Annotated in this window: 50 protein-coding genes and 6 pseudogenes (1 of these 56 running past the window's edge); 23 read left to right on the top strand and 33 right to left on the bottom strand. The window is 39.2% G+C overall.

Annotated elements, in window-relative coordinates; all coding sequences use genetic code 11:
* The 4 genes from JCM9152_RS04795 to JCM9152_RS04780 all read right to left on the bottom strand — a co-directional run.
* Positions 1-963 carry the 5' portion of a response regulator transcription factor gene (locus JCM9152_RS04795; RefSeq protein ID WP_035341562.1) on the bottom strand. It extends 627 nt beyond the left edge of the window, so the window shows 963 of its 1,590 coding nt (coding positions 1-963); the start codon lies at positions 961-963; the stop codon falls past the left edge of the window.
* Positions 960-2,426, bottom strand: coding sequence for a sensor histidine kinase (locus JCM9152_RS04790; protein WP_052015588.1), 1,467 nt, complete (start codon positions 2,424-2,426; stop codon positions 960-962). The genes JCM9152_RS04795 and JCM9152_RS04790 overlap by 4 nt, the downstream gene beginning before the upstream one ends.
* Complete coding sequence (locus tag JCM9152_RS04785) at positions 2,423-3,397, bottom strand: sugar-binding protein (RefSeq protein ID WP_035341560.1); 975 nt, start codon at positions 3,395-3,397, stop codon at positions 2,423-2,425. The genes JCM9152_RS04790 and JCM9152_RS04785 overlap by 4 nt, the downstream gene beginning before the upstream one ends.
* A 71-nt stretch (positions 3,398-3,468) precedes the next feature.
* A complete protein-coding gene (locus JCM9152_RS04780) occupies positions 3,469-4,107 on the bottom strand; it encodes a hypothetical protein (protein WP_369384520.1) in 639 nt (212 codons plus the stop codon).
* A 42-nt stretch (positions 4,108-4,149) separates the two neighbouring features.
* On the opposite strand from JCM9152_RS04780, the gene JCM9152_RS04775 reads away from it, so the two are divergent.
* The 4 genes and pseudogenes from JCM9152_RS04775 (at position 4,150) to JCM9152_RS04760 (ending at position 8,637) form a co-directional block, all read left to right on the top strand.
* The gene (locus JCM9152_RS04775; RefSeq protein ID WP_035341558.1) at positions 4,150-4,836 is read left to right on the top strand and encodes a response regulator transcription factor; all 687 of its coding nucleotides are present in this window, start codon (positions 4,150-4,152) and stop codon (positions 4,834-4,836) included.
* Positions 4,836-5,840, top strand: a complete 1,005-nt coding sequence (locus JCM9152_RS04770; RefSeq protein ID WP_035341689.1) for a sensor histidine kinase — start codon at positions 4,836-4,838, stop codon at positions 5,838-5,840. Before JCM9152_RS04775 ends, JCM9152_RS04770 begins: the two co-directional genes overlap by 1 nt.
* Before the next feature lie 101 nt (positions 5,841-5,941).
* A pseudogene (locus tag JCM9152_RS04765) lies at positions 5,942-6,702 on the top strand (ABC transporter ATP-binding protein).
* Positions 6,692-8,637, top strand: a pseudogene (locus tag JCM9152_RS04760) (ABC transporter permease). The pseudogenes JCM9152_RS04765 and JCM9152_RS04760 overlap by 11 nt, the downstream one beginning before the upstream one ends.
* A 68-nt stretch (positions 8,638-8,705) precedes the next feature.
* Here the strand turns inward: JCM9152_RS04760 and ku are convergent.
* Positions 8,706-9,551, bottom strand: coding sequence for a non-homologous end joining protein Ku (gene ku, locus JCM9152_RS04755; RefSeq protein ID WP_035341556.1), 846 nt, complete (start codon positions 9,549-9,551; stop codon positions 8,706-8,708).
* Between the two features lie 148 nt (positions 9,552-9,699).
* Here ku and JCM9152_RS04750 point away from each other — a divergent pair, with 148 nt between their 5' ends.
* Positions 9,700-11,532, top strand: a complete 1,833-nt coding sequence (locus JCM9152_RS04750) for a DNA ligase D (protein WP_035341554.1) — start codon at positions 9,700-9,702, stop codon at positions 11,530-11,532.
* A 177-nt stretch (positions 11,533-11,709) separates the two neighbouring features.
* On the opposite strand, the gene JCM9152_RS04745 is transcribed toward JCM9152_RS04750, so the two are convergent.
* The 5 genes from JCM9152_RS04745 to JCM9152_RS04725 form a co-directional block, all read right to left on the bottom strand.
* Positions 11,710-11,982, bottom strand: a complete 273-nt coding sequence (locus tag JCM9152_RS04745) for a DUF3006 domain-containing protein (protein WP_035341552.1) — start codon at positions 11,980-11,982, stop codon at positions 11,710-11,712.
* Between the two features lie 5 nt (positions 11,983-11,987).
* Positions 11,988-13,178 carry an MBL fold metallo-hydrolase gene (locus JCM9152_RS04740; RefSeq protein WP_235715624.1) on the bottom strand — a complete coding sequence of 397 codons (1,191 nt, stop codon included), beginning with the start codon at positions 13,176-13,178 and terminating at the stop codon, positions 11,988-11,990.
* A gap of 229 nt (positions 13,179-13,407) precedes the next feature.
* Positions 13,408-14,451 (bottom strand): PP2C family protein-serine/threonine phosphatase, encoded by a 1,044-nt coding sequence (locus tag JCM9152_RS21235; RefSeq protein WP_052015586.1) that lies wholly within the window; start codon positions 14,449-14,451, stop codon positions 13,408-13,410.
* A gap of 58 nt (positions 14,452-14,509) precedes the next feature.
* Entirely contained in the window at positions 14,510-15,709 is a 1,200-nt protein-coding gene (locus JCM9152_RS04730) for a class I SAM-dependent rRNA methyltransferase (protein WP_035341551.1), read from the bottom strand.
* A 228-nt stretch (positions 15,710-15,937) separates the two neighbouring features.
* Entirely contained in the window at positions 15,938-16,990 is a 1,053-nt protein-coding gene (locus JCM9152_RS04725; protein WP_035341549.1) for an NAD(P)/FAD-dependent oxidoreductase, read from the bottom strand.
* Positions 16,991-17,213: 223 nt separating this feature from the next.
* Between JCM9152_RS04725 and JCM9152_RS04720 the strand changes: the two are divergent.
* Positions 17,214-18,058: pseudogene (locus JCM9152_RS04720) on the top strand (ABC transporter ATP-binding protein).
* Positions 18,009-18,947, top strand: a complete 939-nt coding sequence (locus JCM9152_RS04715; RefSeq protein WP_035341547.1) for an iron-hydroxamate ABC transporter substrate-binding protein — start codon at positions 18,009-18,011, stop codon at positions 18,945-18,947. Before JCM9152_RS04720 ends, JCM9152_RS04715 begins: the two are co-directional and overlap by 50 nt.
* Before the next feature lie 98 nt (positions 18,948-19,045).
* On the opposite strand, the gene JCM9152_RS23135 is transcribed toward JCM9152_RS04715, so the two are convergent.
* The gene (locus JCM9152_RS23135) at positions 19,046-19,255 is read right to left on the bottom strand and encodes a hypothetical protein (RefSeq protein ID WP_235715631.1); all 210 of its coding nucleotides are present in this window, start codon (positions 19,253-19,255) and stop codon (positions 19,046-19,048) included.
* Between JCM9152_RS23135 and JCM9152_RS04710 the strand changes: the two are divergent.
* Both JCM9152_RS04710 and JCM9152_RS04705 read left to right on the top strand, forming a co-directional pair.
* Positions 19,155-20,104, top strand: a pseudogene (locus tag JCM9152_RS04710) (FecCD family ABC transporter permease). The gene JCM9152_RS23135 and the pseudogene JCM9152_RS04710 sit on opposite strands and share 101 nt — an antisense overlap.
* Positions 20,101-21,110 (top strand): annotated as a pseudogene (locus JCM9152_RS04705) (FecCD family ABC transporter permease). The pseudogenes JCM9152_RS04710 and JCM9152_RS04705 overlap by 4 nt, the downstream one beginning before the upstream one ends.
* Positions 21,111-21,547: 437 nt before the next feature.
* Here the strand turns inward: JCM9152_RS04705 and JCM9152_RS21230 are convergent.
* Both JCM9152_RS21230 and JCM9152_RS21225 read right to left on the bottom strand, forming a co-directional pair.
* Entirely contained in the window at positions 21,548-24,589 is a 3,042-nt protein-coding gene (locus JCM9152_RS21230; RefSeq protein ID WP_177318323.1) for a choice-of-anchor I family protein, read from the bottom strand.
* Complete coding sequence (locus tag JCM9152_RS21225) at positions 24,586-25,041, bottom strand: hypothetical protein (protein WP_052015582.1); 456 nt, start codon at positions 25,039-25,041, stop codon at positions 24,586-24,588. Before JCM9152_RS21225 ends, JCM9152_RS21230 begins: the two co-directional genes overlap by 4 nt.
* Positions 25,042-25,246: 205 nt before the next feature.
* Here JCM9152_RS21225 and JCM9152_RS04690 point away from each other — a divergent pair, with 205 nt between their 5' ends.
* The 7 genes from JCM9152_RS04690 to nagE all read left to right on the top strand — a co-directional run bounded on the left by JCM9152_RS04690 (position 25,247) and on the right by nagE (position 31,852).
* Positions 25,247-26,527 carry a phytoene desaturase family protein gene (locus tag JCM9152_RS04690; RefSeq protein WP_035341545.1) on the top strand — a complete coding sequence of 427 codons (1,281 nt, stop codon included), beginning with the start codon at positions 25,247-25,249 and terminating at the stop codon, positions 26,525-26,527.
* Positions 26,524-27,405 carry an RNA polymerase sigma-70 factor gene (locus JCM9152_RS04685; protein ID WP_035341543.1) on the top strand — a complete coding sequence of 294 codons (882 nt, stop codon included), beginning with the start codon at positions 26,524-26,526 and terminating at the stop codon, positions 27,403-27,405. The genes JCM9152_RS04690 and JCM9152_RS04685 overlap by 4 nt, the downstream gene beginning before the upstream one ends.
* Before the next feature lie 4 nt (positions 27,406-27,409).
* Positions 27,410-27,991 (top strand): Crp/Fnr family transcriptional regulator, encoded by a 582-nt coding sequence (locus JCM9152_RS04680; protein WP_035341541.1) that lies wholly within the window; start codon positions 27,410-27,412, stop codon positions 27,989-27,991.
* A 59-nt stretch (positions 27,992-28,050) separates the two neighbouring features.
* A complete protein-coding gene (locus JCM9152_RS04675; protein ID WP_035341539.1) occupies positions 28,051-28,788 on the top strand; it encodes an SDR family oxidoreductase in 738 nt (245 codons plus the stop codon).
* Positions 28,789-28,981: 193 nt separating this feature from the next.
* Positions 28,982-29,473: a PTS sugar transporter subunit IIA gene (locus tag JCM9152_RS04670; protein ID WP_035341537.1), complete on the top strand. Its 492-nt coding sequence runs from the start codon at positions 28,982-28,984 to the stop codon at positions 29,471-29,473.
* Positions 29,474-29,497: 24 nt separating this feature from the next.
* Positions 29,498-30,319, top strand: a complete 822-nt coding sequence (locus JCM9152_RS04665; RefSeq protein ID WP_035341535.1) for a PRD domain-containing protein — start codon at positions 29,498-29,500, stop codon at positions 30,317-30,319.
* A gap of 84 nt (positions 30,320-30,403) precedes the next feature.
* Positions 30,404-31,852: an N-acetylglucosamine-specific PTS transporter subunit IIBC gene (gene nagE, locus JCM9152_RS04660; RefSeq protein ID WP_035341533.1), complete on the top strand. Its 1,449-nt coding sequence runs from the start codon at positions 30,404-30,406 to the stop codon at positions 31,850-31,852.
* 81 nt (positions 31,853-31,933) lie between these two features.
* Here the strand turns inward: nagE and JCM9152_RS04655 are convergent, their stop codons facing one another.
* From JCM9152_RS04655 to JCM9152_RS04640, 5 genes are all read right to left on the bottom strand, one after another.
* On the bottom strand, positions 31,934-32,527 hold the full coding sequence (locus tag JCM9152_RS04655) for a DJ-1/PfpI family protein (RefSeq protein WP_035341531.1): 594 nt from the start codon (positions 32,525-32,527) through the stop codon (positions 31,934-31,936).
* A 103-nt stretch (positions 32,528-32,630) separates the two neighbouring features.
* The gene (locus JCM9152_RS04650) at positions 32,631-33,101 is read right to left on the bottom strand and encodes a hypothetical protein (protein ID WP_035341529.1); all 471 of its coding nucleotides are present in this window, start codon (positions 33,099-33,101) and stop codon (positions 32,631-32,633) included.
* A gap of 43 nt (positions 33,102-33,144) precedes the next feature.
* Complete coding sequence (locus JCM9152_RS21740; RefSeq protein ID WP_081727887.1) at positions 33,145-33,273, bottom strand: cyclic lactone autoinducer peptide; 129 nt, start codon at positions 33,271-33,273, stop codon at positions 33,145-33,147.
* Positions 33,257-33,886, bottom strand: coding sequence for an accessory gene regulator ArgB-like protein (locus JCM9152_RS04645; RefSeq protein ID WP_035341527.1), 630 nt, complete (start codon positions 33,884-33,886; stop codon positions 33,257-33,259). The genes JCM9152_RS21740 and JCM9152_RS04645 overlap by 17 nt, the downstream gene beginning before the upstream one ends.
* Positions 33,886-34,773, bottom strand: coding sequence for a sensor histidine kinase (locus JCM9152_RS04640; RefSeq protein ID WP_035341525.1), 888 nt, complete (start codon positions 34,771-34,773; stop codon positions 33,886-33,888). The genes JCM9152_RS04645 and JCM9152_RS04640 overlap by 1 nt, the downstream gene beginning before the upstream one ends.
* A 137-nt stretch (positions 34,774-34,910) precedes the next feature.
* On the opposite strand from JCM9152_RS04640, the gene JCM9152_RS04635 reads away from it, so the two are divergent.
* From JCM9152_RS04635 to JCM9152_RS04625, 3 genes are read left to right on the top strand one after another with little or no spacing between them, the layout of a single operon-like run.
* A complete protein-coding gene (locus JCM9152_RS04635) occupies positions 34,911-35,243 on the top strand; it encodes an ArsR/SmtB family transcription factor (RefSeq protein WP_035341682.1) in 333 nt (110 codons plus the stop codon).
* A gap of 4 nt (positions 35,244-35,247) precedes the next feature.
* Positions 35,248-35,502: a hypothetical protein gene (locus JCM9152_RS04630; protein ID WP_035341523.1), complete on the top strand. Its 255-nt coding sequence runs from the start codon at positions 35,248-35,250 to the stop codon at positions 35,500-35,502.
* A 15-nt stretch (positions 35,503-35,517) separates the two neighbouring features.
* Positions 35,518-35,742 carry a DUF2651 family protein gene (locus JCM9152_RS04625; protein WP_035341521.1) on the top strand — a complete coding sequence of 75 codons (225 nt, stop codon included), beginning with the start codon at positions 35,518-35,520 and terminating at the stop codon, positions 35,740-35,742.
* A gap of 61 nt (positions 35,743-35,803) precedes the next feature.
* On the opposite strand, the gene JCM9152_RS04620 is transcribed toward JCM9152_RS04625, so the two are convergent.
* Positions 35,804-36,295, bottom strand: a complete 492-nt coding sequence (locus JCM9152_RS04620; RefSeq protein ID WP_035341519.1) for a hypothetical protein — start codon at positions 36,293-36,295, stop codon at positions 35,804-35,806.
* 137 nt (positions 36,296-36,432) lie between these two features.
* Here JCM9152_RS04620 and JCM9152_RS04615 point away from each other — a divergent pair, with 137 nt between their 5' ends.
* The 3 genes from JCM9152_RS04615 (at position 36,433) to JCM9152_RS04605 (ending at position 38,038) form a co-directional block, all read left to right on the top strand.
* A complete protein-coding gene (locus tag JCM9152_RS04615) occupies positions 36,433-37,032 on the top strand; it encodes a TetR/AcrR family transcriptional regulator (RefSeq protein ID WP_052015615.1) in 600 nt (199 codons plus the stop codon).
* A gap of 137 nt (positions 37,033-37,169) precedes the next feature.
* Complete coding sequence (locus JCM9152_RS04610) at positions 37,170-37,604, top strand: DUF6526 family protein (RefSeq protein WP_035341517.1); 435 nt, start codon at positions 37,170-37,172, stop codon at positions 37,602-37,604.
* Between the two features lie 56 nt (positions 37,605-37,660).
* The gene (locus JCM9152_RS04605) at positions 37,661-38,038 is read left to right on the top strand and encodes a DUF6220 domain-containing protein (protein ID WP_052015579.1); all 378 of its coding nucleotides are present in this window, start codon (positions 37,661-37,663) and stop codon (positions 38,036-38,038) included.
* Positions 38,039-38,259: 221 nt separating this feature from the next.
* On the opposite strand, the gene JCM9152_RS04600 is transcribed toward JCM9152_RS04605, so the two are convergent.
* From JCM9152_RS04600 to JCM9152_RS04540, 13 genes and pseudogenes are all read right to left on the bottom strand, one after another.
* Positions 38,260-39,705, bottom strand: coding sequence for a PASTA domain-containing protein (locus tag JCM9152_RS04600; protein ID WP_035341516.1), 1,446 nt, complete (start codon positions 39,703-39,705; stop codon positions 38,260-38,262).
* Positions 39,698-40,369, bottom strand: a complete 672-nt coding sequence (locus JCM9152_RS04595; protein WP_035341514.1) for an ABC transporter ATP-binding protein — start codon at positions 40,367-40,369, stop codon at positions 39,698-39,700. Before JCM9152_RS04595 ends, JCM9152_RS04600 begins: the two co-directional genes overlap by 8 nt.
* Before the next feature lie 17 nt (positions 40,370-40,386).
* Complete coding sequence (locus tag JCM9152_RS04590) at positions 40,387-41,835, bottom strand: ABC transporter permease (RefSeq protein WP_035341512.1); 1,449 nt, start codon at positions 41,833-41,835, stop codon at positions 40,387-40,389.
* Between the two features lie 700 nt (positions 41,836-42,535).
* Positions 42,536-42,826: a hypothetical protein gene (locus JCM9152_RS04580; protein ID WP_148296433.1), complete on the bottom strand. Its 291-nt coding sequence runs from the start codon at positions 42,824-42,826 to the stop codon at positions 42,536-42,538.
* A gap of 365 nt (positions 42,827-43,191) precedes the next feature.
* Positions 43,192-43,884 carry a TetR/AcrR family transcriptional regulator gene (locus tag JCM9152_RS04575; protein ID WP_035341505.1) on the bottom strand — a complete coding sequence of 231 codons (693 nt, stop codon included), beginning with the start codon at positions 43,882-43,884 and terminating at the stop codon, positions 43,192-43,194.
* 55 nt (positions 43,885-43,939) lie between these two features.
* Positions 43,940-44,971: a CocE/NonD family hydrolase C-terminal non-catalytic domain-containing protein gene (locus tag JCM9152_RS23920; RefSeq protein ID WP_369384518.1), complete on the bottom strand. Its 1,032-nt coding sequence runs from the start codon at positions 44,969-44,971 to the stop codon at positions 43,940-43,942.
* Positions 44,935-45,993 carry a CocE/NonD family hydrolase gene (locus JCM9152_RS23915; protein WP_369384517.1) on the bottom strand — a complete coding sequence of 353 codons (1,059 nt, stop codon included), beginning with the start codon at positions 45,991-45,993 and terminating at the stop codon, positions 44,935-44,937. Before JCM9152_RS23915 ends, JCM9152_RS23920 begins: the two co-directional genes overlap by 37 nt.
* Before the next feature lie 66 nt (positions 45,994-46,059).
* Entirely contained in the window at positions 46,060-47,583 is a 1,524-nt protein-coding gene (locus JCM9152_RS04565; RefSeq protein WP_035341503.1) for a BCCT family transporter, read from the bottom strand.
* 229 nt (positions 47,584-47,812) lie between these two features.
* The gene (locus tag JCM9152_RS04560; RefSeq protein ID WP_035341501.1) at positions 47,813-49,864 is read right to left on the bottom strand and encodes a methyl-accepting chemotaxis protein; all 2,052 of its coding nucleotides are present in this window, start codon (positions 49,862-49,864) and stop codon (positions 47,813-47,815) included.
* Between the two features lie 220 nt (positions 49,865-50,084).
* The gene (locus tag JCM9152_RS04555) at positions 50,085-51,536 is read right to left on the bottom strand and encodes a glycoside hydrolase family 32 protein (protein ID WP_035341498.1); all 1,452 of its coding nucleotides are present in this window, start codon (positions 51,534-51,536) and stop codon (positions 50,085-50,087) included.
* 4 nt (positions 51,537-51,540) lie between these two features.
* Entirely contained in the window at positions 51,541-52,488 is a 948-nt protein-coding gene (locus JCM9152_RS04550; protein ID WP_035341496.1) for a carbohydrate kinase family protein, read from the bottom strand.
* A 34-nt stretch (positions 52,489-52,522) separates the two neighbouring features.
* A pseudogene (locus JCM9152_RS04545) lies at positions 52,523-53,893 on the bottom strand (sucrose-specific PTS transporter subunit IIBC).
* Positions 53,894-54,163: 270 nt separating this feature from the next.
* Entirely contained in the window at positions 54,164-54,997 is an 834-nt protein-coding gene (locus JCM9152_RS04540; RefSeq protein WP_035341494.1) for a PRD domain-containing protein, read from the bottom strand.
* 276 nt (positions 54,998-55,273) lie between these two features.
* Between JCM9152_RS04540 and JCM9152_RS04535 the strand changes: the two genes are divergently transcribed.
* Positions 55,274-56,860, top strand: a complete 1,587-nt coding sequence (locus JCM9152_RS04535; protein WP_052015577.1) for a M48 family metallopeptidase — start codon at positions 55,274-55,276, stop codon at positions 56,858-56,860.
* Between the two features lie 66 nt (positions 56,861-56,926).
* Here the strand turns inward: JCM9152_RS04535 and JCM9152_RS04530 are convergent, their stop codons facing one another.
* Positions 56,927-57,547: a DUF3298 and DUF4163 domain-containing protein gene (locus tag JCM9152_RS04530; protein ID WP_081727884.1), complete on the bottom strand. Its 621-nt coding sequence runs from the start codon at positions 57,545-57,547 to the stop codon at positions 56,927-56,929.
* Between the last annotated feature and the right edge of the window lie 124 nt (positions 57,548-57,671).

The following is a 57,671-nucleotide window of genomic DNA, read 5'->3' as shown; positions in this document are numbered from 1 at the left end:
CTTTTCTTTTTCGAGTAACTCTGCCGTATCATACTGTCGTTTTTGTTCTACCTTCCCATATTGATACGGCTTTGCACCATTTTCTTGAACCTGTTTGAGTGAAATAAGTGCATCGTTGTACGATTCTGTAAAGCCCACCTCCTCATAAAAGGGAGATCCCACACCTACAAACAAACCGTTTTTCGTCATAAATTCGCGATCATACTGAACAATCATTTGACGAATGATTTCAATAATTGCTACTTTCGTCTGTTGCTCATTTTCCTGCTTTGAAAAGGAGATATTTAAAATAGGCACTTGCCCTTGAATAAGTGGCCCAAGAAAGAAGTCGCGTTCGACCTTTGTTTGAATATACGTTTTTAACCAACGATACTCCACTTTACCAACTTTTTGAGACATTGTATGAGCAAAAGAACAAACCATCATAATCCCTTTATCAATCGGCTTACCAATTAGTAGACTCCATTCAGCGAAAGAAATGTCCAATACATGATCCATAATAGAAGAAGCAATCCATTCTTTTTGAGAGCGTCTCATCACATGCTCATATTGTGTTTGTAATTGTAATTGTTTCATCTGCACCTCCTTCTCAACACTCAATTCATCCTCTAATCGTTTACATGTAGCAATCACCTCTTTCTTGCTAGCAGGCTTCAACAAATACTCCTTTACACCATCACGTAATGCTTCTCGAGCGAATTCGAATGTATCATAGGCTGTCAGCATAACAAATTTCGTATGACGTAATTGATCCTGCATCACTTTAATTGCTTCAAATCCATTCATACCTGGCATTTTAATATCCATAAATACAATATCAGGTTTGAATTCATTCGCTATTTCAATCGCCACCTGACCGTTATACGCTTCGTTATTGACGAAGGCTGACGGAATCTCTTTTTTAATAATCATCGCAAGCACTTTACGTTCAATCGCCTCGTCATCGACAATCATAACCTTCATGCAACAACACCTCTCTTCTCCTTTTTCGGTAATGATAATCGAATCGTCGTACCATTCTTCTCTTCAGATTCAATTTCAATAATGCCGTCTTCTTTAAAAAAGAGCTGCACCCTCCTCATTACGTTAACGAGGCCAATTCCCGTAGAATGTCCTTGATTTCTTCTTCCAGACGCTCTTTGGCCTAAGTCTTGGTTATTCTTCGCTCTATCATAAATAGATCGAATCGTTTCCGCTGTCATTCCAACTCCATTGTCACTCACTTCTATGATCACATGCGAAGGCAAACTCTTAACAGTTAAGATCAATTTCGCCCCTTCTTCAAGTGATTCAATTCCGTGGATAAATGCATTTTCCATTAATGGCTGCAAGGTCAGACTCGGTAGATCGATATATAGGGCCTCTTCATCAATATTTAAATCAATCGAAACACGATCGCCGAAACGAGTGTTTTGGATAAAGCAATATTCCTTGACAATATCAACTTCATCACTTAATCGTACAGGCTTATCTAGGTTTCCTAAGTTATATCGCAATAACGCAGAAATCGAATCAATCAATTCTACTGATTGCTCCGCTTCTTCTAAATAGGCTGTACGTGAGATTGTATTTAACGTATTAAACAAGAAATGAGGATTGATTTGACTTTGTAATGTTCGAAGCTCTAGTTCCTTTAATAGCTGATCTAACTCCGATTTTTCCTTCATATCATGGATCAAGCCTTGAATACTTTGTCTCATTTGATTAAACACACGAGCCAGCATTTCAATCTCGTCTTTTGTTTTTATCGTTACATTTTCAATATTGAAATTCCCCTTTGCAATCTCTTGTGCCGCTTCAGATAATTGGGAGATCGGCTTCGTCACACTTCTGGAAAACAGCAGAACGAGAATTAAACTTAAAAATAATATTGAAAGCACGGCAAATACAACCATCCACGTATTCGCCTGATTCCGTTCATTCATTTGATCAAAAAAAAGCTGATACTCTGTCAATTCTGAATTAATTAAAGAAAGAGTCGTTTCTTGAATAAATTGAGACACTTTTGATGCTTCACTAAGGTGGTGAGAATAACGATCAATTTGCCCCGCCTTAAACGAAAGAATCGTTAGTTCACATTCTTCTAAGAAACTTTCAATCATATTTGTATAATTAGAGATTAAGATCGCATTCTTATCTGTTTCAATCCGCTCATCCAACTGATCTTGATAGGTGATTAGTTCTGCTTGGTACTCTTCAAATTCACTTAAATACACTGGATCGCGTTCTGTTAAATACGTGTTTAATAGCTCATAGCTTTGGTTCGTTAATTGCGATACTTCATTTAAAATGAGAAACCTTTCAAAGCTAGTGGAATACGTAGTAACCGTTCGATTACTGTTAAACGCAAGAAAGACTGTAACAGACATTAAAAGAAAGACTATCGCCATATTATATAAAAGGAGCTTTGTACGAATTGTTATCATGATTCATCGACCTTTTTTAAATCTTCCTGTCGAATAATTCCTGTATCTGTATAATAAAATTCACTAACTCGCTTACCTTGAACTAATGAGAGCATTACTTCAATGCTACGATACCCCATTTCATAGGGCTCTTGAACAACTGTCGCGTCAATACTACCATCACGTATGAGATCCAACGTATCTGGTAAAATATCAAATCCAATCACAAAAATATTCCGATTTTTATCTAGAGACTGTAAGACACTTGCAACTCCAATCGCATCGAGTGCACTTGTGCCATAGAAGGCGGATATATTTGTATGCTCATTCATAATTTGATAAGTGCGTTCAGCAGCCTGAATTAATGAAATATTTGATTCTTCAATGGCTACAATCTCCATGTCTTCATACTCTTCAATAACATCTTTAAATCCTTGAACTCTTAATTGTTGATTAGCTGAATGGAAGCTTCCAGTAATAATAGCAATACGACCGACTCCATTTAATTCATTGGCAGTTTCCTTACCTGCGAGAACACCCGCATAATAATTATTTGTTCCAATATAAGCCATTCGTTTACTCTTTGGAGCATCTGTATCAATTGTAACAATCGGTGTTCCCTTCTGAATCATCTGATCAAAAAGTGGCGTAAACTCTTCCTCAATTAATGCCTGAGTAATGACCCCATCAGCTTTTCCAGCAACAGCCTTTTCAATCGATTTAATATGCTCACCAACATTAGCTGTAAACGGCCCCGTGTATTCAATTGATACACCATAATGCTGAGCAGCATCACGTGCTCCCTTTTCCACTAAACGCCAATATTCATTATTCACTTCCTCAGGAATCACAACAAAGTGGTAATCTGCTAATTCCTCAGCATTAACAGGCTGTGAAAGCTCCGTAGTAAGCGCTTTCAATAAATAGTAAATAGACGCACTACATGTAAATAAAAAGGCGACAACTATAAAAGCAAACAGGATTTTTTTCATTATATTGCACCCCTCTTTTCTTAATTACAAATGATTCGTGATGTTGTGTGCATTCCAATATTTCAAGTCATTTACAATAACCCCCGCCATTCCTTCCGATACTTCTTTTGATACTTTTCGTCCTCTTCTAATTCTATTAACGTGTTCGCTAAATCTTTGATTTTATTATCACTTTTTACATCGTACCATTTCTTTAAGCTCACAATAATATCATAACGAATTAACGTTGTGTTTTTCTCATGAATACATTCTTCATATCGAGCACGTAGTCCTTCCATTACGATAGATTGTTGCTCCTCTCCAACTAAGCCGATTTTCCATAATGATTGTAAGGAATGCCTCGCTGTCACAAAACGTTTATCTTTTGTGACTTCTAATACATGCTTAAAATCCTGAACTATTCGTTTTTCACGATCACTTTTGGCTAATTGGCATAATAGCTGCGCAGCAATCGCTCTCATATGGTTATCCTTGTGCGAAAGGTAATGGATTAAGGTCTCCCATACGTCATAAGCCCAATCTACTTGCTCCTTCGTTATTTCCATTAATTGTAGAAATGCATCATACCGCCGTTGCTTATCTCCAAATTCCAAGTCTTGAACGAACTGTTGAACGTGTTTCTCCATTTTTTGCACACCCTTTTCATATGCGTTAAAAAAATCATACCATTGAATATGCTCAAATTCATAGCCAATAGCACTTTTTTTCATTAAAATAAGGGACAAACCTAACGAACGAATGAGGAATGCTGTATGTTCAAACTATTACTAATTGAAGATGACCAATCATTGTTTACCGAAATAAGGGAACGCTTAAACCAATGGTCTTATCATGTCTATGGTGTCGATCATTTTGACCAAGTGATGAGTACATTCACGAATGTCAAACCTGATCTTGTCATCATTGATATCCAACTTCCAAAATATGATGGCTTTCATTGGTGCCGAATGATTCGTGAGCACTCCAATGTACCAATTATCTTCCTTTCCTCACGTGACCACCCGACCGATATGGTTATGTCGATGCAGCTTGGAGCCGATGACTTCATTCAGAAACCCTTCCATTTCGAAGTTCTAATCGCAAAAATCCAAGCGATTCTACGACGGGTCTACCATTACACATCAGACCAAGCTGTATTAAAGACTTGGTGCAATGCGACGATCGATATGGAAAGAAGCACAATCACCAATGAGCATGGAACCGTAGACCTATCGAAAAATGAGTTATTTATTTTAAAACAACTAATAGAGCATAAGAACAAAATCGTTTCCCGCGAACAATTAATTTCAAGTCTATGGGAGGATGAACGCTTTATTAGTGATAACACGTTAACGGTCAACGTAAACAGACTTCGTAAACGACTTGATTCCATCGGATTAGGAGACGCGATTGAAACAAAAGTTGGACAAGGCTACATAGCAAAGGATGAGATACAATGATGTTTCTTCAATATGTATTAGAACGACGAAGCTGGGTCATTCTTATTGTAAGCTTACAGCTCATTCATCTGTTTATTGCCTATGTTGATACGGCACTCTCTTTCTCATCAAGCCTATACATCGTTTTTCTCTCAACAATGATTTTCTTGCTCTTTCTCATCATTCGCTACAGGAAGGAAGCGGCTTTTTTTAAGCAGGTCGTAACATTGAGTGATGAGTTAGATTTGTCGCAGCTCAAGAATCCTAGCAGCCCTTTCGAATCGATCATATATGACGCACTTAAGGAACAAGAGAGGTCATATAAGAAGCAGCTTCATGAACACCAAAGGATGCTTGATGACGAAAAGGATCAGCTCTTATCGTGGATTCACGAAATGAAGACACCGTTAACGGCTATGCATTTAATTATCGATCGAGTGAGAGAGCAAACTTTGAAGCAGCAGCTCTCCTATGAATGGCTACGAATTCACCTCCTACTTGATCAACAGCTGCATCACAAACGGTTCATTTCAATTGAAAATGACTTATATATCGAAAAGATCCAGCTAGAAGAGCTTATTCATCAAGAAATTAAAGCTCTTAAATCATGGTGTTTTCAAAAGGGGATTGGCTTCGATTTAAGCCTAGAAGTCACGACTCTACTTAGTGATAGTAAGTGGTTATCCTTTATTATTCGCCAACTACTTTCCAATGCGATTAAATATAGTGAACGCGCAGATATTTCAATTAAGAGCTATATGGAAAACGGACATTGTCAGCTTGAAATTACTGATGCTGGTTATGGAATCGCCGCCAAAGATTTGCCGAGAATTTTTGACAAAGGCTTCACATCAACAACGACTCATAATGAACATGCAGCGACAGGCATGGGACTTTATTTAACAAAGAAGGTGAGCGATTCATTACATATTCAATTGACGATTCACTCAAAGCTCGGAGCAGGTACGACTTGCCACCTTCTATTTCCAAAAAAGAATCAACTCGTTCATCTTATGGGCATGTGACAACATTGTCACATGCCTTGCTCATTTGTTCGTTGAATGAAAGGAAAAATCCTCTCCATTGGATTAAGATGATGATAGATCAGAAAGAGGGAGTGAATCATATGGCAATCTTACAAGCAACAAACATCCGCAAAAGCTATGGAAATAAATTCAATCGTCAAGAAGTGCTTAAAGGAATTGACATACATGTTGAAAAAGGCGAATTCGTGAGCATTATGGGAGCATCCGGCTCTGGAAAAACGACCTTATTAAATGTGTTATCTTCTATTGATACAGCTAGTAATGGTTCGATTATCATAAATGGTCAAGAAATGGTCGGATTGAAAGAAAAGAAGCTTGCTGAATTTCGCAAACAGCATTTAGGTTTTATTTTCCAAGAGTACAATTTACTCGATACGTTAACCGTACAAGAAAATATTATGCTGCCGCTTTCGATTACAAAAATGCCCAAACGGACGGCACAGCAACACTTTAAAGAAATTGCAGATGCTTTAGGCATTTATGAATGCAAAAACAAATACCCAAGCCAAATTTCCGGTGGTCAAAAGCAACGCTCCTCAGCGGCCAGAGCTTTATTCATCAGCCAAGTATCATTTTTGCTGACGAACCGACAGGAGCATTAGATTCGAAATCAGCTTCCGATTTATTGAACAAGCTGCGACAGCTAAATGAAAAGCGCCATGCTACGATTATGATGGTCACGCATGATCCGGTCGCCGCAAGCTATAGTAGTCGTGTGATTTTCATTAAGGACGGCCAAATCTATACACAATTAACAAAGGGAGAGGAGACGCGACAGCAATTCTTCCAAGATATAATGAAAACACAAGGTGTTCTAGGTGGTGTGCATCATGAGCATTAATCATCTGATCACTCAAAATATTAAAAAAAATCTTGGCCATTACTTTCTATATATTTTTGCTCTTATTTTCAGTGTGGCCCTTTACTTCTCCTTTGTGACGTTACAATATGACCCAGCTATGGATCCCGCTAAAGGTTCTATTCGAGGGGGGGCTGCGATTCAAGCAGCGGCCGTACTGCTAGTTGCGATTGTTCTTGTCTTTCTCGTTTATGCTAACACGATTTTCTTGAAACGGCGTAGCTCTGAAATAGCCTTTACCGCTTAATTGGAATGAAAAAGGGCGAGGTTTTCCGAATTATTACGATCGAAAATGCTGTCCTTTATATCGGATCACTGCTGGTCGGGTCATTTCTTGGCTTTGCATCTTCGAAATTAATAGCCATGATTCTTTTTCAAGTAACTGGTGTCGATGATATCGCTAGCTTAACCTTTTCACCCGAAGCTTTCATCCAGACGATCATCGTATTTAGCTGTATTTTTCTACTATTAATGGTTATGAATAACCTTTTTATTAAAAAACAAAGCATTCTAGCTTTATTCCAAGTACGTTCTACTTCTGAGCATAAAATAAAAAAGTATTCTATCATTGAAATCATCATTGGGGTTTTAGGGATTGGACTGATCATAGCTGGCTATTACGTTTCGTCTATCTTATTTGATGGTAGCTTAATTGACATGATCGAATTACTAGTGACAATGCTGTTTATTTTAGCATCCGTCATCATCGGAACCTATTTGTTTTACAAAGGGTCTGTTAGCTTCATCTTTCAATGCATACGTAAACGGAAGAAGGGCTATTTATCTATTCACCATGTCCTTTCCTTATCATCTATCATGTTTCGAATGAAATCCAATGCATTATTGTTAACAATCATCACAACTGTATCAGCACTCGCTATCGGCTTACTATCCCTTAGCTATATTTCTTATTACTCAGCGGAGAGAACAGCCGAGCAATATGTTGCAGCTGACTTTTCCTTTACCGATCAAGAGGTCGCTTTAAGCTTTCAAGAGGCTTTAGAAGAAAATGACGTCAGTTATGAGCGAATAGATCGGAAATCGTATCAAGCTGATTTTAATATTGAGGACATCCTTGATGCGAACTTAGAAGGGTTAAATTTCGACCCTCATACAACGAGGCTTTCCGTCATTAGTGATAACAGCTTACACGGTTATGATCTTGAATCTGACGAGCTCATCTTCTCTGGCTATAGTAGTATTCTACAAAACTTCTTAAGCTTAAAGGAATCTGGTAGCATTTCACTGCAGCTTAACGGTGAAGAACGACCTTTGACTTATTTAGGACTTGATGATGGTCATCACCTTTCTCTTCCCTTTACGAATGGAGGACTACCGATTGCCATCGTCGATGAAGCACTTTTCTCTGAACTTGAAATGAATCATGATGAAGACATTCAGTTGGAGTATAGCGAATTCGTTGGGTTTCTTATAAATAATAATCGTGATTTAGAACAGGCAAACGAATTGTTTTACGAGCTTGAGTTAACTGAAAGCTCCTCTTCACTATCAAAATCAGATACAGCTTCTTCCCAAAAGCAAAATATGGGACTTATCATGTTTATGGTCGGCTTTCTTGGCCTCACCTTCCTCGTGACATCAGGCTGTATTTTATATTTTAAACAAGTCGATGAATGTGAAAGCGAGAAGGGAACCTATACGATTTTACGTAAGCTTGGCTTTACAGAAACGAATTTATTACGTGGTATTCAACTGAAACAGCTTCTTAACTTTGGTATTCCTTTAACTGTCGGCCTTAGTCATAGTTACTTTGCTGTTCAATCAGGCTGGTTCTTTTTCGGTACAGAGCTTTGGACACCTATGTTGCTAGTCATGGCTCTGTATACGATTCTCTATTCTTTATTCGGCATTCTGTCCGTACTGCATTACAAAAAAGTGATTAGAGCCGCACTTTAATCTCTAAACCAAACGAGGGCGCAAAAAAAGTTGGGTTTAACTTTTTGGCGCCCTTTAATGTCTATGTTTTATGCATTTTTACGAGTAGGACCTTCTGATTTTTTTGCTTGTGATTTACGTGATCGTGTCTTTTTCTTTTTCGTTCGGTCGAGAGATGCTTCAAGCGCCGACATGAGGTCGGTCACATTGGATGCTTTTGCAGGCTCAGCTTCAGTTGCACTTACAGTATGCTCGCCAAATTTTTTCTCTTCAATTAAATCGAGTAAGGCTGTGCGGTAATCATCCGTATACTTCTCTGGGTCAAAGGTGGTTGTAAGCTGTTCGACAAGAAGTAATGCCGTATCAAGCTCCTTTTTAGCCACCTTCTGTTCTTCAGGAATATTTGGAACCTCTTCTGCTTTGCGGACTTCATCAGGAAAATGAATCGTCTCCATAAGGAGCATATGTTCATATACACGAACAACCGCAAGCTGTTCTTTCGAACGAATAATGATTTTCGCTACCCCTATTTTTCCTGATTCCTCTAATGCTGTACGCAAAAGGGCGTAGGCTTTCGATCCACCACTATCAGGAGCCATAAAATAACTCCTCTCGAAATAAATCGGATCAATCTCCTCAAGCTTCACAAAATCAATAATTTCAACAGACTTATCTTCATTTTCCTTCTTCAGCTTTTCAAGCTCTTCATCATCTAAAATGACAAATTTGTTCTTCGCGTATTCATAGGCCTTCACAATGTCATCTTGGCCTAATTCCTTTTCACACCCAGGACAGATCTTCTCATATTTAATCGGTGTATGGCATTCCTTATGAATTTGTCTTAACTTAATATCTTTATTTTCAGTTGCTGTATGCAATTTAATTGGAATATTCACGAGTCCAAAGCTAATGCTCCCTTTCCAAACTGTATGCATTGTCTCACCTTCTTTTTTTCTTACTATGTTCCAAACATGATAAATTATGTATCCCTTCAATGAACATACTAACTATGCGAAGGACAAGCAAACACAACAAACGGACCCTTACTCTTTCTTATATAACAACTCAAGAGGTGATCATGACATGAAGCCAATGCGACTAACAACACGTGCATCCATTCCTACAGGGGATAATTGGATATACGAAGCAAAATATGATGGCTTTCGCTGTATGCTACATTGGAAACAAAATGGACCTACTTTACTAAGTAGAACTGGACGCTCATTAAATAAACAATTTCCCGAAATGATTGACTTTTGCCTCCAGCATGAAGAGTTGATTTCTCCATATCTCCCTCTTCTTTTAGACGGAGAAATCGTCTTTTTAACTCATTCGCTTGTGAGTGACTTTACAATTGTGCAAAACCGAGGAAGGCTACGCAATCAAACATCCGTCGACAAACAACAATCGCTTCATCCTTGCCATTTTCTAGCATTTGATTTACTGGTAGAACAAGGGAAAAGCTACGAAAACCAACCCCTTTTCAAGCGAAAAGAGAGATTATACTCATTATTCCAAAAGGCTGCATGGCCTTTAACACCATTGAAGCAAAGTAACAAACGGATTCAGCTCATGACCTACACAAACGATCATCATACGTTATGGTCACAGGTGACTGCTCAAAACGGTGAAGGAATAATCGCAAAGCACCGTATGAGCAAATACGAAGAAGGGGTACGAACCACTCAATGGCTAAAAATCAAACATTGGCGAATTGTAACAGTCGTACTCTCACATTATGACCGTCAAAATGGCTACTTCCGTGGCACTGTTTTAAAAGGGGAGCAATGGATTGAAGTCGTTCATTTTAAACATGGTTTATCGAAAGAAGAAGAAACGAACCTTGCATCTTTTTTTCATAAGCAAGGTCAAAAAGTTTCTACTGAACAATGGAATGTAGAGCCTGCTATTTGTGTCGATATCGCCTGTATCGACTTTGATGGAAAGCATCTACGTGAACCGACGTTTCACCAATTCCAATTTGAATCCGATCCGTTCACATGTACTTGGAAACAGATGCAACGTCAGTTACATCCGTTACCAGAGCCCATTTCCATGACTCATGCAGACAAACCTATTTTCCCTAAGCTCTCCATTGATAAAGATGCGTATATTCTTTACCTACAAAAAATAGCTCCAGTCCTACTTCCATTTTTAGAAAACCGTTGTTTAACACTTATTCGTTATCCTCACGGTGTCGAAGGTGAATCCTTTTACCAAAAGCAATGCCCAGACTATGCACCTGGTTTTATTGAAACAAAGAAGGAGGAAGGTATTGATTATATCGTGTGTAACGATGTTCGTACACTGCTTTGGCTTGGTAATCAGCTAGCACTCGAATTTCATATACCCTTCCAAACAATCGAAACGAATAAGCCAACTGAAATCGTCTTCGATTTAGACCCACCTACTGTACGTCAGTTCCATCTAGCTATTACAGCTGCTCAGCAAATGAAAAAAGTCTTTGACCGATTTGGTCTCTATAGTTATGTCAAAACGTCGGGAGGAAAAGGACTTCAGCTTTATTTACCTATTGCTAATAATCAATTCACTTATGAAGAAACGCGACTCTTTACTAAGTTTATCGCGACCTATCTATGTGAACAAAACCCTTCTCTATATACAACCGAACGCTTAAAAAAGAAACGAGGCAAACGGCTGTACGTTGATTACATTCAGCATGACGTAGGTAAAACGATTATTTCTCCTTTCTCACCAAGGGGAAATGCAGACGGACTTGTTGCCACCCCACTATGGTGGCATGAGGTTAACGAAGATCTTACTCCATACAACTTTGACCTTCATACAGTCATTGAACGTGTCAAAGAAGGTAATCCGTTTGAAAGCTTTTTTGCTCATAAGGACAAGCAGCCATTTCGTGATGTCATCACAGAGTTAAAGGAGCGCATGTACTAAGTAAAGCACCATGTCTAAAAGCCCACTAACCATTCAATTAGTGAAGGCACTGAAAAAGTCCTTTTTAGAAACTCAAAGAAGAGTAATGACTCCACTCGTTATGCGTCTTGCTTTGAGGAACCGACTCATTTAAAGGATACCGAAAAAGTTAGAAACCAAACTTTTTCGGTATCCTTTTTATTCTTTTCTTTTAAATCGACTACCGTTACGCTTTTGTCGCAATCTCTTTAATGTGGCTCCTACCTTATCTTCCATTCTATTTGTCATTTTGGTATCAATAGAAATCTGAACGATTTGCTCATTTTCAACCGTTAATAAAAGCCACGTACCTTCCTTCGCTGCAGCTGGCAACTGTTCTTGTCGGACAGTAAACTCCTTCTTCTGCTCCTCCACTAACAAAACAGCTTTATCGCCATCAACTATTCGATCAATAACAGCTCGTATCGTCATATACATCACCTCACACAAGCAATTCCCTCATTGATAATATCGGCTAATCGTCCATCCCCAATACCATTTATACGTATTAAATCTTCCATTGACTCAAATGGCCTAAGCTCAATTAACGTTTCAGCACGTTCCTCTCCAATATGATTAATCTCTTGTAGTAATTCAATCGTTGCTTCGTTAATATTTATACAATCACTTTCTACTGCTTGTTCTTCTAGTGGCTCCTCATCAATCTCAGTTAGTTGTTGATTGCTAGGATCCATGTACCCTTCTCTTTCTGTTCTTATTTGTAACGTTTCTCCATCCGATTCAACCACAATCGTTCCATGCACAAACGTCGCATACATCTCTACTTTGGCATCAGCTACTCGTTCTACTACTTCTCTGTGCGGATGACCATATTGATTATCCTCCCCTGCTGATATAATGGCTATTGCGGGATTCACCGCTTGGAGGAAAGCAGGAATGGTTGATGTACTTGAACCATGATGACCTAGCTTCAACACATCAGCATCTAAATCATAGCCTCTTTTGATCATGGCTTCCTCTGTCTGCTTTTCTGCATCTCCAGTTAACACAAATCGTGTATCGCCATATGTAAACATAGCCCCAATCGATCCTTCATGCACATCACCGGTCAACTGATCTGGATTTAAGATTTCAATTTCTAACGGTCCAACATCATACACTTCACCTGCACGTGGCTCATGATAATCAGCATCACTCGCTTCCACCGCTTCAATCACCCTTAAAAATGTTTGTGAGGTCGTCACATCACCCGACATCCATACCTCAGATACGTCCATTGTCTCTAAGATCAAATCCATCTGTCCAATATGGTCGGAATGCGGATGAGAGCCCACCATAATATCAATATGTTCAATATCATTTGCTTGTAAATAATGAAGAAGGTCCTCCTCCATCCAATGACCTGCATCGAACAAAATTCGGTATTCCTCTCCATCAACTGAATACTCAAATAACGTCGCATCAGCCTGACCAACATCAATAAAATGCACCTTTAACGGTTCTAAACCTTCTTCTACACGCTCAGCATGATCTTCTTCCTTATATTCATGATCTGCATTTATATCTATTTCAACATCATCACTTGGCTGACCTTGATCTACCTGACCACATCCAACTAGGATAATGATCGAAAATACTGCTAACCGTTTCAACACATATGTATACACTAAGCTGTCACCCTCTACTATTTCATTGCTTACGAATAATTCTTTACTGATTTACCTTCTAATGAAAACATCTTTTCTTAGGTTAGGGGAATTTGATCAAAAAAAAAGAAGCTTGAACAACCCAGGGCACAAAAAAAGTTTAATTTTTACTTTTTTGTGCCCTTTCATCCCCACTTAGTCTAGTACGGATAGGTAGGTCACATGAGGGAGGCTCTTATCTATGTCAGAATCATAACTTAATCGATACAATCGCAATATCATCCGCTTGTTCGCCTGCAAATATTCCCTTACTTAGTTCTTCTAACTTAGTTGGATGTAATTGATCAGCAATCGTTAGCATATAGTGCTCGCTTTCTCGAACGGTCATCCTCAATGTACCTGCCACACCATCGGTAAATATAGCTAATTGATCACCCTTTTCATATTGAACTTGATCTGTTACTAACTCCATATCTTCACTTAAGCCAATAGGGGTTATCGTTTGCTTCAACAAATGATTTCTTCCATCACCAACAAGAATTCCTGATGGATGTCCCGCATTAAAATACTGAATCGACTTTTGCTCGACATCAATATACAAATAGATTCCAGTACAAAAATAATGCTTAGAATGAATGACCGAACGAAATAATGAGTGAAAGTGCTTATTTAACTCAGCATATACTCGTTCTGGATCACTCACTCGACGAATGATTCCAGGGAGCAAAGCACGTAACGACATGCTAATTAAACTTGAAGCTACTCCTTGTCCCATTATATCTAGCAAAATCACACCATAGTGACGTTCATCAATTTGGTACCAGGAATAAAGGTCCCCTGATAAATGTTGAGAAGGTCGCAGAAGAGCGTTAATCATTATATTTTCATTTTCGATCGGTGGAACTAATACACTTTTTTGAATCGCTTGTGCTAATGCAAAATCCTTGCTCTGTTGCATTTCTAATCGTTTACGATCGGTTATATTTAAATGGGTTATAACCGCACCTTCCATTTGTAATGGGTCAGGTAGCTGTTTCAAAGGAGTAACAACCATCGCAAACCATCGCATTTCATTTGGAGAGTGACAAGGATACTCATAACGAAACATTTTCTTTTTACCTTGTAATACGGACATAATCCCTAACTGAACTTCTTTGCCAGAAACCTCTAAATATTGGCTACCAACTCCACAATCATCCATCCGTCCACCATTCATTTGGCAGAAACGATCCCATTCTTCATTTGTCGCAATGATCCAACCATCCTGATCAATGATAGCAACCTGATGGGCCATTGAATTAATGACATGCTGATAAAAGGGTTTATTTAATTGTACAGTTTTAATCGCCTCCCTACTTTAATGTCTGTTTACGAATAAACACAACCTTCAAATAGTTACCGTCTTTAAATGATTTCGTCGTCTTAAAGTCTTGTGGTAATGAGAACTCTTCTACAATTTGATACGTAACCCCAGTCTCTTTAAAGGCTTGATCAATAAATGCCTTAAAACGCTTCATTTGAAATTGGGCGCAATTTGTCGAGGCAACAATGAGTCCATCATCCGCTGTAATCGCAATCGCTTGCTTTAAAAGGCTTGGATAATCCTTTCCCGCCCTAAACGTATGTTTCTTTGAACGGGCAAAGCTAGGGGGATCTAAAATAACAACATCAAAGGTTAGCTCCTTCTTTACCGCATATTTAAAATAATGAAAGACATCCTCAACAATAATGTCATGTGCCTCATAATCCAACCCATTCACACTGAACTGCTCAATCGTCTTTCTTAAGCTTCGATTAGCTAAATCAACACTTGTCGTTTTCGTCGCTCCTCCAAGGGCAGCGGCTACTGAAAAGGCACCTGTATAGGAAAATGTATTTAACACCGTCTTACCGTCAGTATAGTGATCACGTAACGTTCGTCTAACATCACGCTGATCGAGAAAGACCCCGACCATTGCACCTTCATTTAAATACACCGCATATTGAACCCCATTTTCCTTCACGATAAGAGGAAACGCCCCTCTTTCTCCGACTACATAATCATCCTCCTCTACATACTTTCCTCCTTGATCAAAGCGCTTCTTCTGATAAATTCCTCGATATTCTATTGTTTCCTCTAATGCTTTGAGTATTGGCTTCTTGAAAGAATAGATCCCTTGACTGTACCAGTTAATCAAAAGGAAACCAGCAAAGTAGTCAATCGTTAGACCACCAATTCCGTCTCCTTCTGCATGAAATAAACGGAACGCCGTCGTTTCTAGGTCACGAAATAGCGATTTTCGCTGTTGAAAAGCAGCTTGAAATTTGCGAATAAAGTAGGCTTCGTCTATCACTTCCTGCTCATCATACGTTAACACCCAACCGATTCCTTTATTTTGCTTACCATAATATGCTCGCGCAATAAATTCATTCGATTCATCAACAAGGCGAAATACCATTCCCTCCTCTCTTAATGAGTTAGCCTGAATCGTTTCATCCGTAATGAGCGGATAGCCTGCTTTATATTTTTTTATAAAAGAAGAAGCCACTAAACAGCTGTTTTCTTTGTTCATCTTCTCATCCTAACGTGTGAATTTACTAGTTACAGTATATCACATTGTTCACTATAATCACCTTTTTCAAGATGATGGATTCGCTGTTATTATGACCTTAACATGTGATAGCTCTAATATGTTCGTCACATCCTAATTTTTTGCAATTTCACATCTTCGTTGATTGAAATTATGTGAACACAAAAAAAGATGTCTCATCAGGTTCCCCCATTGAAACACCTTTCCTTTTTACTTTCCTACCATTGCCTTCACTAACTCGCGATTTCTTTCCTTAAACACATCATTATGAGAGGATACCATCGCCGCCGCCTTCGCTTTAGGATCAATAAATTGCTTCGCCTGATTAACTGCATTAGCCGCATCCTGGAAAGCACCTGCAATCAAATGCAGCTTTCCGTCATGCTTTAAAATATCTCCAGCCGCATACATCCCCGGTATGGAAGATTCACTATTCGTATTGCCTTTTATATAGAAATCTTCTTCCATTTCAATATTTAATGTACTATTTTCCAATAAGGATGAGTCACGTTCATAACCATGGTTAATAATAATGTCGTCCACTTCAATATGACGTGTTCGTTCTTCTTCATGATTTGTCACTTCTACCTTTTCAACGAGATCGGTACTTGAGTTAGCAATTAGCTTAGTAATCGACGTATGGAGCAGGCAAGAAACCGAACTATTTAGTAGTTGATTGACTTGCGCCTCATGCCCCTTCAGCTCTCCTTTGCGATACGTTAAGTATACCTTTTTCGCAATAGGCTCTAGTTCATTGGCCCAATCGATTGCTGAATTACCTCCACCTGAAATGATCACGGTACGATCCTTAAATTGCTTAAGTGACTTTACTGTATAATGTAGGTTTGTGACTTCGAACCGTTCAGCCCCTTCAATCTCTAGCTTCTGTGGCTTTAATATCCCCGATCCGACCGCTACAATAACTGTCTTTGATATATGCTGTTCTCCTGAACTTCCTTTTAATACAAAGACTCCATTCTCATCCTTGGAGATCGATTCAACCTTTTCATTTAATACGACAGTAGGATCAAACGTCATCCCCTGCTTAACGAGCTGATCAATAAGCGCTTGCCCTGTAATAGGAGTTAATCCACTAATATCCCAGATCATTTTCTCTGGATACACATGTACTTTCCCACCTAAAAACGGCTGAAATTCGATGATTTTCGTTTTCATCCCACGAAGCCCACTATAAAATGCCGAGTAAAGCCCCGCAGGTCCGCCTCCAATAATCGTAACATCGTATACGTTTTGGTGTTCCACTATGACCACTCCTACTTTTAATAAATGATTATCATTCTCATTAAACTATACTCCACATACCGCTAAAATACAATAAAAAATTACCGAACTTTTATTTTCTTCACAATAAAAGTATCTGACTCTCAAAAAATACTATTGACATAAGGGTTGTTTTAATTTTATAGTATTCTCATAATCGAAATCGAGAATCATTATCATTAACTTGTCGATAAGGAGGCAAATCATGACTCGCCTATTTACAAATAACATTCAGGTTGGTTACGGAGAACAGCCCATTGTGAAAGGGATCAGTGTTAGCATTCCTGATCAACAGATCACAACTATTATCGGACCAAATGGATGTGGGAAATCAACGTTTCTTAAAGCCATTACGAGAATTATTGCTCACCAAGGGGGTAATGCCATTCTCGATGGGAAACCCATCGCCCAAGTACCGACCAAGACTCTTGCAAAGAAAATGGCTATTTTACCTCAAACGCCTGAAAGCGCTAGTGGTTTAACTGTAGGAGAACTTGTTTCTTATGGTCGCTTTCCTCATCAAAAGGGGTTTGGTCGCTTAACAAAACGAGATTATAAGGTAATAGATTGGGCACTAGAGGTAACCGGTACGAGTGAATTCAAGTATCGGTCAGTCGATGCTCTATCAGGTGGTCAACGGCAACGTGTATGGATTGCATGGCACTTGCTCAGGAAACGGAAATTATTTTCTTAGATGAACCAACGACCTACCTTGATATGGCTCATCAGCTCGAAGTTCTTGAGCTGTTACAACGCTTAAATAAAGAAGAAGGACGAACGATTGTGATGGTTCTCCATGACCTTAATCAAGCAGCACGTTTTGCTGATTATATGATTGCCTTAAAGGATGGCGTCGTCGTAAAAGCCGGTCATTGTGAAGAGGTCATTCAATCGAACGTTCTTCGTGAAGTCTTTCAAATTGATGCTGAAATAGGACGAGATCCACGAACAAACAAACCGATGTGCATAACGTATAACTTAATCAAAGGAGAATCACCTGATGAAAAAGCACCTAATCTTATTTATTCTGCTGTCAGTGGCGATTATTAGTAGCGCCTGCAACAGTGCAACATCTGAACCGATTGATACAGATGAAACAAACGAACAAACCGAAACAACTGACGACGAAACGATTACATATGAGTCGGAAAATGGGCCTATTGAGGTACCCGCTAACCCTGAACGAGTCGTTGTCCTTGCTTCCTTTAACGTTGGTAGCGTCATGGCACTTGATGTTAACTTAGTTGGTGTCGATACATGGGCAATGAACAATCCTCGTTATGCTCCTTATTTAGAAGGCGTAGAGGAAGTAACAGATGAAAGTATTGAGAAAATTTTAGAGTTGGAGCCTGATTTAATCATTGCTGCCCCGACCAACAATAACCTCGATCGACTAGAGGAAATTGCCCCGACCGTGACTTATACGTATGGACAAGTCGATTATTTAACACAGCACTTAGAGATAGGTAAGCTATTAAATAAAGAAGCCGAGGCACAAGCATGGATTGATGACTTTAAACAAAGAGCCGAAGCAGCAGGAGAAGAAGTGAAAGAAGTACACGGTGAGGATGTAACTGTATCCGTCATTGAAAACTTTGATAAGCAGCTCTATGTGTTTGGTGATAACTTTGGACGCGGGACAGAAATCCTTTACCAAGAAATGAAGCTTGACATGCCAGAAGCGGTTACCGAAGTAGCTTTAACTGATGGCTATTATGCATTATCACCAGAAGTGTTACCTGAATATGCAGGGGACTTTATTATTTTAAGTAATGACGGTGAGGATAGCTCCTTCCAGGAAACAGAAACGTATCAAAATATTCCAGCCGTACAAAACGGTCATGTTTTTGAAGCAAACGCAGCCGAATTCTATTTTAATGATCCTATTACACTAGAGTTCCAGCTTGACTTTTTTATCGAAAGCTTTTTAGGTCAGTAATATAATGGCATCGAAAAAGGTAAAACCAACCTTTTTCAGTGCCTCTAGTACTATCGTGAAGGGGTTACTTAACAGTTCGTTTAGGTAGCTCCTTCTAATCATGTATAAATCGTATCACTGATATTTAAGAGAAACGAAGCGAGGCCTATGACAAAAAAACAACGATCCACCTTCTCATTCACAATTAAATTCATATTCAGCCTTCTTATATTTGGCATCGTCTTCATTTGTGCTATGGTATTGGGAGCCGCTGAAACAACCGTTCGTGATGTATGGCTAGCCCTAACGACAACTGATGCGGATGCCACCTTAACCATGCTTCGTGAAATGCGCTTTCCTCGTGCCACCGCTGCATGATCGTTGGAGCAGCACTAGCGGTTTCAGGTGCGATTATGCAAGGAATGACTCGAAATCCACTAGCTGATCCTGGTTTGCTCGGTTTATCAGCTGGCGCGAATGTTGCTTTAGCTGTTACGATTGCGTTTATTCCTGCTGCCAACTACTTCGGTGTAATGATTGCCTGTTTTATCGGAGCTGCCATTGGAACGATTATGGTGTTAGGAATTGGCGCGATGAAGCGCGGAGGTTTCTCTCCATTCCGAATTGTCTTAGCTGGAGCTGCCGTTTCAGCATTTTTAACAGCGATCGCTGAAGGGATTGGTCTCTATTTTAAGATTACGAAGGAAGTTTCGATGTGGACATCCGGTGGGCTTGTAGGGACAACATGGAGTCAGCTTGAGGTGATTGTCCCTTTTGTTTTAATAGGGTGTCTCTTATCTCTTCTTCTATCGAAGCAGCTGACCATTTTAAGCTTAAATGAAGAGGTCGCTGTCGGTCTCGGTCAACGTACGACTCAAATTAAGGTCGTTCTCTTTATCATTATCGTCATTCTAGCAGGTGCTACTGTAGCGCTTGCGGGCAACATGGCCTTTATCGGTTTAATGATCCCTCATATTGTGCGAGCAATCGTAGGAACGGATTATCGCTTCATTTTGCCGATGTCTATCATTTTTGGAGCTTCATTCATGCTCCTTGCTGACATAGCTGCACGAACGATTAGTGCGCCATATGAAACACCGGTTGCTGCTATTGTATCGATTTTAGGCTTACCTTTCTTCCTCTTCATCGTTCGAAAAGGAGGGAGAGCATTCTCATGATCCATCCAACAGTTATAAAAAGACAACGACTACTCATTGGCCTTCTACTGTTACTCATTTTCTTAACAGCTTTTGTTGGAATTGGTTTAGGCTATTCCTCTGTCTCATTTAATCGTATTGTTCCAACTATTTTAGGGCACGGAACATTTAAAGAAGAGTTTGTCTTTTTTTCGATTCGCTTACCGCGAATTATTGTAACGATTTTAGCAGGAATGGCACTCGCTTTATCGGGAGCATCCTACAAGGAATTACCCGCAATGATTTAGCAGATCCTGGAATAATTGGTATTAATTCTGGAGCTGGTGTAGGCGTCGCTATTTTCTATTTATTCTTCCCGATTAATGCAGCAACCTTCACATATGTCTTACCATTAATCGCCTTTATGAGCGCGCTCTTAACAGCTGTCGCCATTTATGCATTTTCCTATAGCCGTCAAACAGGGCTTCAGCCTATCCGCCTCGTTCTAATTGGAGTTGGGTTTTCAATGGCGCTCTCGGGCGTTATGATTGTTTTATTCTCATCGGTTGACCCTTTTAAGGTGGATTTCATTGCTCGCTGGCTTGCAGGAAACATATGGGGAGATGATTGGCCTTTTATTTGGGCAATTCTACCTTGGCTCATTCTATTGATTCCTTTTACATTATATAAAGCGAGTCGTCTCAACATCCTTAGCCTCGGTGAACATGTTGCCAAAGGCGTCGGAATCTCACTTGAAAAGGAACGTATCCTATTATTATTAACGGCTGTTGCTCTTGCTGCTTCTGCCGTATCTGTAACTGGTGGTATTGCCTTTATTGGACTTATGGCTCCACATATGGCTAAAGCATTAGTTGGACCACGTAATCAGCTCTTTCTACCAGTTGCTTTATTATTAGGAGGATGGCTTCTCCTTCTAGCCGATACAATAGGTCGGAATCTCATTGACCCTGATGGTCTACCAGTCGGTATTATGGTAGCCTTAATCGGTGCACCTTATTTTGTTTATTTGCTAATTAGGAAATCATAGATTAAGAAAAATGCGATAGTGTCTTTTCTTAAAAGCATTGTGCGGAGCCGTTAATTGGGGTTAGCTCATAAATGCGTGTATCAAGCGAGAACGATAGCTTTTGCGAACCTGCTTGACAGTGCCAACCAACAAAGGTAATCCCCATTCCTCTACATCAGAGAAAAGCCGCTTCCTGAGAAGGAAATGTAATCCTCACTCCGCTATTTAAGCTAAGTGAGTCCAATAGGAGCCATAAAAGCCAAAATAGAGGAATGAGAAACCGCAACGACATGAAACAGGGAACGAGGGAGGAAATAGAGGAATAAGGAACCACATAGAGCACGAAGCCAACGACATCTGCGAAATCGCCTACATCTTCATCGATTCTTCCCTAACTGGAATCACACGTGAAGAAACGCTCGAAGTCTTTAGTTATAAGACTTTGAGCGTTCCTTATTTCACGAAATCCGTACTCGACGATAGACCATTAAACCACATACTCCCATCATAACAAACATCAAACCTAGTATGAACCAGCTATACATATTTGTTGCTGTATTTGGTAACGACCCTTCTTTCACAGTGTCTAATTGATTATCTTCACTGTACTCTGAAGGATCTTCCCCGCCATCACCAGCAACCGGTATTCCTTCTTTCTTTGGATCATCTTTGCTTTTTGAATCTGAGTCCTCTATAGGATCCTTCGTTTCTGGTAATGGGTCCTTATCAAAATCAAAATCCGCCTCTGCCCCTTCTACGATACGCCCTTCTACTGTATCGTAAGGAGCCTGTACCGTACCGATTTGATCTAAATAATCCGTAAAGACATCGTAATCCGGTATAAAGAGCTCCGTTATTCTACCCTCATCTTGCGCTTGCTTAAACATCGTATAGCCATCGCCACCATCTGCTGCAAATGCATTGGTTGCAACCGTATAAGTATGATCAAGCTTTATTGGTTCATATCCCTTTTCCGTTTCGACTTCTACGCGAAATACACGCGCAAACGCTGGCTCATTTCTGTCAAAGTAAAACCGTAGCCCTGCCACTTGCAAGAAGCGCCCATGCCCATCCTCAATCGAACTTACACTTAACTCTAACGCTTCCATGATCTCTTCTCCTGTTAATTCAAGTGTAACTAACGTATTGGCATAAGGTAGCACCGTTAGCACATCACCCAAAGTAATAGCACCTTCTGCTATTGATGCACGTATTCCACCGGAATTTTGTAGGGCTATTTGTGCATCAACACTATCTTGAGCCTTCACGAGCATACCATCAGCAATCAAATTTCCTAAATTCGTTTCTTGCGTCCGAATATGCTCACGCTCACCATCAAGAAACACAGCAGTTTGACCAACGACCTGCTGCTTCAATTCCTCAATCGGCTGTTGTAGCTCGGCTAAACGTTCACGTGCAATCGAATCCTCTTCAAATGTAAACTGACCTTCCGCGTTTTGCTCATCGACTTTAATCAATTGTCCATGCCATGACTGAAGGACACCTTCATCATCAAACTCAACGTCTAAACGTCCGAGAAATTCTCCGTATTCCTTTGCTTGGACAACAAGCGTCGGTTCAGTATATTCATGAAATACAACAGGCTCCTCAAGCAACGTATGACTATGCCCACCAACGACAATATCAATTCCTTCTACTTGCTTAGCTAATATCTCATCGTATCGGTAACCAAGATGCGTTAATGCAATAATTTTATTTACACCTTCATCTTGAAGTCGTTGTACCGTTTCCTTTGCCTTTTTCAAATAATCTTCAAATTTAATATGAGCACCAGGATTGGCAATGAAAGCTGTATCCTCTGTCGTCAAACCAAAAATCCCAACACGTTCACCATTAAACTCTTTAACAATCGCTGGATAAACTCGGCCATCTTCCCCTGGACTTCCTATTTGATCAATAAACAAGTCGTTAAAGGCTGGCTCTCGGCTATAATCAATATTCGCACTTACAAATGGAAATGATGCATTCTTTATAAAATCAGCTAACACTCGTGGTCCCTTGTCAAACTCATGGTTACCAGGAACCATTGCATCATAGCTAGCCATATTCATAAATTCAAGGTCAGCCTGCCCAAGATATTGATTAAAAAATAGCGTCCCCGAAAATACGTCTCCTGCATCAAGCAGCAATGAATGTTGCACTTCTTCACGAATCGAACGAATCGCTGTGATTCTACGCGGAACTTGATCTAAGTGAGCATGGGTATCATTTGTATGCATAATCGTCAGCTCAAATAAATTGTGTTCCTCATCATTGGTAGTTGACACTTCATAGATCGACATCGTTCCCGACACTTCATTAGCTGCTAATAATAGCGGTTTGCCTGTTGGGCTATCAGCTTCCTCAATGAACATTAGCCCTTCTGTTCCGAGATCACCTGCTTGTCCACTCGCTGGGTCCTTCGTGAAATCACGACTATTATAATAGGTCACAAGCTTTGGATCGTGTGGATCGGTCACATTATATACGATAATTCCTCCAACTCGTTCTAAGCCAATAAACGCATAATACTGTTCGTTAATGACCCCAACCTTCACATCCTCAGGCTCTGGCCCCTTATCATCACTACGAGTTTCCCCAGTATTCTCAGTGTGATTCGCATTAAAATGGCGCTCCCCAAGATAATGCAAAATCACACGCTCGAACTCACTTCCACTGTCAAAGACAAGCTCCATTGTACTAGCATCCCAAATGGAAAATGAACGTGCACCGAAGCTATAAAGTGCTTCATATTCACCTTGCTCATTTTTGCCCATTTCAGAAGTAATACGGAGTCGCCCTAGCTGCTCATCATTAAATAACCCATTTTCCACCATCTCATCAAGCTCAGCTTGAGAAAAGCCTTGATAATGATCCGCATTTAAAGCAATCTGATGACGAACATCCTTCGCTCTTAATTCTTCAGAAAAACCGTCATAGTCACGTGCGTCCCCTTCATTTGCCGTTACAATATAACGTGTCCCATTTCGTTCTAGTAAATCAATACCGTCCGGCTGATACATTCCGAGCACCGGCCAAGGCTTAATCGCTACCTCCCCATCTCGATCAGAAGCATCTAACGCATTTCCAAGCAATGAGTGATCTTTAAACCCTAGACCATGAACATAATCAAATTGCTTCGTTTCTAGGTTCAGTGTCGCAATCGCATTATTTTCTTGTAATGCCACATAAGCGGTCTTACTATCAGGTGATACAACGATATACTCAGGTTCAAAATCCTTTGCTGCATCTGCCCCCGGACCAAAGATACGCACATGTTCATCTATTTGCTCTGCCTTCAAATGACTAAACCCAACAGTCATGACGTGTTCTTCCGTTACATGAGGGCCATCTGAAACATCAATAATTGTCACCGAGCCCTCAGGATCAATCGTATATGCATCATTCGGCTCACCTTCATTTGCTACTAGAATCATTTCACCGTTAGGGCTAAATGTCACCATATCGGGTAGCGCTCCTACTTCAACGTGAGCTATCACTTCCCCATCGGGATAAGCAAGGACGACTCGCCCATGATCCGTTCTCGCTCAGCAGGTACACTAAATGCTATGAAATCGCCACCAGGATGAATCGCAACACTCGTAATATCTCCAATTTGAAATCCAGCACCCAAATCTAGCTCACTCACTTGAATACGACCTTTCCTTTCTAGTTGAAGGTTACTGTCACCAATAGTAGAAAGGTCCACAATATCAATCGCATGGTGCGCCCCATTAACAATAAACGCTTGTTTCGTGTAACGATCAAAGGTAACAATCTCCGCTCCACCTTGGTTAAAGCCAGCCCCACTATCATAACGACCAATAAGCTCAAGCTGTATTTCCTCTGTCGGTGACAGACCTTCATCTAGAGCCACCACTTGAGATGATAATGGATACAGCAACAGATGTACAACGAGCATATTTGCAAGAAATAAACGTAAATTAGCCACGTTTCTCGTCCTCCTTTTCCTATTCATCAAGAATTTTAATGGACAAACAATAAGCACATATAAAATTCGTAAAGTTCATGTAAAGTTTGAACAGAGATTCTGTATTTTCGTACGACATTTCTTGCAATTAGTATGTACAACATTGTCACAAAATGTGACCACTCGTCGTCATAGAGAGTAAAAGGAAAAAAGGAGAGGTTATTTTATGGAGGAAAAACGATGGGATATTATTATAATCGGTGGTGGGTTAGCAGGCTACGTTGCTGCAAACTATTTAGCAAAAGCAAATTTATCAATATTAATACTTGAAAAATCAAAGGAAATCGGCGGTAGAGCACGAACCATTAATAAGAATGGATATCTTTTTAACTTAGGACCACATGCTCTTTATCGGAAAGGAAAAGCTGCAGCTATTCTTCAGGACCTTTCGATTGAGTTAAAGGGTCGTTCACCTGCAGTAGGGGGAACGATTCTCTATGACCAAGTCGACTATATAGCACCGTTTTCGTTTTTAAATGTATTAAGAGGCTCTTTCCTTTCAATAAAAGAACGATGGGAATGGATCAAAGTGGTCACAAGCTTTAACCGAAACCATCAAACACAAATAGAAAACCAAACATTTCAGCAATGGGTCGAACACACCACTTCGTCCCATCGTGTTCAATCACTTATTTATGCAGTGGCAAGGCTTGCTACTTACTGCCATGCACCAGAGCTAGTCAATGCAAAGGTCGTTCTTTCACATTTATCATTAACATCAGGAGGAACACTTTATATAGATGGTGGATGGCAACAAATAATGAAGCAACTACACGAAAGAGCTCTTCTTTCCAACAGTACAGTTCAAACAGACACTACTGTTACAAAGCTCGAGATGAATGACCAGCAACAATGGCAAATCAAGACGAGCAATCAAGAAACGCATGTTAGTAACTTTGTCCTTTATACAGGGGCTCCCGAACGCTTAGGGCAAATTACGAATCATCCGCTTAACGGCTCCATTCCTCCTATTATTCCAATTAAAGGAGCAGCCTATGACATTGCTTTATCGACATTGCCCGATCGACGCCAGCTTTTTGCATTAGATTTAACAGATTCATTCTATTATTCCGTCCACTCAACATACGCCAAGCTGGGTGATCATGACCATATCGTCCTACACCTCTTTAAATATCTTCATCCTACAGAAGATAAGAATACACAGAAGGTGAAAGAGGAGCTAGAGCAATTTCTAGAAAAGCTCCAACCTAATTGGAAACAACACGTTAAAGCAAGTCGTTTTATGCCAAACATCACTGTAAATCAACGTTTACCCCAGTTAGGTGAAGATCACTATTTCAATAATCAGGAAACCGAGCTGTCCCGTTTGTATGTAGCGGGAGACTGGGCGGATCCACAGCTCATCTTAGCAGAAGGAGCAATTAATAGCGGAAAAAATGCCGCATTGGCGATTATCGCGAAAAATCAAGGGGGAAGGCAAAAATGACCATCAATCAAGAGGAATTTATAAAATATAAACCACTTCTCTTTTCGTTAGGCTATCGTATGCTTGGCTCTTTTGCCGATGCTGAAGATCTCGTACAAGAAACATTCTTACGGTGTTATCAAATCGACACCATTCAATCAAATCCAAAGGCTTATCTCTGTCAGGTCATGACAAATTTATGTATCGATCTATTAAAATCATCCCGTTATAATCGCGAACAATACACCGGTGAATGGAACCCAGAACCTTTACTAGTTAGTCAAGACGAACCTTCCTTTCATGCCATCCAAAAGGAAGGACTGTCCATCGCTTACTTACGAATGATGGAGCATTTAAGTCCTTATGAACGTGCTGTTCTTATATTAAGAGAGGCGTTTCACTTACCTTATCAAGACATTGCAAAAATGATTCATAAACAAGAAGCAAACTGCCGAAAGCTATTTAGTCGAGCGAAAACGAAAATCTCTTCTGTTGAAGCCGAAAGCCTCAGCTATGACCAAAATCGCATCCTTATTGAACGCTTTATTAAAGCCTTTCAAACACAAAACATTGCTGAGCTCCTTCAATTACTATCAGAAGACGTAACGCTTTATTCGGATGGTGGTGGCATTGTAAAAGCCGCTATACGTCCGATCAAAACTCCGTCACATGTACTCGCCTTTTTTAATGGGATTACCCGTAAGGCAAAGAAAGACTTCCATGCGTCGATTCACAATCTAAACGAGCAACCGACCATCGTTGTATATATAGATGATAGGATCTATAGCGTTCTAAGCTTTTATATTGTCGATCAATACATTAATGAACTGTATATGACAAACAACCCTAACAAGCTCAATCATCTTCAACCTGTTTTAACGATACACAAGGGAGACTAACAATATGGAGCAAGAATGGGCTACATTATACAAGCAGCTTCAATCCATTACCTCCATTCCTTTGGAGGAATGGAACGTATTTAAAGCAATAGGCACTTTTCAACGAATCGATAAGTCGAAACATTTTGTTATAGCTAGTGAAACTCCTGAATCAATTGGTTTTTGTTTAAATGGACTATTTCGCTTCTATTACACAACACTTGAGGGGACGGAATATAATAAAAGCTTCTGTATAAAAGGAGAATTCGTCACGTCATACAGTGCTTTATTACAGCAATCTCCCTCTCCCTTCTCGATTCAAGCAATTACAAACAGTGAACTCATTGTCTTTCCATACAAATCGTTTAAAGTTTTGTATGAAAGACACCCTTGTTGGGAACGATTAGGGCGAATCATAGCCGAACAGCTCTATATAAAGAAAGAGAAAAGAGAACACGAACTCCTCACTTTATCAGCCGAGGAACGTTACAAAGTGTTTTTACAACAATTTGCTGAAATGGCTAATCAAATTCCCCAATATCAAATTGCATCCTATCTAGGCATCACCCCTGTAGCACTTAGTCGCATTCGCAAACGATTAACTTAGGTTAATGAATCAACCTCCCTTTTACATTATATTTATGGAAAAAGGAGAGGATTTTTAAAATGAAGATAACCAATCAAACGATTTTAATTACAGGAGGTGCTGCAGGAATTGGATTAGCGTTAAGTAAAAAATTCCTGCAGCTTGGCAACCGCGTCATTGCAGTTGGACGAAATGAACAGCGTTTAAAGCAGCTACAAGCAACGTACCCCGATCGCGTCTTAACTTATCAATGTGATGTTAGCGAGTTAGATAAGCTACAAGAGCTTGCTACGAATATTCTGACTCAACATCCACACGTATCCGTTCTCATAAATAATGCGGGCATCCAACATATGTACTCATTTTTAAACGAGGAAAAACACCGTGCTCTCATTGAAGAAGAGGTTATGATCAATATAACAGCTCCCATAACGCTCACATCCTTGCTCATCCCGTTATTAAAAAAGCAAGAAGAAGCCGCCATTGTCAATGTCTCATCTGGCCTAGGGCTCGTACCTAAACAATCTGCTCCGGTTTATTGTGGAACAAAGGCTGGAATCCACCTTTTCACAAAGGCACTTCGCTATCAGCTAGAGGATACGAATATTCATGTATTCGAGGTCATTCCCCCTGTTGTTGATACCGAGATGACAAAGGGAAGAGGCAAAAACAAAATGACACCCGAACAGCTTACAGATGAATTCATCAAAAATTTTAAAAGCAATCATTATGAAATGGAAATAGGCAAAGTAAAACTACTAACAACGATCAATCGCTGGTTTCCATCCATTGCAGAGAAGATATTAAAAAAAATGTAATCGTTATTGTCCCTCCAAAAAAATTATGTTAAGATACATTTAACAATTACAAAAGATGAATCACATGTGACTGATTCGATCAGGCATGGTGGTAGTTAAAGAAAGATATTATACTCTTTCTCAACATACCTCCATGCCTTTTTTTGTGTACAACTATCCGCTATATTTACTGCAAGGAAAGGGAGTTTATATTATGTTAAAAAAATTTTTTACAAAAACAAAAAAAGTTGAATTACTTTCCCCTATGACTGGGGAACTAATACCACTAGAAACTGTCCCAGATCCTGTCTTTAGTCAAAAAATGATGGGCGAAGGTGTAGCTATTATTCCATATACCGGAGAGGTTCGATCACCTATAGATGCAGAAGTTCTCCAAGTCGCTCCGACCAAACACGCAATTGGTCTTAAAACCGTTGACGGAACCGAAATCCTTATTCATATCGGGCTAGATACCGTACATTTAAAGGGTGAAGGCTTCACTATACATGTAGCGAAAGGAGGATTTGTGAAAAAAGGAGATCTTCTAGCAGACGTTGACGTGACCTTATTAAAAGAGCGAGGCTACCATATTCTTACACCAGTGATCATTACAAATAATGCAAGTACAAAGTATGAATATAAAATTCACGAAAACAAAAACGTAACAGCAAACGATTCTCTTATCATTTCATATGAATGTACTTGAATACAGTGAGAGGAGGTGACTAGCTTGAAAATTAAGAAGATATTAAACAATAACGCCGTTGTAGTTTCAGACCACGGGCAAGAAAAAATCGCAATAGGAGGAGGTATTGCTTACCATAAAAAGAGAAATGACATTATTAAACCAAAGGATGTTGAAAAGCTCTTCGTATTAAAAGAAAACGAGAAGCTCCAACAGCTTCTATTGCGTATTCCAGAACAACACTTCATCCTTTCTGAAGAGATTATCGATTATGCAGAAAAAGAGCTCGATACAAAGCTGAATGAACATATTTTTCTTGCTTTAACTGATCATTTATCATTTGCGATTGAGCGAGAAGCACAAGGAATTCACTTAAAAAATAAACTTCTTCAAGAAATAAAAATTCTGTACAAAGATGAATTTGCCATTGGAATGTGGGCCATTAAACATATTAAAACGACTATTAACGTAGAAATGCCTGTTGATGAGGCGGCGTTCATCGCTCTCCATATTCATACAATGAAAATCCAAGGAGGTGATATGAAACAAACCGTCAGACAAACGGCTATTTTACGCCATATGGTTGATACGATAACACAATTCCTTCATATCACCATTAATGAGGATGACCTATCGTATGAGCGATTAATTACCCATCTTCGCTTTGCACTAACTCGCATGAATCAATATAACACCCATTCTATGGACGACGAGATGCTCACAGTTATTAAAAAAAAATTTTCCCATTCTTATCAATGTGCCATTCATGTTCAGCAAGAGCTTCTTTCCTTACACGGGATCGAATTACCTGATGAAGAACTCGGTTATATTACACTTCATATAGAAAGATTACAGAAAAATAATTGATACATGATCTAAAAACCGGACACATAGAGTTTCATAAGAAAACGCTTTCATTTATACAATTATACGATTAAAGGAGGAATTCTCATGATGAAATATTTGCAAAGACTTGGCCGTTCCTTAATGCTTCCTGTTGCCGTTCTACCAGCCGCAGCTATCTTAATGGGGATTGGTTATTGGATTGATCCATCTGGATGGGGGGAAGGAAATGTGATTGCCGCCTTCCTCATCACAGCCGGAAGCTCAATTATTGATAACATTCCTATTTTATTTGCTCTCGGTGTCGCTCTAGGGATGGCGAAAGAACGCGACGGCTCAGCTGCGTTAAGCGGTCTCGTTGCATATCTTGTTATTACCACTTTACTTTCTCCAAATTCTGTAGGAATGTTAACGGGAGTGGAGATAGAAAATGTTAACGCTGCTTTTGGCAATATCGGCAATGCATTTATTGGAATATTATCTGGCTTAGTAGCTGCCAACATGTACAATCGCTTCAGCAACGTTCAGCTTCCAGATGCACTTGCCTTTTTCAGTGGAAAACGTCTTGTTCCGATTATGACATCTGTTTCTATGCTTATCGCTTCTGCGGTCTTGTTCTTTGTATGGCCTTTTGTTTATTCTGGCCTTGTGTCTTTCGCTGAAGCAATTAGTACGTTAGGGTCGATCGGTGCCGGATTATATGGGTTTTTCAATCGCTTATTAATTCCAACCGGCTTACACCATGCCTTAAATTCCGTATTTTGGTTTGATGTCGCAGGTATAAACGATATCGGGAACTTCTGGGCAGGTACAGGTGAAAAAGGAACAACAGGAATGTATCAGGCAGGTTTCTTTCCAATTATGATGTTTGGATTGCCAGCTGCTGCACTAGCGATGTACCATACAGCTAAATCAAAAAGAAAAAAGCAAACAGCTTCATTATTACTTGCCGCTTCATTTGCCGCTTTCTTAACAGGTGTAACAGAACCCATTGAATTTGCCTTTATGTTCTTAGCTCCAGCTCTATATGTCGTTCACGCTGCACTTACAGGATTATCACTATTTATTGCGGCAACATTCCAATGGACTGCTGGGTTTGGTTTTAGTGCCGGATTAATTGACTTTGCTTTAAGCTCAAGACTACCACTAGCTAATCAGCCTTATATGTTACTCCTACAAGGTCTCGCATTTTTCATCGTTTATTATATGTTATTCCGTTTCTTAATTGTGAAGTTTAACTTGAAAACACCAGGGCGTGAAGATGACGACGTATTAGAACCTTCGAAAAGTGACTCTACAACTGAAACCGTACAAACAACCGCTATGATGGCAAAAGAAATCTATGAAGCATTAGGTGGAGACAACAATGTCTTGTCCGTCGACAATTGTATTACTCGCCTCCGTCTAGAAGTCAGAGAAATGGACAATGTTGATCAAAAAAGAATTAAATCAACCGGAGTCCCAGGCATTTATATTATCGATAAGCACAATATCCAAGTCGTAGTAGGAACAAACGTGCAATTTGTAGCAGATGAAATGATGAAAATGAGAAAGTAATTAGTAATCAAAGAGGCTTTGTCCAAACGCCGTGTTAAAATGACGGGGACAAAGCCTTATACGTTTAAATAGTTAAGAGCATTATAATTCAATTTCATATTCCATTCGATTCGCTGTTGCAACAGCAACTTCTTTTCCGTGTAATCGAGAGATAAGGTGAAAAGACATATTGATACCTGCTGAAATACCTCCCGAAGTGATAAGGGAACCTTCATCAACAAATTTAACACCACGTTGGACTGAGACAGAAGGGAATTGCTGCTCCAATTGATCGATATCCATCCAATGCGTTGTTGCTTTCCTCCCATCAAGAATACCCGCTTTAGCAAGGAGAAGCGCACCTGTACAGACGGACGTCATAAACTCTACTTTTGGTTGTTGATGTTGAATCCATTCAATGACTTTCGGATTATCTATTTCAACCTTTTCAGCGCCATACCCTCCAGGAATAATCACAATATCCAATGGAGGGTGATTAGCAAAGCTATAATCTGGTTTCACTTTCAAACCATTTCTCGCCGTTACTAATTCACCATTTTCTGAAATCGTTTTTACGACAAACGGCTTTTCACTAGCATGAGGTATAACCGTAATAGAAAAAACCTCAAATGGCCCTGCAAAATCTAATACTTCTACCTCATTAAATAATAATATACCTACTGTACGTTGTGGCATTCCCCTCACCTCTCGCATAATTTTTTCACGTTTATTTAAATTTGGAAAAACCTACTGAGAAATGGTGAACTCAGTAGGTTTGAATCACATATGATCAAGCAAGCTATTGTCTTACAAAAGCAGGTAGTCGGATCGTCCAGTGAAACTTATGTAAAATCCATGCAATGAGCAAAATCGGGATTTGAACCATTGCGAAGCTTGTAACAATTCGTATCCACGGATCAGCAAAAAGCTCCTCATAGCTAATTGGAAAAAACTGAATAAAAGCAAAAGTTAACGTCACTTCAAAAACAACTAAAAATAAAAAGGACGTTAATGTAATGACTAAACTAATCAATGGATGATACCGAAAGATCAGCCAAACAAGCAAGTAAAAACTTAAAAACGTTAAAAAAGGCTTCAAGGAGTTTTGCATATATAAACTAGATATAAATACAATAACTCCTTGAATAACAGCAAAAAGTAAAATTGATTTCGTCTTCTCTTTAATCGGTAATCCAAATAAAACAAATGATACTACTAATAAAACGAATGTTTCAGGTAGTGACATAAATAAATAACTGTACCATGTCATAAAAACTCTCCTTAAAAATCCTCCGCGCTAACCCTAAAAAATTTTACTGGTCTTCTTCTGGATGTTTAGGCTGATAAAGGAGAAAAGTAGAAGCCGAACTAATTTCAGACTTAGACACGAACACAATGACACCGACTAGTGACGCAAGTACTACTTTAGCTAACCTTTTCATTTTGAGTCCTCCATTCTATTATATTCTCCACCTTACTAACAATTTTATAGGAAAGTGGAAGAGTACTACTAAGTTGAAAGAGTAACCCTAATACAGAAGCCCATACGATTTCAGTATTCATATTAACTAGATTATAAATAAGTATAACCCAAACAAACAAGAGAAAGAAAGCAAATTGTTGTAATTTTTTTCTATGTTTTTTAGTACTTTTTTTATAGAAATGATTAGAGGGAGCATATAAATAAATGATAAGCAACCCAACTATGAACACAATTGAAATGGAAATAAATAAAAATTGTTCGCTAAATTGAACCATTACTTTAGATGCAACCAGCGAAAGCGCTGTCATAGACACCAACCCTGCTATAAAACACCGGAAATATGTCGAGTAATGATACCCACCTGTTGCCATTCGAAAGATAGCGAAGGTTATCAATGTTGCTAGCATAGCAGGAACAATTCCTAAGATAAATGCAACTCCCATTAGGCACAACCACTTCCATACACCACCTATAATAATCTCCAATCCATAACGCACATATTCAATCTCTTGTTGTCGATTCGAATACATGCATAACCTTTTTGCTACATATCTACTTATTTTGGTTATCATCATTTTTCTCCTTTTGGAAAAACTAAATGAAACACAACAATAGATTGCTCACATTTCATATGGAGCGTTCCTCCATATTTCTTCGTTACCTCCTGAATAATAGACAACCCAAACCCTCTAGGTTGGTTCGACTCCTTCGTCGAAAACCCTGATTTCAAGAAAGATCCGTCTAATTGATGAGCACATGAGTTTTTTACGATGATGCCATAATGGTCTATTTCTTCGGTCATTTCAAATGCAATCATTTGTTTATCCTTTACCAATTCAATCGTTGCCTCATATGCGTTATCTAGCAAATTACTAACGAGTCGGAGTAAATCAGTGGATGTTAGACGCTTTGTAATCTCCTCACTTGAAATATCGATAGAGAAAGGAACCTTATGCTTTTGATATAATTCCATTTTTGAAAATAAAATAGATGCTAGAACTGCATTTTTAATCGATAATGCTTTATTATTAATCTTTACTTCACCTATAACCTCATTAATATACTTGACAGCGCTTGGGTAGTTCTCAATTTTCAATAGGCCTGCTACAACCGTTAAGTGATTGTTAAGGTCGTGACGATCAGATCGAACTGAAGCCACTAACGCCCGAAATTGCTCTTCGTGAGTGGATTCCGTATATTTGATTTGTTTCGTTTCTTCATTTTTTAATAATGTTACAACTAGAACAAGAGAACCGATATTTAGTACACACATTAATATAAAGTGTATAGGAATTCCGTATACCTCCATGAGCTCACCAAATGCCACCCACGAACCGATTAAAAAAAAGTTCAAAATAACTTGCGCTAGAATAAATACGATTAATATGAATATATGCATAGCCATTTTGTTGATCAAATGTGTTTGGTGTATTGTGGTCATGCACAATATCCAATCCAATCGATGCTCCTCCTAATTATAGTTAACTTAATTATAGCATTTATTTGTAGTTCCTTTTACATTTCAAATGAAAAAGATTTAATTTATCTACTACTTTCTATTGAAAGATGATAGAACCTGTCATAAAATTATTACATATGAAACAAATAAATAATGGCGATGAATTACTAAACGTATTAGAGGCCCTTTCCAATCCTTACCGACTTAAAATCATTTCGATCTTATTCAACAAAAGAACTTACGTAAGTCAATTAGCACGAGAACTAGCCATAAGTAGGCCATTGCTCTATCTCCATTTGAAAAAATTAGAGGAGGCTGGACTTGTTACAGGGCAACATGAAGTAGCAACAGATGGAAAGACGATGAAGTATTATGAATTGAACACTTTTCATATCCCTTTAGACGAACAGTTCATTACACAAATGTCTAGCAGCCTTACAGTAAAACCGAAAAAAGAAAGAGGTGAATAAATCAGTGGATTCTTCCATTCATTTAGGATCAATTCTTTATCAATTAGTTGCGTTTTTAACCATCTTACTTCCGCTCGCTCTGTTCGTCTTCTTAATCATCTATGTGATACGTATTGTGCGACGTACGGAACGACGTGCTGAAGAACGATTGAGAATCGATCAAGAAATGACAACATTACAGCAGCAGCAAATGAATGCCATTCAAGATATGAACAAGAGGCTTACAGTGATCGAGAACACTCTTAAGCAAGTGGATTAAGGGGGCTTTACATATATGGAGTTTATTTCTATATTAGTGGTTTACCCTATTATTCTTATTCTAGCTTCTATAATAGGCTATATTCTACTTCATAAATGGATGGTAATGCCTATACTAACATTTATCGTATTTACCATTTTAACATTTACAATCTTTAATCCTTCATTCTACGTTTGGGTATTGATTTATACGCTTCTTTCTTTGTTGGTAAGTTTAATAATGAAAAAGGTGAAAGCATAAAGAGGGTTCAACAGACAGTACGCTAGCTCGATTAGCAAATACGAAAGTAATGTAATTTATACTACAATTTCGCACCTCCAAATGTGAACCAAGCAAACATTATAACACCTGAATCGGTTACTTGAATCATTCGTTGGTAGACCCAAAATAAAGAGACAAGGAAGCTTATCATCGCCATGCAAAGTGGCCATATACGAGAATGTCCATTTGCCACACTAGTATATAAAATCAACATGACAGGGAGGAACAAGCCCAATTCGTAATCACTCAAGATGTATACACAATAAGACAACGTCGTGACAATTAAAGCAAGAATAGGTCGTATGTTTTGCCAAAAAAGTGAAACGCATCCTACAAACACCACTACAAACGCTACCCAATCCGTCTCTCTTGTCACTGTCCAATGATCAACCGGATTCAAAGGTTCACCAGTTACACTTGCGTAAGTAGCCAACGTTTCAATAGCAAGCACGACAAGAATTAATAAAATATTGAGAGTATTTGATCGAAATGACATTGAACCAGTTGTACTCACTTCTTTTTCACTTTTCATCTTTTTCACTCCAAAACTTAATTTTTGAGTGAGTACACACTCATTTCAGGTTGACATTAAGTGAGTACTCACTCATAATGGAAAGTGTAATCGCAATATTATTTATTGTCAAGAAATTGAAAGGCAGGGATCCCATATTGGAGTTACGAGAAAAAATGATTCAAGCAGCCAAAGAGGTTATTCAAACAAAAGGGCTTTCACGAACGACCACTAAAGAAATTGCTCGCGTAGCAAATTGCTCTGAAGGCTCAATTTATAACAATTTTGAGAATAAAGAAGATTTATTTTTATATGTTTTAAGAGGAGAGCTTAGAAACTTAATGAGCGCTTTAACGGTTCTTCCAGATCGAATAGGAACGAGAACAGTAAGAAAAAACTTGGAGGAAGTCGCCATTATCGCACTTGAAGACTACTATCGTTCAATGCCTTTAATGGCATCTATTTTTTCCGATCCATCATTATTGACTCGTCAGAGAGAAGGATTTAAACAGCGTAATGAAGGCCCTCATCGGGCAAATGAATCCATTGAAGCTTACCTTCACGAAGAACAACTAATCGGCAGATTCCCATTAAGTATTAATCCGAGAGCTGCTGCTGATATGATACTTGGTAGTTGCTTTCAATATGCATTTCAAATGAATTTTTTAGGAAATGAGAATTCGGATTCAGAAGCAATTAAAGTAGTTAACCGTACCTTGGACACTTTATTTCGACAGTTAGATGTAGACTATGATTGAAGTTAAATTTATTTTTTCAATAAAAATCATCGTAGACGTCTAGAGAGGTTTTAAATGCAGCCTCTTTCATGTTATTTTGAGTGTGCACTCACTCAAAATAAAAATTGCCTATACAAGGAGAAAAGGAGACAACAAAATTGAAATCACAATCATTTAAAAACCATACTAGATCGGTGCCCTTATTTCACTATTTCTTAGTTCCACTTTGCTTCATTACTTTTATTTTTGCTGTGAGCAACGCCATTTTTGATGCATTACGAGGAGAATCCCTTTTCACTTCCATTTTATTAATTTCCATTGCATTGATCGTAACCATTACAGTATTTTTTCTTCGGTCTTTCGTCTGCAAGGTACAGGATCGAGCTATAAGAGCCGAGGAAAGTCTCCGTCATTTTACTTTAACAGGAACTTTACCAGACCCTCGTTTATCAATTAAGCAAATTGTTGCCTTACGCTTTGCATCAGATGAAGAATTTCCAAGCTTGTGTAATAAAGCTATTCAAAAGAACATGTCACCTAATGAGATTAAACAATCCATTCAAAGTTGGAAAGCTGATCATGATCGTGTTTAAAAATCAAACATGATTTATTAATGGGATAAGCTATCCCTATTGAGGAGGAAAAATAAATGACTACACAGAAGCTTGTACCCCTTTTCCGAGCTTGCCTTGGTATTATTTCTTGGATCTTTACTCTTTGTATCATTATTCAGGTCTTACTAACAGGGTTTGCATTATTCGTAAACCCAATAAATTGGAGTTACCATGTAATTTTTGCTAGATTCTTCTTTTTTCTTCCACTTATCATGGCATTATTGGCCTATTTTGCCCAATTACCAAAGAAAATCATTTGGAAAAGTATTGGTTTATTCGGTATCGTTATTGCCTTGTTTTTTACAGCTATAATATCAGCAAGATTTAGTATGGTGGGGGCCTTGCACCCTATTATTGCACTGTTTCTCTTTTGGAATTGTGTAAAGCTGCTACCTCCATATAAAGAGTACTAGATAAACGTACTATGTAGTTCAAACACATAGGAGTGACAGAAATGAGTTTATTATGTTTAACGATTGTATTCATGCTATGCTTCATAGCTGTATTACTTTTAACATCTCCCCTATTCGCTAAAAAATGACAAACACTTTGTACCTTTTTTTCTAAAGTAAAAAGCCCTTATTTACTTATAGAAGTATCAACAACTGTAAGTAAATAAGAGCTTATAAAATATTTATTTTTCCTCTTCCTCTCCAGATTGCGGAGTTTCTTCAATCGGAGGTATGTCTTCTGGTACTTCCTCTCCATCGTCCCGAGGACCAGAAGAAGCACTTGCGTTATTGCTTACTCGAATTTCAACCGTATAAGACATTGACACAAATTCATTAAACTTACTCATACCAACGACTGTCCCTTTAACTTCTGGTGAATCGACATATTTGACCGTATAGCGAATATCAGCACCCTTTGATTGATAGTCTTCGTAAAATGCCTCCGGTAAATCCCCTTCAAGCATACCACGATAGTCCCTTAAGTACGGACGCCCTTGTGAATAAACAACCTGTATTTCTTTACTATCACGATCAGTCAACTCAGTACCAGCACTAACTGATTGTGAGATTAATCCACCAAATGGAACTTCAGAATGATATCTCTGTTGAACCATTACGACTAAATCACCATAACTAGTCGCTTCTTCCATTGTAAGTTCACCAAAATGAGGTACCGTTGTGGCTTGTCCTAGCGAAATGACAACTTCCATTTCATCTCTTTTTGCAACCTTATCTTTAGGTGAAACACTTTGACTTACGACTAGCTCTGCTTCAACACTATTTGATGCTTCCTCTTTATAGGTGATTTCAATTTCATTTGTTTCGGCCCATTGTTCCACTTCGGTTCGTGGTTGACCTGTAAAATCTGGAACGTCGATATCCTTTTCAAACACTTCCTCGCCCCTAGAATAATAAACGATGGCGCTATCGCGTCGGCGGTATTCCTCCTCCGTAACGTTTGAATCGCGAATCACGAGACGAATGAATTCGCCCTCCTCAACATCATCACTGTACTCAGATAATAATTGAAGGTTTTCAGCTTTATAATCTGCTATCCATGTCTCAGCCTCATATTGACTCATTTCAGCGAAATCAGGTAACTCTATGTGCTCATCAGGGTCTGGACCCGTACTACTAACAAGCGAAATCGTTTCGCCCTTTCTAACCCGATCTCCTGCAGGAATGGCTTGTGACATCACTTCATTTGTTTCGTATTCCATACTATTTTCATGAGTTAGGTCAATTTCGATATTATACTCAGCCGCCCAAGTCCGCGCTTCGGAAACTGGCTGTCCAACAAAATCCTCCATTGCGACGTGAACGGACCGATCATAAATGAAGAAGATGAGGAGAAGCGCCAAGACCCCTCCTACAATCGATATAATGATTGTTCGTCGCTTCTTGCTTTTATAGGTCGGATCAATCTCTGTTTCCTCTACCTCTTCGTACCTTCGCCCACCATTAGTTGAAGAAGGTATTGGTCCAGTCGACGGCTGAGAGGCGGACGACTTCGTTTCGGTCTGCTCCACTTCCTCCGTTGACGATTTTTCCTTTTCAGTATCTTTTTCCTTCTCATCCACCAGCTCATCATACTGATCTTTATTAAACTTTGATAAGAAATCACTCATGTGGCGTTAAGACACCTTTCCTTAACGAAAATATTTGATCCGATTGCTGGGCAATTTCTTGCGAGTGTGTGACCATAATGACACATTTTTGATGCTCATGAGCTAGCTTTTTAAAAATATCGATAATCTCCTGTTCCTTTTCCTCATCAAGGTTTCCGGTAGGCTCATCCGCTAAAATCAGCTCAACGTTCGTTGCTAGAGCTCGCGCAATAGCTACACGCTGCTGCTCCCCTCCAGACAGCTTATTGACATACCGATCGGCCTTACTTTTTACAATGCCAATATAATCTAAGAGATTGTAAGCAACAGTTTTCATATCATCTGGAATATCATTTTCCGTAATCGACATCGGTACTAACACATTCTCTACAGCTGTAAATGTCGGAATCAAATTATAGCTTTGAAAAATAATACCGATGCTATTACGACGATATTTCTCATAACCGATTTTTTTAATATCCTCGCCGTTAAACAACACACTTCCACCATGAGGTGTATCAAGTGCACTGAGCAAGGCAAGAAACGACGTTTTACCAGAGCCCGATTGACCAAGAATTGTGTAGAATTTTCCTTTTTCAAATGAAGCACTCGTATCTCGTAAAATATAACGTCTACTTTCACCATCTTGATAATAGTAATCTAGATTTTTTGCCTCTAAAATCATTCATCTCACCTCTTCTTCTACATTAATATCTTCTTCGGATTTAAGCGGACAATATATAATAATGGAATGACAGTTGATAGTAAGACCGTTAATAATCCAACAACTAAGAACCAAACGATATACGTTGTACTTAATTGAACCTCATACGAGTCTAGTACGTCATTAGAAGAAACATTTGTTTCAAATTCATCGTAATAGTAAAAGTCATCAAACCCTTGACTTTGTTCATCATTAGCTATTAATGTATCAGACACACTACTAGCTAATAGGTTCCCACTAAATAGAGAAAGAGCAATACCAATAAGCGCAATCAACATGACTTCAATTAAAACTTGACCAAGAACTCGACCTCGACTCTCACCTAAAGATAAATAAATACCAAGCTCACGTTTTCGATCACGTAGGAACAGAAGCACAACTAATCCAATAATTAATACAGAGGCAATAATCGAAGCAATTAGAACATAGTTTGATTGCTTTGACATCGACTGAATTGGTCCTGCGATATTATCATATTGATCGACTGCACTCCGAACGAGATACATGTCAGGTAATAGTGGCTGAACTTCTTCTGAAAAGGCTTCTACATCATCTACCGAGTGCAATACATATCTTGGTGTATAATAGCTATCAAAACCGTCCTCATAAAACATAGCATCTTCTGGATACAGCTCTATGTTCTTTTCAATTTGAAACTCAAACTCTTCTCCCACTACGCCATTTGGTACGTATACCGTGTTTTGCGCTTCCATATCCATGAAATCCCACATGCCACGATCCTGGTTCGAATCCTCGCCCTCCTCTACACTAGAAAGAGGCTCAAATAAGCCGATCACTTCCAAGGCCGTATCACGTGAAGCGTATTCTTCTTCATCACCAGATTCATAATCAAAAATGATATTTTTTAAAACAATCGTATCACCTACTGTGACCTGATTATGTTCAGCCAAGTTCTTAGAAATAATGGCTACAGGAGCACCGTTGGTGACCTCTTCATCATTGAAGACACGTCCGTCAACAAGCTGTGCATCTCCCTCTTCAAAATCCATTACAGGCGCATAATTCGTCCCTTTCAAACGGAACTCCATACCATGGCCTTCGTACATATCCGTATCACCTTGATAGCTATCAAGACTATCTGAACCTAAATAGGTGGAAATGCTATAATCATAATATTTCACATAACTTAACTGCCCGACTTGCTGAATTAAATCAAGGCTTACAGTCGGATATTCAAAATCCATCCACTCTTCTTCACTCATTTGATTAATTGCTTCATGATCTGGTTGCAGCGTTGCTGATGTACCAAGTCTTTCTTTGATCGTTTGCTCCACATTATTTGTCGCTTGCTGAATCGAAATCCCACCAGCTATTAAGTTACCTAATATGAAAATAATAGCTAATAAAATGAGAGATTTTCCTTTTTTTCTCGTAATACTTAACAATCCTCGTTTGAAAAAATTCATCCTTATCCTCCTTAGCAGTGAATATGTACTTATTAAAACAGGTTGCCAATGCCTGCTCTCATCACCATCCAGTTAAAAATATGTAAAAATGACAGCTTTTTCTACAATTCTATTATAATCTTCTTAAATATTTGCAACAACTACAGATTAAAACTAAATTTCGACATTTTTACTCTATAATTCCTACTACCTCCATTAAATAAGACGAAAGGCAAGAACCATTCGTTTCAAAATAATTAAAAAAATATTAAATTTTATCGCACCCTCTGTATTATTTTTATTAATACAGTTAATACTGTAATGAGTTTTCAATTTTTTGTCAACCACTTTTATTTGTTTTCGAATTCATCATACTAAGTTATTTAGCAGTTCTAGAACCTTTTTATAACCGCTATTTTAAGGTAGATTGAGCATATTCAGCTATTTCATTGTCATTTGAATTTATACTTGGATGTTCTAAACATAAAAGCCAGTGGGATTAAGGGTTATAACACCAATAACGGTAACACATACTCCAGAAAAAAATGTTACTAGCGTTGTTTTCATTTCTCTTGTACCAACCCATACAATGAAAGCAAGTATAATTGTAAAAATGACTCCGAAAATTATTGAGGCATAAGGATTGGTAGATATAATCCAGTCGTACCAGTTTATAATGTCCATAAAATCTCCCCCTCTTATTGAATCGCAAGCTATTAAATTATACCGTTTCCTCCAAATTGAAGGTACTACGTATTTCATCAACAACTATGTGATAGGAAGACATCTCGCCTTGAATATATCCACTTCTAAAATCCATTTCGTCTTCATTAAATTTTCCTTTTAACATTTCAGCCATCTTTTTATATTTAATCGTCATTGCTTCTAAGTCAGCGATCTTGTCACTTTGAGTAGACTCCGACAATAATTCCAAATCAATAATTGCTTTTTCATATCCATGTGACATACCTTCAAACAAACCTCTTTGCATGTCCTGAGGTGTTTTAGTCATTTCTTTTTTTACATCATCAGGAATTTCGTCGTAATACATACCATTTACTAAAAAGTACTGTAGGCTGAGTTACTAATCCACAGCGTTGCTTTTAGTATAAAAAACTATACTAAAAAAAGCACTAGAGGTAGCGAACCTCATGTGCTTAATATACAAGGCTGAGACAAAAGTATTTTCATAAATGAGAAAGCTAACAAATACAGAGTGGAGCACATAAACGCTCCTGAAATATACTTTGCTTTCTGCGAGAAGCTGGTGAGCCTTCTCGTGCTACGCAAGAGCACTGCGGGGTCTCACCTTACTTTCCATCCGCTACAATTAAATGTTCTCAACACTTTTGTTATGTCCCAACTTCAAACTTATTCTTATACTAAAAACTGCACCTCTTGCCGCTTTTCAGGCTTGACCGCTTTTAACACCGTGTCCGTAATCAACTTCATCGTTTGCTCGATCACTTCCTCTTTCGTTGCCCTCATCCGATTGTTTAAATAGCTAGTCATCATCCCTGCCCAGACAAAATAGGTTATATTAGAGATCGGTTCAACCTCGGCTTCTTCCATAAAGCCTTCGTCAACAGCCTGCTTAATAAATAACGCACTTCTTTTCGAAAAGCTATGCTGAACAATAATTTCTTGAATGGGCTCTGGCAATCCGACTAAATCGTTACGATAGAGTTTATAATACGAATCTAGTAACTCTTCTGGTACAACACCTAAATCGTCGATAAAAATAATGGAATAGATCGATGGATTTTCAAATGAATGCTTACAAAAGCATTTCCAGCTGTATAGCCATTTTTCCAACGTATGATTCCCTTTATCCATATAAAACGGTAGCTCTTCAATATACTCTTTCGTAAAACGCATCGAAGCAAAGAAGATTAAATGAGATAGCTCTTTAAAATAGTTATACACTGTTGAGCTCGTATAGCCTGCCTTATCAGCAATTTTACGAATCGTCACCTTTTCAATGCCTTCTTGCTCAATCAACTCTACCGTAGCATCAACGAAATAGCGCCACATCCGTTCCTTCTGTATATCCTTTCTACTTGTAGCCATTTACGACACGTCCTTACATTACTTCCAATGTTATGTCACTATTCTACCATTCTCCTTAAACATGGTCACGCTCAATCGATTTTTCCCACGTGCGTGAGAAAACTTGCTTGCCATTTTCAAAAGCTGTTAAACGATTGATAAGGAAAAAATGTGTCTCATCACTCCACATTTCGCTATACGTTTCAAGTCTTGTCTGCCAACTTTCACCTCGACCTAAAGTAAGCTCCCACTCACATATATTTCGTGCTGAGAGGGGATCTCCTTCTTTAATGATCCATTTATTACGATTGACACTACCATATTGCATACCATTGCTCGGTAATCGACGTTCCCCCTCATCTGAAAAGTCGGTAACTGTCCACACACCTTCAATAGGATCATGAATGACTTCTCGCGTTCTCTCTTCCTTACGAATCACTTCTCGTTCCATCACTTCAGCCGTTTCAGGTCGATCAAACGAAATCATTTCCCCATCCCCAGGCTGAGCCGTTCGTACAGGTAGTTCCATACGCGTATCACCTTCAAATAACTTAAGTGTCACTGGCTTTGGTGACGGCCACGCTGACGGCCAATAGGTTGGTGCTACAGCTACTTCAAGTCGATGCCCTTTTGGAATTTGTTGACCGAGCGAATCTAGATGAACTTGAATGTGATAACGTTGATGAGGCTTGAGCTTTTCTGGAAACTCATGTGAATGACGATGGTTCAGGTTCAGCATCCCCCAGCTAATTAACGTTGATTCACCAGTAGGTGCCTTATCCATAAGCCGAACAGCAATCAGTGCATTCTCTTGATCACTAGACAGCTCTGCATGAAAGACTGGATGACCTAATAGCTCAATCGATTCGTCTAATGGTGCCGATGTAAATACAACCGCCTTCCCATTCTCATTGCGTTGATCAGCAGGTAAATCCCCTGGTTGACCAAAAGGACAGAAAACACCTGAATAGAACCCATGCTCTTGAACACTCGGAACCACGACTTCAGACTGTTTCACATCTCGATTGTTATTGAGTAATTTTCCACTAGATAACCACCATGATTGCCCATTTACATTTGGTGAAGGCCACGATGGATCACCCACCATTTCCCTGGTCGCTCCTCATATGTCACAGCTGGACGCTCGCTATTTTGTATCCAGGTCATGAGCTTTGGCTCTTTCATAATACCAGTATCCTCATTCTTCAACCATTGATCCCACCACCGTAAACACTCTTGCAAGAAACCAATCGCTGGCTCTGGTGTCGCGACTTCAGGATATTCATGAGCCCACGGACCAATTAACCCTTTGCTTTCTTTAGGCAAATGCTCCAATAATCTAAATACAGAATCGGTATACCCATCCTGCCAGCCACTCACTGCAAAAACAGGGATCGTAATCTTTGAAAAATCCTCGCAAATTGAGCCATGCTTCCAATAATCATCACGACGTTGATGCATCAGCCATTCCTCAACGAACGGTGGTGTATTTAAACGTTCCAACCAATTTTCTCTCCAGCTATCACCAACGACTGCTGGGTCCTGGGGCCGTGCATTATAAGCAAACATTGTTGACGCCCACCAAAGCATATCTGAAGCTAACACATTTCCGCCACGGTAATGGACATCATCAGCATAACGGTCATCCGTTGAACAAAGCGTAATAATCGTCTTTAATGCAGGATGAGCTCTTGCTGCCACTTGTAAGCTATTAAAGCCTCCCCATGACTTACCGATCATCCCAACCGCTCCTGTTGACCATGACTGTTCGGCAATCCAGCTTAATACGTCGAGCGCATCATCCTGCTCCTGCTTTAAATATTCATCAGGTAAATACTCATCAGAATCACCTGTACCACGTATATCAACACGAATACTCGCATAACCATGCCCAGCAAAATAAGGGTGGCGAACCGAATCACGAATCGCCGTAAAATCATTTTTACGATAAGGAATGTATTCTAAAATGGCCGGTACTGGGTACTCATCCGCATCAATCGGCATCCATATCGTCGCAGCCAACTTTTTCCCATCAGACATTGGAATGAAGATTGAATCGGTCTTCTTTATTTCACGTGGAAAATCCGTTTTCACCACTCGTTCATTTGAATCTTTAATATTAAATACCAACACAACCATCTCCTTTTTAAAAAGGGTGTCCTTCAAGGCCATAAACCTCTAGAGACACCCTTATCTTTATTTTTTCACATACACATGCTTGTCTTCATTCTGCTTCAACCATTTCACGAGTGAGACTGAAATAAGAATATACATGATTAATACAGGCACTGCAACGAGTACTGAGGTCGTTTGAACGACCTTCAACCCTCCTGTCATCGTTAAGCTTATCGCCAATGCTGAAAGGAGAATTCCCCACATTAATCGATGCCAACGTGCAGGTTGTGTTTCTGGTCCTAGCTCTTTGGTTGCTACACTTGCAATGACATAACTAGCTGAATCAAGAGATGTCGCTAAGAAAATAAAGCCAAGAATAACGAACAAAATCGAAACCAAGACTGGTAACGGCAATGAATTTAGCACAGCTACAATGACAGCTGGATCACCGGATTCTGCTTGAATACCAACAAGATTAACTTTATCTGATAATTGAAGATCCATCGCGTAGCCACCAAAGACTCCGAAATAGACCCAGCTACCAACCGAACCCCAAAGTAACACATTAAATACGAGCTCACGAATCGAACGCCCTTTTGAAATACGAGCAACAAAGATTCCGATAAACGGTGCTGTCGCAGCAAACCATGCCCAATAGAAAACTGTCCATGCCTGCGGGAACCCACTTTGATTAATCGGATCTGTATACAAACTCATCATCCAGAAATTATCAAGCATAATACCTAAGCTATTCGTAAAATACGATAAAATAAATAATGTTGGCCCTACAATAATGACAAAAACCGCTAAACCAAGTGCCATATAAATGTTCCAATCACTTAATCGACGTATACCTTTATAAAGACCAAAATACGCACTTGTACTGAAGATGATGGTCCACACAATTATAATAATAATATTTAAACCTATCGACGGCTCTAAGCCGAATAAATGAGCTAATACGGCAGAAATCATCGGTACACCTAACCCTAATGACGTACCAAGCCCCCCTATCATACTCCAAATGACGAGTACATCAATGGATTTCCCAAGAAAACCATCTGCGTGTTTTCCAAGCACACCTCGGCAGGCAGCACTAATTTTCAAAGATGGATTTTTAATGACATAGAAGCTATACGCCATTACGACCGCTGGTAACGCATAGAGCGCCCATGCAGAAATCCCCCAATGAAATAGCCCATAACTGACAGCATATTCCGCTGCTGCATTCGACTCTGCTTCGATTCCAAATGGTGGCCACGTAAAATAATAAAGTGGCTCAACAATCGACCAAAACATAATACTTGTTCCCATACTAGCCGAAAACAACATGCCTCCCCAACTGAACCTAGAAAACTCTGGCTTGTCGTCAACACCTCCGAGCTTCACTCGGCTATAACGTCCGACCATTAACCAAATTAAAATAAGAAATAACCCAATTGTTAAAAATTCAAATGCCCAATCTAGACGAAACGTAATAGCTGTGAGCATTCCCTCAAGCATTGGCCCAGCTGATTCACGAAAAACAACTAGTAATACTGTAGCAATGACAATTAATAATAAAGACGGGATAAATATTGACTTTTCTACCTTTGAATAACTCATGCAGTTCACATACCTCCAGTATTATCATTATTTATTTGAACGCATTCATCTTATGAACATGTTCATTTTGTGACTGTGTTCATAGTAACATAGTTAGATATGTTGTCAAATGGAGCATTTAGGCAGACTATATTCATATATTGATGGGCCCTTGATACTTGCCCACAGCTAATAAGGCTACCTTTCACTTTAGGCACAAGTGAGAAGGTAGCCTTATTTATCTCAACCATTACACGTGAAACTTAGAAAGCTCTTCCTGTAATTCCATTGACATATTTGCCAGTTCAGAAATCGCTTTTGACATTTCTTCTATAATCGCAGATTGCTCCTCAGATGCTGCTGACACACTTTGCGCACTTTCATCATTAGATAAAGAGAGCTCTTTAACAGACTCAACAAGTTGCTTCATCTCCTCTGTTTCTTCTACTATACTTGTCACTGTCTCATAGAACGTTTCTGTCACACTATGCACTTCTTCAATCGACTGAGCCATCTTCCCAAACGCTTGACCCGTTTCTTCTACAACAAGGATACCAGAATTTGTTGATTTCGTCGTACGATCCATATATTCAACCGATTGATTAACCCCTTGTTGAATCTCTTGTATAAGTAGGTTCACCTCACCAGAGGCCGCACTTGATTGCTCAGCTAGCTTACGTACCTCATCTGCAACAACCGCAAACCCTTTTCCATGTTCTCCAGCTCGAGCTGCTTCAATCGCTGCATTTAAAGCTAGCAAATTCGTCTGTTCAGCAATATTTGTAATCATTGATATAATTTCTTCTATTTTAACAGACTTTTGATTGAGCGCATGAATCGTCGTAGCAGAGTCCTTCACCTGATGATTAATTTCATTCATTTGATTCACGACAACACGAACGTGTTCATTTCCCTCTTGTGCTAGCTTTGAATGCTCTTCGTTTGTCTGCTTTAGCTTCTGAATATTATTAGACATACTTTGCATCTGATTCACAATATGATCCGCTCTCTTATTCAATTGAACACTGTAGCTTGATTGCTCATTATTATTTTCTGCTAAATCAACAATAGCTGTCGTTACTTCATGAACAGATTTATTCGTCTCATCTGCACTCGCCGATAATTGCTCCGCACTAGCTGCAACCCCTTCAGATGTTTGACTAACCTTCTCAATCATTCCACTTAATTTCGACACAGCTTCATTATAATGCTGTCCCATCTGACCAAATTCATCTTTTGTTTGTGTGGAGATTCGGGTGTTCAGCTCACCTTTTGCTAATTGGCTAATTGTGTTCAAAAATTGACCTACCTGTCTAGATAGCTGCTGACTAAATAGAAAGATGACAACCGTAGCAACTAGTATCACAGCAATTGTTATAGTGATCGCCTTTATTAACAAAGACTGGATTACCTGGAACAACTCTCGATCGGGAGCCATTGCGACTAAATTCCAATTTGCTCGCTCAAATGTTGTAAAATAAGCTTGCCAATCACCTCGTTCCATCGTTACGGTCGTTACGCCTCGTTCTGCTTGCGTAACAGCTTCACTTAATGGTAACAACGTCTCATCCTCATGGATCGTTTCTGCCATAACTCTATTCTGCTCTGCATGAGCGATAAATTGACCGTTCGAGCTAACGAGCGAATAAAAGCCTGACTGCTCAAGCGACTCTTCTGCAACAAGGTTTTGAATCGTTGTTAAATCATAGTCAGCTGTTACAACACCAACAAATTCGGCATTTTGATAGATGGGGATAGCGGTTGTAATCATCGTAATGCCTGTTGCTTCATCGTAATATGGATCGGTCCACGCCACCCCTTCTTCACCGACAGCTTTTGCTTCCCTATACCAATCCGTATTCGGATAATCATAATCAGCTGTTTCATACTCCTCTGTATAAATGATTTCATCACCATCTTTATATACATAAGGACCAAAATACTGCTCATCTTCTATTACAAATGGCTCTAACCAAATTCCTGCTCCTAGCGTATTCTCATTGAGAGCTACAATCGATTCCATGAATTCACGATACTCTTGCTTCAATATTGTCAATTCATTGACGGTGTACAAGGAACGAATACTTTTGGCAACCTGCTCATTCATATTAAATTCATTATTCATTTGCTCAGCTATGTATAAAAGCCGATTATCCACTCGTTCCATCGTTAAATCCGTTAATTCCTCTCTAGCATCGAGAAAGATAAAGGTCGTTATTAACAAGGAAGAAAGAAAGATGAGCGGAATAAACAAAATCATTAATTTAACTCGGATACTCTTAATCGCTCGAAATAAGTTCATAGTATACCTCCCAAAATTATAAAATCATTACGTAAATAATCATACTATAAATCATGGGGGGGTTTGTGTTTTTTTGTCGAAAAAAGACGAAAACTTTGCAATTGAACTGAGAAACATTACTAAAAGAAAAGAGGAGCCTTAAACGGTCAATAAAATCCCTTTTAGGCTCCTTTTATTAGAAGAGGACATCAAAAAAGTTGAAAATCAAACTTTTCCAGTTTTAAAATACCTTATCTAGCTCCCACCTTTTCACCCAAAATCTGCATGTGCTAGACGAACCGAAAACCATTTGATCATCGTTTGGCGAAGGATAGAAACGAGCTGTAAAGACTTCCGCACCATCATTTATAAATAATTCAATGGACGAGGTATCTACAAATAAACGCAAGTTACTTAGATGGTCTAGCTCACATTGTCGCTTCTCTATGACACCATCAACATAGCTTTTCCGCTCTAACGTCAATACTCGTTGCTCACTTGAATAAACGATTCGTACAGCATGACGAATCGTCATCTCAAACCAACCCTCATCAAGCTCCATCTTTTCTATTAAAAGCTCAAATGCCTGCCCATAAGCTCTCTCAGCCTGCTTGATAGTATTGGCGAGTAACACTTCCTCTACAACAGCATCACCCTTTCGAAGATCTTCAAGCTCTTTCACTGGAACTTGATAGAGCTTATCTCCATTGATCTGTAGCTCACGTGGAAGCGTCATCGTATGAAGCCATTTATACGTAATCGTCGGATGCATCTGCTCATCTTGATCAGGGACACTCATCCAAGCAAACAATAGCCGTCGCCCTTGATCATCGACGGTTGTTTGCGGAGCATAGAAATCAAAGCCACGATCAAGCTCAGTAAACTCATCATGCTCATACATTCCTGTTGTTGGATCAAACACTCCGACTGTATAACCAGCTTGGTAGACATTATGATACTTCATACCATCCGGCTTTAAGCCCTGAGGAGAAAAGACGAGAACGTCCTTCCCATCAAGGTGGAACAAATCTGGACATTCAAACATATAACCAAAATCAGCTAACGCTCCTGAGTCCCCACCTGTAAGCATGCGAACCCATTTCCAATCTATTAGATCATCTGATTGAAAAAGAACAATCGCCCCTTTTAGTGTCTCTGTTTGTGCACCAATGACCATAAAGTAACGATCACCCTGCTGCCAAACCTTCGGGTCGCGAAAGTGTGCTGTAAAACCGTCAGGAAGTGTGGTGACCGGACCATGCTTTTTAAAATGGCTACCGTCGTGAGAAGTCGCTAAGCATTGATACGATTCACGTTTTCCATGCTCATTCTTCACATTCCCCGTATAAAACAAGTAGAGCTTCCCTTCATGCTCAATCGCACTACCTGAGTAGCAGCCATTTTTTTCAAACCATTCTGCTGGGGTAAGAGCCACCTCTTCATGCTGCCAATTCACTAAATCCTTTGACGTATAATGTCCCCAAAATTTAGCTCCATGATCCGTTTTAAATGGCATCCACTGATAAAATAAATGATAGGTCCCTCTCCATTGGATAAACCCATTAGGATCATTCAACAAACCGACTGGCGGCATAAGATGATAGTGAAGTCGGTGCGGATCCTTCTCCACTATGCCCTTATGCTTATCGATCTCTTCCGTTACTTGGACACGTAGCTTCTGATCGTTCGTCATTTCCTCACCTACTTAATCGTTTTTCTACTTCTCGTAAGGTTGGTAATGCCGTCATCGCCCCTTTCGTCGATGCAGCTAAACCTCCAGACACCGCAGCAAAAGTAGCCATCTCTGCTACTTGATCGACCGATAACGACCTCAAGCTTCCATCATATTCATGAAGCTGATACAAGATCCCCGATACAAACGCATCCCCTGCACCAGTCGTATCAATCGCTTTCACACTCATAGCTGGTACATGCTTCACTCCATCGCATGTAGAAACATAGCTTCCCTCTGCTCCTAACGTAATAAAAATCAGAGGAATATCGTATTCTTTTAACACGTTCAGCCCATGTTCAATATCCGCTTCACCGGTTAAAAATGATAACTCCTCCTCAGACAGTTTAAGTACATCTGCTTGAGGAAGCATAGACTGAATCGTCGATCGAGCATGCTCCTCAGATTTCCATAGCGCTAAGCGCAAATTCGGGTCGTAGGAGACGATCATTCCTCTTTCTCGTGCAAGCTTAACGGCTTGTTTCGTCGCTTCCTTCGCCGGACTTCCGATCATTGAAATGGAGCCAAAATGAAGCAGCTTATGTGTATCAAAATCCTCATTTATCAAATCTGCAACAGAAAGGAATCGATCAGCGCTCGGGTTAATATAAAAATCAAAATGGCGCTCACCGTCCTCGGCATTTGTTACAAAAACGGCTCCTGTACGAACTTCCTTTGAGAACGTTAACGAATGTGTCTGTACCCCATACTGCTCTAGCGTTTCTTGTAAAAAGCGCCCTAACACATCGTCACCAACCTTCCCAACAAACGTCGAAGGGACCCCTAGGCGTGCTACGCCAACAGCTACATTCGCCGGTGCACCACCGGGACTCTTTTGATACGTCATATTTGTCTGATCTAGCGGAATAAAATCAATTAAAGCTTCTCCAAGTGACATAATTCCTTTTCTCATCTATGCATCCTCCAATCATTGAATGAAGTGAACCTTACTTTTTCTCTTCATCCCATCCTAACAATAGTGTAGCAATAAACGCTGTCGATAGGGCAATTAAAAAGGCAATTGCATAATTTAATGGGTCTTGAACGATCGCAAATAATGGAACCCCTGTAATCCCGATCCCGTTGGCCATCACTTGTGTAAAGACGACATACGCTCCACCAAGAGCTCCACCGATCGCTGCTCCAATAAATGGCCGGCGGTATTTTAAATTAACTCCGAAAATGGCCGGCTCCGTTATACCGAGAAAGGATGATACAGCCGCTGGCAAAGCAATTTCCTTCGTTTTCTTTACCTTTGTTTTGAAGAAGACTGCTAATGTTGCTCCCCCTTGAGCAATATTAGCCATTGCCCAGATCGGTAATAAATAGTTTCCACCAATATTAACGAGTAATTCGGCTTCAATCGCATGAAACTATGGTGAACCCCCGTTAAAACAATTGTCGAGTACAAGCCACCGAAAATCAGCCCGCAATTGGCCCCGCTGTCCCATATATGAAATCAAGAAAAGCAGTGATGCCATTCCCTAACGCTCTTCCTAATGGCCCAATGACGAGCATCGCTACAAATCCAGTAAAGATCACCGTTAAAAAAGGTGTTAACAGCAAATCCACAACATTGGGAATCACCTTACGTAAACCCTTTTCAATTTTCGCCATCACATAAACGGTTAGTAGCACGGGAATAACCGTCCCTTGATAACCAAGCATCTCTACACCAAAACCGAAAAAGTCCAATGTAGCAGGCTGTGCATCTGAAAGCCCCCACGGATTAAGTAACTCAGGATGTATCATAATTCCACCAATGACCGCACCTAAATACGTATTACCCCCAAATTCCTTCGCTGCACTATATCCAATTAATATTGGTAGAATAATAAACGATGCCGAAGAAAACATATCAAGCAAAACAAACAGACCACTCTCAGTATCTACCCAATTATAAGTCTCCATTAATCCAAGCAAGCCCATTAACATCCCAGCTGCGACAATTGCAGGATGATTGGTACAAAAATATTAGAAAGCGTTCTAGCAAACCTAGCAAGTGGATTCATTTTTCTTTTCGCCGCATCCCCGTGTGAAGCAGGCTTTTCTTCGTCTTCACCTGTACTGACTCCAACAAGAGGAGCAAAGTGTGTAAATACTTTGTTGACCGTTCCCGTTCCAAAAATGATTTGAAACTGGCCAGAGCTTGAAAAAGCCCCTTTCACTCCTTCTAATTCTTCAATCGCCTCCGTATCAATTTGACTCTCATCCTCAATCACTAAACGAAGACGCGTTGCACAATGTGTCGCACTTACGATGTTTTCTTTTCCTCCTAAAAGCGAAGTAAGCTGCTTAGCAACCTCATTGTAATTCATACGATCACTCTCCCTGTTTTTCTCTTTTTGAATATGACTAGCAAACCGGTTCATCCCCGTACTTTATCCACTTGTCTATTCTCAGACAAACAAAAAAAGGCAAGACCTAAAATACATAAAAGGACAGACGAGTAGCGTAAATCATGTAAGCCACTCTGTCACTTACGTATTCTAGGTCTTGCCTGCATCACCAGTCACAATCCCCAATATAAAGTTTGGATAATTTGAAAACTATTCTACAATAGAATAAAGTCGACGTCAACCACCACGTTATGATTCACTCCTTATTAGCCTTTGAATATGTAAAGCAATGTAAGCAACCTCTGCTGGCGGAAAATTCAATTCATACTCTTGATTCAAGTGTTTGATGACCTCACTTGAGTAGAGATAAGCCTTTTCATATTTCTTCTGAATTAAAGCCAGCATCTCTTCATCAATAGGCTCAATCTCATTACCCTTTTGTATTCGATTTAATGCAAAACGCAAATGAGTAATGAGGCGCTGATAATTAATACTTGTTTCCTCGATTGTTAATCCAGCTACTTGTTGCACCTGCTCAACAAAATCACGTAAAATCGTAGCCGTTTGTAACGATTCATTCATCGATGGGCTGTCCATCTTAGCTGTATGAACGTGCAGAGCAATATGGGCAACCTCATCAAGAGGGATGTCAACTTGTAGCTTTCGTTTAATTTCTTTTTTTGCCCATAAACCAACTTCGAATTCTTTTTTATATAGAAATTTTATTTCATTTGTCAGTTTATTTTGAATCGAAAAGCCTTGCTCGATTCTTTCTAAGGCAAATGACAAATGATCTGTTAAAGCAATATGAATATGATCATTTAAAGGGGCTTCTAAATGACCTTCTGCGTAACTAATAATCTGTTCGGCAAGCTCAATATGAGCCTCTGGTAACGTCTTCAAAAGTTGCTGGAATTTTTCTGACGATTGCTCATGTAGAACAAAAACTTTCTCAATTTTATGCTTTGGGACAATATCATTATTCTTTTTCTGAAAGGCAATGCCTTTTCCCAGCACAATCTTCTCACGCGGTCCATCAATAACCACGATCGCATTATTATTTAGAATTCGAAAAATCCGCATCCTTTTCCTCCGAGTTTATACTTGCATTTAGTTTATCACGTACAAAACGTCATGCACAGTCTATGCAAGTAATTGAAAAAGTTCCTGTCTCCTTTTTCATTGACAACCATCTATTATCACTACTTTATACCCACCCTCAAACAGACACAAACTACTTTTTACTTATTCATCCATTTTTTAAGTAAGGTCGCACTATATACGTTTGATTATTCTCTTTGTAAAATAATGACTGGTAAAAGTTTCATAACAAAGAAATATTTGATTGGAGTGGATGTGTTGAATCAAACCGAAATTAAATCTGAAAAAGAAACGATTTATTTTATCTTAAGTGTCATCTTTAGCATAACTGTGTATTTGTTCATCCTTTTCATGACCCAATTACTTGGGATCATTATTTTACTCGCCATTTTCTTCTTACTCACTTTTTATAAGTTAATATCTTTAGGATCTATTAAAGGAAATGGGGTGAAAATAACCGAATCTCAATTTCCAGACATTCATCAAAAGCTTGTACATTACTGCCAAGAAATGAATATTAAGAAAGTACCAGATATGTTTGTCATCGAATCAATGGGGATCTTAAACGCGTTTGCTACACGCTTTTGGGGCAATAACATGGTTGTTATATACTCTGAAGCTTTTGAATTAGCACGTCAACAGAATGAGGAGGAGCTAGACTTTATCATTGCTCACGAGCTAGCCCATATAAAGCATCATCACGTATGGAAAAGCATCCTTGTCACACCTGCTAGACTTATTCCTATTCTATCTCAAGCGTATAGTCGTGCGTGTGAGTACACATGTGATCGTGAAGCGACTTACATCATTCAAAATCCTGAAGCGGCCAAACGTGCTTTAACGATATTAGGTATAGGCAAAGTACTCTTCAAAGATGTCAATACAGTTGCTTATCGTCAACAGATCGAAACAGAATCCCATTTTGGAGTATGGTTAAGTGAAATCTTCTCAAGTCATCCATTGACACCTAAACGAATTCAGTCCATCGCCCTGTTCTCAGGGTCAACAGACGGCTACGTGTATGAGCAACGATACGGACCGATTATTACTGGGCTAGCGACTTGCTTTGGAATTTACATACTCATCATCATTCTCATCCCAATTGGCTTAACCGTCTCATCCTTTGTATACGGAGATTCATCAGCCAGTTCAGTAGATGAAAGAGAAGAGGCGGATCGTGATCCCGGACCTTCTTCCCAACAAGCTATGTCCACGATCGAAGAGGACGAACAATATGAAGAAGTTTCTAAAGAAGAGGACGAGTTTGAATATGAGTACAAGCGAACTGAACTATTCGATCCTATTCTAATGAGTGATTATCAATCATTAGAAACACTTATAAACGATGGTGCCGATTTAGAAGAGGCGGACGAATTAGGGTATACAGCTCTACAGTATAGCATTCAATTCGATTCACCGACTGCATTCCACCTACTTCTCAACGCCGGTGCTGACCCTAATTCGCAAAGCAGCACAGATCACGCATTACAAACGGCCATCTTTTACGAAAACAAAGCTGCCGTTAACAAATTAATTGAGTATGGTGCTGATGTCAATATGCTTAATGATTATGATGTCTCTCCACTCGTCTACTCCATTCAATATGAATACTTCACAATAACAGAATTATTATTGGAGAATGACGCTGACCCTAATTTAATGGCGATGGGAACAACACCTCTATATTTCGCATTAGAACTTGAAGATTTTGAAACAGCTATACTCTTACTTGATTATGGAGCCGATCCATCTATAGTCGATGATTATGATGAAGATATTTTAACGATAACAGGCTTTGAAACGGCAGAGGCTCTCTATGAAGAGCTTGAATCTCTGATTAGATAACTATGAACGGTTAAAGAGGTTGTTCCTTCTTTCAACTAGAACGTTGAGAACAACCTCATTTTCATTTCATTGATTCACAGCCATTCGGCCAAGTGGCCCGTGTACATTTATGATATCTTGAAGAGCAAATACAGAGATCGGAAACATCGGAAAGCCTACTACATAAGGACTAATTTCATACAATTGAAAATAAATAACTAACGTCTTATCAGCCATGTAAAAGGCTTGGTTCGGCTGAATGACGGAAAAACCATCAAGAAGTGGGATATCCCGCTCCTTTATTTGCAGAGCAATTAATTCTGACAGCCTATCAACATAGTTACTTCCTGGCTTAAATAAACTATGTAGCTGACATTCTTGCTTGCTCGCAAGGTCAAACGTTAATGAATGCATGAGTGTCATACCATGTGCAGCTTTTTCATGATATGTGTAATTTGACAAGGAAAGGCTAAGCACCTCACGTTGATTATTTTTCAATTCAAATCGTCCGATCATCTCAACAACGGTTGAAGGTGTATCACCCACCTGCTGCTGTTTCATCCTTTCAGCTTCATGAGCTATTCGCTCATTCATCGTCTGTTGCCACAAATAATCAGCCATCCCTATCGCTTGAGGATAGGAAATGGACTTATTTTCACCCGTTCTTTTTTCGACAATCATAAATGTTAAAGGAAGCCAGCTTTGCATTCAAATCACCCTCTGTTTTTAACTAACCTTATTCCCAGGGAGGTAAAATCATGATTAGCTCTTAGATATTGCTTGAAAGTTAATCTTGCACAATCTCTGTACATTCTAATTTAACTATGAAAGG

The sequence above is a fragment of the Halalkalibacter hemicellulosilyticusJCM 9152 genome (assembly GCF_000513115.1).
GTDB lineage: Bacteria > Bacillota > Bacilli > Bacillales > Bacillaceae_D > Halalkalibacter > Halalkalibacter hemicellulosilyticus.
Note: the sequence above shows the minus strand (reverse complement) of the source record. Positions and strands in the feature narration are given on the sequence as shown.

Coding starts and splice junctions, on each gene's coding strand:
- JCM9152_RS04790 (WP_052015588.1), bottom strand. CDS start 2,426: ATGATAACAATTCGTACAAAGCTCCTTTTATATAATATGGCGATAGTC.
- JCM9152_RS04785 (WP_035341560.1), bottom strand. CDS start 3,397: ATGAAAAAAATCCTGTTTGCTTTTATAGTTGTCGCCTTTTTATTTACA.
- JCM9152_RS04780 (WP_369384520.1), bottom strand. CDS start 4,107: ATGAAAAAAAGTGCTATTGGCTATGAATTTGAGCATATTCAATGGTAT.
- JCM9152_RS04775 (WP_035341558.1), top strand. CDS start 4,150: ATGTTCAAACTATTACTAATTGAAGATGACCAATCATTGTTTACCGAA.
- JCM9152_RS04770 (WP_035341689.1), top strand. CDS start 4,836: ATGTTTCTTCAATATGTATTAGAACGACGAAGCTGGGTCATTCTTATT.
- ku (WP_035341556.1), bottom strand. CDS start 9,551: ATGCATACAGTTTGGAAAGGGAGCATTAGCTTTGGACTCGTGAATATT.
- JCM9152_RS04750 (WP_035341554.1), top strand. CDS start 9,700: ATGAAGCCAATGCGACTAACAACACGTGCATCCATTCCTACAGGGGAT.
- JCM9152_RS04745 (WP_035341552.1), bottom strand. CDS start 11,982: ATGACGATACGAGCTGTTATTGATCGAATAGTTGATGGCGATAAAGCT.
- JCM9152_RS21235 (WP_052015586.1), bottom strand. CDS start 14,451: ATGGCCCATCAGGTTGCTATCATTGATCAGGATGGTTGGATCATTGCG.
- JCM9152_RS04730 (WP_035341551.1), bottom strand. CDS start 15,709: ATGAACAAAGAAAACAGCTGTTTAGTGGCTTCTTCTTTTATAAAAAAA.
- JCM9152_RS04715 (WP_035341547.1), top strand. CDS start 18,009: ATGAAAAAGCACCTAATCTTATTTATTCTGCTGTCAGTGGCGATTATT.
- JCM9152_RS04690 (WP_035341545.1), top strand. CDS start 25,247: ATGGAGGAAAAACGATGGGATATTATTATAATCGGTGGTGGGTTAGCA.
- JCM9152_RS04685 (WP_035341543.1), top strand. CDS start 26,524: ATGACCATCAATCAAGAGGAATTTATAAAATATAAACCACTTCTCTTT.
- JCM9152_RS04680 (WP_035341541.1), top strand. CDS start 27,410: ATGGAGCAAGAATGGGCTACATTATACAAGCAGCTTCAATCCATTACC.
- JCM9152_RS04675 (WP_035341539.1), top strand. CDS start 28,051: ATGAAGATAACCAATCAAACGATTTTAATTACAGGAGGTGCTGCAGGA.
- JCM9152_RS04670 (WP_035341537.1), top strand. CDS start 28,982: ATGTTAAAAAAATTTTTTACAAAAACAAAAAAAGTTGAATTACTTTCC.
- nagE (WP_035341533.1), top strand. CDS start 30,404: ATGATGAAATATTTGCAAAGACTTGGCCGTTCCTTAATGCTTCCTGTT.
- JCM9152_RS04655 (WP_035341531.1), bottom strand. CDS start 32,527: ATGCCACAACGTACAGTAGGTATATTATTATTTAATGAGGTAGAAGTA.
- JCM9152_RS04650 (WP_035341529.1), bottom strand. CDS start 33,101: ATGACATGGTACAGTTATTTATTTATGTCACTACCTGAAACATTCGTT.
- JCM9152_RS21740 (WP_081727887.1), bottom strand. CDS start 33,273: ATGAAAAGGTTAGCTAAAGTAGTACTTGCGTCACTAGTCGGTGTCATT.
- JCM9152_RS04645 (WP_035341527.1), bottom strand. CDS start 33,886: ATGATAACCAAAATAAGTAGATATGTAGCAAAAAGGTTATGCATGTAT.
- JCM9152_RS04635 (WP_035341682.1), top strand. CDS start 34,911: ATGAAACAAATAAATAATGGCGATGAATTACTAAACGTATTAGAGGCC.
- JCM9152_RS04625 (WP_035341521.1), top strand. CDS start 35,518: ATGGAGTTTATTTCTATATTAGTGGTTTACCCTATTATTCTTATTCTA.
- JCM9152_RS04620 (WP_035341519.1), bottom strand. CDS start 36,295: ATGAAAAGTGAAAAAGAAGTGAGTACAACTGGTTCAATGTCATTTCGA.
- JCM9152_RS04605 (WP_052015579.1), top strand. CDS start 37,661: ATGACTACACAGAAGCTTGTACCCCTTTTCCGAGCTTGCCTTGGTATT.
- JCM9152_RS04600 (WP_035341516.1), bottom strand. CDS start 39,705: ATGAGTGATTTCTTATCAAAGTTTAATAAAGATCAGTATGATGAGCTG.
- JCM9152_RS04595 (WP_035341514.1), bottom strand. CDS start 40,369: ATGATTTTAGAGGCAAAAAATCTAGATTACTATTATCAAGATGGTGAA.
- JCM9152_RS04590 (WP_035341512.1), bottom strand. CDS start 41,835: ATGAATTTTTTCAAACGAGGATTGTTAAGTATTACGAGAAAAAAAGGA.
- JCM9152_RS04580 (WP_148296433.1), bottom strand. CDS start 42,826: ATGACTAAAACACCTCAGGACATGCAAAGAGGTTTGTTTGAAGGTATG.
- JCM9152_RS04575 (WP_035341505.1), bottom strand. CDS start 43,884: ATGGCTACAAGTAGAAAGGATATACAGAAGGAACGGATGTGGCGCTAT.
- JCM9152_RS23920 (WP_369384518.1), bottom strand. CDS start 44,971: ATGGTGGGTGATCCATCGTGGCCTTCACCAAATGTAAATGGGCAATCA.
- JCM9152_RS04565 (WP_035341503.1), bottom strand. CDS start 47,583: ATGAGTTATTCAAAGGTAGAAAAGTCAATATTTATCCCGTCTTTATTA.
- JCM9152_RS04560 (WP_035341501.1), bottom strand. CDS start 49,864: ATGAACTTATTTCGAGCGATTAAGAGTATCCGAGTTAAATTAATGATT.
- JCM9152_RS04555 (WP_035341498.1), bottom strand. CDS start 51,536: ATGACGAACGATCAGAAGCTACGTGTCCAAGTAACGGAAGAGATCGAT.
- JCM9152_RS04550 (WP_035341496.1), bottom strand. CDS start 52,488: ATGAGAAAAGGAATTATGTCACTTGGAGAAGCTTTAATTGATTTTATT.
- JCM9152_RS04540 (WP_035341494.1), bottom strand. CDS start 54,997: ATGCGGATTTTTCGAATTCTAAATAATAATGCGATCGTGGTTATTGAT.
- JCM9152_RS04530 (WP_081727884.1), bottom strand. CDS start 57,547: ATGCAAAGCTGGCTTCCTTTAACATTTATGATTGTCGAAAAAAGAACG.